49 protein-coding genes and 1 pseudogene (1 of these 50 only partly in view) are annotated in these 56,880 nt (G+C 69.7%); 28 read left to right on the top strand and 22 right to left on the bottom strand.

Annotation, left to right across the window (positions count from 1 at the left end; genetic code table 11):
- The 5 genes from Q0R13_RS00380 to Q0R13_RS00360 all read left to right on the top strand — a co-directional run.
- Positions 1 to 399, top strand: partial view of an HAD-IC family P-type ATPase gene (locus tag Q0R13_RS00380; protein WP_293897761.1) — the 3' portion only. The gene continues 294 nt to the left of window position 1, outside the view; the window shows 399 of its 693 coding nt (coding positions 295–693); its start codon lies off the left edge, out of view; its stop codon occupies positions 397 to 399.
- Positions 396 to 776 (top strand): hypothetical protein, encoded by a 381-nt coding sequence (locus tag Q0R13_RS00375; RefSeq protein ID WP_293897758.1) that lies wholly within the window; start codon positions 396 to 398, stop codon positions 774 to 776. The genes Q0R13_RS00380 and Q0R13_RS00375 overlap by 4 nt, the downstream gene beginning before the upstream one ends.
- Positions 725 to 1,033 (top strand): glycosyl hydrolase family 65 protein, encoded by a 309-nt coding sequence (locus Q0R13_RS00370; protein ID WP_293897755.1) that lies wholly within the window; start codon positions 725 to 727, stop codon positions 1,031 to 1,033. The genes Q0R13_RS00375 and Q0R13_RS00370 overlap by 52 nt, the downstream gene beginning before the upstream one ends.
- Positions 1,034 to 1,241: 208 nt before the next feature.
- On the top strand, positions 1,242 to 2,756 hold the full coding sequence (locus tag Q0R13_RS00365; RefSeq protein WP_293897752.1) for an aldehyde dehydrogenase family protein: 1,515 nt from the start codon (positions 1,242 to 1,244) through the stop codon (positions 2,754 to 2,756).
- 1 nt (position 2,757) lies between these two features.
- Positions 2,758 to 3,942 (top strand): FAD-dependent monooxygenase, encoded by a 1,185-nt coding sequence (locus Q0R13_RS00360; protein WP_293897749.1) that lies wholly within the window; start codon positions 2,758 to 2,760, stop codon positions 3,940 to 3,942.
- Here the strand turns inward: Q0R13_RS00360 and Q0R13_RS00355 are convergent.
- The 3 genes from Q0R13_RS00355 to Q0R13_RS00345 all read right to left on the bottom strand — a co-directional run bounded on the left by Q0R13_RS00355 (position 3,906) and on the right by Q0R13_RS00345 (position 8,249).
- A complete protein-coding gene (locus Q0R13_RS00355; protein ID WP_293897746.1) occupies positions 3,906 to 4,667 on the bottom strand; it encodes a helix-turn-helix domain-containing protein in 762 nt (253 codons plus the stop codon). The two genes, Q0R13_RS00360 and Q0R13_RS00355, sit on opposite strands and share 37 nt — an antisense overlap.
- Positions 4,668 to 4,737: 70 nt before the next feature.
- The gene (locus Q0R13_RS00350; RefSeq protein ID WP_293897743.1) at positions 4,738 to 6,552 is read right to left on the bottom strand and encodes an alpha/beta hydrolase; all 1,815 of its coding nucleotides are present in this window, start codon (positions 6,550 to 6,552) and stop codon (positions 4,738 to 4,740) included.
- Between the two features lie 8 nt (positions 6,553 to 6,560).
- Positions 6,561 to 8,249, bottom strand: coding sequence for a tannase/feruloyl esterase family alpha/beta hydrolase (locus Q0R13_RS00345; protein WP_293897740.1), 1,689 nt, complete (start codon positions 8,247 to 8,249; stop codon positions 6,561 to 6,563).
- Between the two features lie 282 nt (positions 8,250 to 8,531).
- Here Q0R13_RS00345 and Q0R13_RS00340 point away from each other — a divergent pair, with 282 nt between their 5' ends.
- Both Q0R13_RS00340 and Q0R13_RS00335 read left to right on the top strand, forming a co-directional pair.
- Positions 8,532 to 9,350 (top strand): alpha/beta fold hydrolase, encoded by an 819-nt coding sequence (locus Q0R13_RS00340; protein WP_293897737.1) that lies wholly within the window; start codon positions 8,532 to 8,534, stop codon positions 9,348 to 9,350.
- Positions 9,351 to 9,501: 151 nt separating this feature from the next.
- A complete protein-coding gene (locus Q0R13_RS00335; RefSeq protein WP_293897845.1) occupies positions 9,502 to 10,392 on the top strand; it encodes a LysR family transcriptional regulator in 891 nt (296 codons plus the stop codon).
- A gap of 10 nt (positions 10,393 to 10,402) precedes the next feature.
- Here Q0R13_RS00335 and Q0R13_RS00330 read toward each other — a convergent pair whose 3' ends face one another.
- The gene (locus Q0R13_RS00330; RefSeq protein ID WP_293897734.1) at positions 10,403 to 11,179 is read right to left on the bottom strand and encodes a helix-turn-helix domain-containing protein; all 777 of its coding nucleotides are present in this window, start codon (positions 11,177 to 11,179) and stop codon (positions 10,403 to 10,405) included.
- Between the two features lie 171 nt (positions 11,180 to 11,350).
- Here Q0R13_RS00330 and Q0R13_RS00325 point away from each other — a divergent pair, with 171 nt between their 5' ends.
- Positions 11,351 to 12,730 carry an MFS transporter gene (locus Q0R13_RS00325; RefSeq protein ID WP_293897731.1) on the top strand — a complete coding sequence of 460 codons (1,380 nt, stop codon included), beginning with the start codon at positions 11,351 to 11,353 and terminating at the stop codon, positions 12,728 to 12,730.
- A 33-nt stretch (positions 12,731 to 12,763) separates the two neighbouring features.
- Here the strand turns inward: Q0R13_RS00325 and Q0R13_RS00320 are convergent, their stop codons facing one another.
- The 3 genes from Q0R13_RS00320 to Q0R13_RS00310 are packed head-to-tail and all read right to left on the bottom strand — an operon-like array spanning position 12,764 to position 16,592.
- Positions 12,764 to 13,258 (bottom strand): hypothetical protein, encoded by a 495-nt coding sequence (locus Q0R13_RS00320; protein WP_293897728.1) that lies wholly within the window; start codon positions 13,256 to 13,258, stop codon positions 12,764 to 12,766.
- The gene (locus Q0R13_RS00315) at positions 13,222 to 14,973 is read right to left on the bottom strand and encodes an alpha/beta fold hydrolase (protein ID WP_293897725.1); all 1,752 of its coding nucleotides are present in this window, start codon (positions 14,971 to 14,973) and stop codon (positions 13,222 to 13,224) included. The genes Q0R13_RS00320 and Q0R13_RS00315 overlap by 37 nt, the downstream gene beginning before the upstream one ends.
- Positions 14,970 to 16,592, bottom strand: a complete 1,623-nt coding sequence (locus tag Q0R13_RS00310; protein WP_293897722.1) for an FAD-binding oxidoreductase — start codon at positions 16,590 to 16,592, stop codon at positions 14,970 to 14,972. Before Q0R13_RS00310 ends, Q0R13_RS00315 begins: the two co-directional genes overlap by 4 nt.
- A gap of 191 nt (positions 16,593 to 16,783) precedes the next feature.
- Here Q0R13_RS00310 and Q0R13_RS00305 point away from each other — a divergent pair, with 191 nt between their 5' ends.
- From Q0R13_RS00305 to Q0R13_RS00295, 3 genes are read left to right on the top strand one after another with little or no spacing between them, the layout of a single operon-like run.
- The gene (locus Q0R13_RS00305; RefSeq protein ID WP_293897719.1) at positions 16,784 to 17,173 is read left to right on the top strand and encodes a hypothetical protein; all 390 of its coding nucleotides are present in this window, start codon (positions 16,784 to 16,786) and stop codon (positions 17,171 to 17,173) included.
- Positions 17,154 to 17,573, top strand: a complete 420-nt coding sequence (locus tag Q0R13_RS00300; RefSeq protein ID WP_293897716.1) for a heme-binding protein — start codon at positions 17,154 to 17,156, stop codon at positions 17,571 to 17,573. The genes Q0R13_RS00305 and Q0R13_RS00300 overlap by 20 nt, the downstream gene beginning before the upstream one ends.
- A 22-nt stretch (positions 17,574 to 17,595) precedes the next feature.
- A complete protein-coding gene (locus tag Q0R13_RS00295; protein ID WP_293897713.1) occupies positions 17,596 to 18,708 on the top strand; it encodes a class I SAM-dependent methyltransferase in 1,113 nt (370 codons plus the stop codon).
- Between the two features lie 17 nt (positions 18,709 to 18,725).
- Here the strand turns inward: Q0R13_RS00295 and Q0R13_RS00290 are convergent, their stop codons facing one another.
- The 3 genes from Q0R13_RS00290 to Q0R13_RS00280 form a co-directional block, all read right to left on the bottom strand.
- Entirely contained in the window at positions 18,726 to 19,586 is an 861-nt protein-coding gene (locus Q0R13_RS00290) for an alpha/beta fold hydrolase (RefSeq protein WP_293897710.1), read from the bottom strand.
- Positions 19,587 to 19,678: 92 nt separating this feature from the next.
- Positions 19,679 to 20,491 (bottom strand): DUF1838 family protein, encoded by an 813-nt coding sequence (locus Q0R13_RS00285; protein WP_293897707.1) that lies wholly within the window; start codon positions 20,489 to 20,491, stop codon positions 19,679 to 19,681.
- 5 nt (positions 20,492 to 20,496) lie between these two features.
- Positions 20,497 to 21,288: a hypothetical protein gene (locus Q0R13_RS00280; protein WP_293897704.1), complete on the bottom strand. Its 792-nt coding sequence runs from the start codon at positions 21,286 to 21,288 to the stop codon at positions 20,497 to 20,499.
- Between the two features lie 209 nt (positions 21,289 to 21,497).
- On the opposite strand from Q0R13_RS00280, the gene Q0R13_RS00275 reads away from it, so the two are divergent.
- Positions 21,498 to 22,796 (top strand): amidase, encoded by a 1,299-nt coding sequence (locus Q0R13_RS00275; protein WP_293897701.1) that lies wholly within the window; start codon positions 21,498 to 21,500, stop codon positions 22,794 to 22,796.
- Here the strand turns inward: Q0R13_RS00275 and Q0R13_RS00270 are convergent.
- From Q0R13_RS00270 to Q0R13_RS00260, 3 genes are read right to left on the bottom strand one after another with little or no spacing between them, the layout of a single operon-like run.
- Entirely contained in the window at positions 22,783 to 23,592 is an 810-nt protein-coding gene (locus Q0R13_RS00270; protein ID WP_293897698.1) for an alpha/beta fold hydrolase, read from the bottom strand. The genes Q0R13_RS00275 and Q0R13_RS00270 overlap by 14 nt on opposite strands.
- A gap of 26 nt (positions 23,593 to 23,618) precedes the next feature.
- Positions 23,619 to 24,983 carry an MmgE/PrpD family protein gene (locus Q0R13_RS00265; RefSeq protein ID WP_293897695.1) on the bottom strand — a complete coding sequence of 455 codons (1,365 nt, stop codon included), beginning with the start codon at positions 24,981 to 24,983 and terminating at the stop codon, positions 23,619 to 23,621.
- Positions 24,980 to 25,894, bottom strand: a complete 915-nt coding sequence (locus tag Q0R13_RS00260; RefSeq protein WP_293897692.1) for a hypothetical protein — start codon at positions 25,892 to 25,894, stop codon at positions 24,980 to 24,982. Before Q0R13_RS00260 ends, Q0R13_RS00265 begins: the two co-directional genes overlap by 4 nt.
- Positions 25,895 to 26,161: 267 nt before the next feature.
- On the opposite strand from Q0R13_RS00260, the gene Q0R13_RS00255 reads away from it, so the two are divergent.
- Positions 26,162 to 27,763, top strand: a complete 1,602-nt coding sequence (locus Q0R13_RS00255) for a tannase/feruloyl esterase family alpha/beta hydrolase (RefSeq protein WP_293897689.1) — start codon at positions 26,162 to 26,164, stop codon at positions 27,761 to 27,763.
- Here the strand turns inward: Q0R13_RS00255 and Q0R13_RS00250 are convergent.
- Positions 27,753 to 28,373: a glutathione S-transferase family protein gene (locus Q0R13_RS00250; protein WP_293897686.1), complete on the bottom strand. Its 621-nt coding sequence runs from the start codon at positions 28,371 to 28,373 to the stop codon at positions 27,753 to 27,755. The genes Q0R13_RS00255 and Q0R13_RS00250 overlap by 11 nt on opposite strands.
- 419 nt (positions 28,374 to 28,792) lie before the next feature.
- Positions 28,793 to 29,893, bottom strand: coding sequence for an aromatic ring-hydroxylating dioxygenase subunit alpha (locus tag Q0R13_RS00245; RefSeq protein ID WP_293897683.1), 1,101 nt, complete (start codon positions 29,891 to 29,893; stop codon positions 28,793 to 28,795).
- A gap of 208 nt (positions 29,894 to 30,101) precedes the next feature.
- On the opposite strand from Q0R13_RS00245, the gene Q0R13_RS00240 reads away from it, so the two are divergent.
- Positions 30,102 to 30,731 (top strand): TetR family transcriptional regulator C-terminal domain-containing protein, encoded by a 630-nt coding sequence (locus Q0R13_RS00240; protein WP_293897680.1) that lies wholly within the window; start codon positions 30,102 to 30,104, stop codon positions 30,729 to 30,731.
- 46 nt (positions 30,732 to 30,777) lie between these two features.
- Here the strand turns inward: Q0R13_RS00240 and Q0R13_RS00235 are convergent, their stop codons facing one another.
- The 3 genes from Q0R13_RS00235 to Q0R13_RS00225 are packed head-to-tail and all read right to left on the bottom strand — an operon-like array spanning position 30,778 to position 35,349.
- Entirely contained in the window at positions 30,778 to 31,398 is a 621-nt protein-coding gene (locus Q0R13_RS00235; protein WP_293897677.1) for an isochorismatase family protein, read from the bottom strand.
- 7 nt (positions 31,399 to 31,405) lie between these two features.
- Entirely contained in the window at positions 31,406 to 33,289 is a 1,884-nt protein-coding gene (locus Q0R13_RS00230; RefSeq protein ID WP_293897674.1) for a hydantoinase B/oxoprolinase family protein, read from the bottom strand.
- Between the two features lie 11 nt (positions 33,290 to 33,300).
- Positions 33,301 to 35,349, bottom strand: a complete 2,049-nt coding sequence (locus Q0R13_RS00225; protein WP_293897671.1) for a hydantoinase/oxoprolinase family protein — start codon at positions 35,347 to 35,349, stop codon at positions 33,301 to 33,303.
- A 290-nt stretch (positions 35,350 to 35,639) separates the two neighbouring features.
- Between Q0R13_RS00225 and Q0R13_RS00220 the strand changes: the two genes are divergently transcribed.
- The 6 genes from Q0R13_RS00220 to Q0R13_RS00195 are packed head-to-tail and all read left to right on the top strand — an operon-like array spanning position 35,640 to position 43,036.
- On the top strand, positions 35,640 to 37,292 hold the full coding sequence (locus Q0R13_RS00220; RefSeq protein ID WP_293897668.1) for a tannase/feruloyl esterase family alpha/beta hydrolase: 1,653 nt from the start codon (positions 35,640 to 35,642) through the stop codon (positions 37,290 to 37,292).
- Positions 37,289 to 38,164: an amidohydrolase family protein gene (locus Q0R13_RS00215; protein ID WP_293897665.1), complete on the top strand. Its 876-nt coding sequence runs from the start codon at positions 37,289 to 37,291 to the stop codon at positions 38,162 to 38,164. Before Q0R13_RS00220 ends, Q0R13_RS00215 begins: the two co-directional genes overlap by 4 nt.
- A complete protein-coding gene (locus Q0R13_RS00210; RefSeq protein ID WP_293897662.1) occupies positions 38,161 to 39,708 on the top strand; it encodes an AMP-binding protein in 1,548 nt (515 codons plus the stop codon). The genes Q0R13_RS00215 and Q0R13_RS00210 overlap by 4 nt, the downstream gene beginning before the upstream one ends.
- The gene (locus Q0R13_RS00205; RefSeq protein WP_293897659.1) at positions 39,705 to 40,496 is read left to right on the top strand and encodes an enoyl-CoA hydratase/isomerase family protein; all 792 of its coding nucleotides are present in this window, start codon (positions 39,705 to 39,707) and stop codon (positions 40,494 to 40,496) included. Before Q0R13_RS00210 ends, Q0R13_RS00205 begins: the two co-directional genes overlap by 4 nt.
- On the top strand, positions 40,493 to 41,902 hold the full coding sequence (locus tag Q0R13_RS00200) for an MFS transporter (protein ID WP_293897656.1): 1,410 nt from the start codon (positions 40,493 to 40,495) through the stop codon (positions 41,900 to 41,902). The genes Q0R13_RS00205 and Q0R13_RS00200 overlap by 4 nt, the downstream gene beginning before the upstream one ends.
- A gap of 15 nt (positions 41,903 to 41,917) precedes the next feature.
- Complete coding sequence (locus Q0R13_RS00195) at positions 41,918 to 43,036, top strand: zinc-binding dehydrogenase (RefSeq protein ID WP_293897653.1); 1,119 nt, start codon at positions 41,918 to 41,920, stop codon at positions 43,034 to 43,036.
- Positions 43,037 to 43,057: 21 nt separating this feature from the next.
- On the opposite strand, the gene Q0R13_RS00190 is transcribed toward Q0R13_RS00195, so the two are convergent.
- Entirely contained in the window at positions 43,058 to 43,843 is a 786-nt protein-coding gene (locus Q0R13_RS00190) for a helix-turn-helix domain-containing protein (protein ID WP_293897650.1), read from the bottom strand.
- A 345-nt stretch (positions 43,844 to 44,188) separates the two neighbouring features.
- Here Q0R13_RS00190 and Q0R13_RS00185 point away from each other — a divergent pair, with 345 nt between their 5' ends.
- The 6 genes from Q0R13_RS00185 to Q0R13_RS00160 all read left to right on the top strand — a co-directional run bounded on the left by Q0R13_RS00185 (position 44,189) and on the right by Q0R13_RS00160 (position 51,890).
- The gene (locus tag Q0R13_RS00185; RefSeq protein ID WP_293897647.1) at positions 44,189 to 46,666 is read left to right on the top strand and encodes a TonB-dependent receptor; all 2,478 of its coding nucleotides are present in this window, start codon (positions 44,189 to 44,191) and stop codon (positions 46,664 to 46,666) included.
- A gap of 78 nt (positions 46,667 to 46,744) precedes the next feature.
- The gene (locus Q0R13_RS00180) at positions 46,745 to 48,292 is read left to right on the top strand and encodes an alpha/beta fold hydrolase (RefSeq protein ID WP_293897644.1); all 1,548 of its coding nucleotides are present in this window, start codon (positions 46,745 to 46,747) and stop codon (positions 48,290 to 48,292) included.
- A gap of 4 nt (positions 48,293 to 48,296) precedes the next feature.
- Positions 48,297 to 49,703 (top strand): 3-isopropylmalate dehydratase large subunit, encoded by a 1,407-nt coding sequence (leuC, locus tag Q0R13_RS00175; protein WP_293897641.1) that lies wholly within the window; start codon positions 48,297 to 48,299, stop codon positions 49,701 to 49,703.
- A 2-nt stretch (positions 49,704 to 49,705) separates the two neighbouring features.
- Positions 49,706 to 50,311 carry a 3-isopropylmalate dehydratase small subunit gene (leuD, locus tag Q0R13_RS00170; RefSeq protein WP_293897638.1) on the top strand — a complete coding sequence of 202 codons (606 nt, stop codon included), beginning with the start codon at positions 49,706 to 49,708 and terminating at the stop codon, positions 50,309 to 50,311.
- Between the two features lie 10 nt (positions 50,312 to 50,321).
- Entirely contained in the window at positions 50,322 to 51,179 is an 858-nt protein-coding gene (locus Q0R13_RS00165; RefSeq protein ID WP_293897635.1) for an isocitrate lyase/PEP mutase family protein, read from the top strand.
- 345 nt (positions 51,180 to 51,524) lie between these two features.
- On the top strand, positions 51,525 to 51,890 hold the full coding sequence (locus tag Q0R13_RS00160; protein ID WP_293897632.1) for a sulfotransferase: 366 nt from the start codon (positions 51,525 to 51,527) through the stop codon (positions 51,888 to 51,890).
- Positions 51,891 to 51,953: 63 nt separating this feature from the next.
- On the opposite strand, the gene Q0R13_RS00155 is transcribed toward Q0R13_RS00160, so the two are convergent.
- Both Q0R13_RS00155 and Q0R13_RS00150 read right to left on the bottom strand, forming a co-directional pair.
- Positions 51,954 to 52,949 carry an LLM class flavin-dependent oxidoreductase gene (locus Q0R13_RS00155; RefSeq protein WP_293897630.1) on the bottom strand — a complete coding sequence of 332 codons (996 nt, stop codon included), beginning with the start codon at positions 52,947 to 52,949 and terminating at the stop codon, positions 51,954 to 51,956.
- 43 nt (positions 52,950 to 52,992) lie between these two features.
- Positions 52,993 to 54,420, bottom strand: coding sequence for a serine hydrolase (locus Q0R13_RS00150; RefSeq protein WP_293897628.1), 1,428 nt, complete (start codon positions 54,418 to 54,420; stop codon positions 52,993 to 52,995).
- 175 nt (positions 54,421 to 54,595) lie between these two features.
- Between Q0R13_RS00150 and Q0R13_RS00145 the strand changes: the two genes are divergently transcribed.
- Entirely contained in the window at positions 54,596 to 54,973 is a 378-nt protein-coding gene (locus Q0R13_RS00145; RefSeq protein WP_293897625.1) for a VOC family protein, read from the top strand.
- 46 nt (positions 54,974 to 55,019) lie between these two features.
- Here Q0R13_RS00145 and Q0R13_RS00140 read toward each other — a convergent pair whose 3' ends face one another.
- Complete coding sequence (locus tag Q0R13_RS00140) at positions 55,020 to 56,639, bottom strand: FMN-binding glutamate synthase family protein (protein WP_293897622.1); 1,620 nt, start codon at positions 56,637 to 56,639, stop codon at positions 55,020 to 55,022.
- Positions 56,640 to 56,738: 99 nt separating this feature from the next.
- Here Q0R13_RS00140 and Q0R13_RS00135 point away from each other — a divergent pair.
- A pseudogene (locus Q0R13_RS00135) lies at positions 56,739 to 56,880 on the top strand (hypothetical protein); the annotation flags it as partial.

Here is a 56,880-nt window from a genome sequence, read left to right as displayed (position 1 = left end):
TATGGCCTGCTCACCGCACGGCTGACGATCGCCCTGGTGCTGGTGGTCTTCGCGGCGCACCTGGCATTCGGGCGTCCGATCCTCCAGTCGCTGCTGTTCGCGGTCGCGCTCGCCGTCGGACTGACGCCCGAACTCCTGCCGATGATCACCACGGTCACGCTGTTGCGCGGCGCTCTGCGAATGGCCAGGCGCAAGGTCATCGTCAAACGCCTCGCCTCGATCCACGACCTGGGCGCCATGACCGTGCTCTGCACGGACAAGACCGGGACGCTCACGTCCGCGGAAATCAGCCTTGCGCAGAGCCTGGACGCCTCGGGCCTGGCCAACCCCCGCCCCTCCCGGCTGGCGCCATCGCGGCCATCCTGGGCGGCGACCGCGGCGCGCTCGACACCGCCATGATCGCCGGCGTGCCGGACGCGGCGTCGGGCTGGACCCTGGCCTACCGGCACGCCTTCGATTTCAGCCGCCGGCTGGGATCGGTCCTTGCCAACGGCCCCGAGGGTGACGTGCTCGTCGTCAAGGGCGCACCCGAGGCCGTTGTCGCCCAATGCGTCTCCTCTCGCCTCCGCGACACGATCGCCGCCATGGAAGCGCCCGATCGCGCGGCGGTGCTGGCACGGGTTCAAGGCCTGGCCGAGCAGGGCCTGCGCGCGATCGCCATCGCGTCCCGACCCTGCTCGAACACTTCCGAGGCACCGCCGCCATCGACCTTGGCGACACCCATGTGGCAATCGCCGGCGGCGTCCACATCGCGGCCCTGGGCGGCCTCTGGTTGATGTCTGTGTTCGGGTTTGCGGGCCTGACCTTGCGGCGCGATGGCCTTGGCCTGGATCCGCGGTTGCCGCGCGCGTGGTCCAGCCTGGCCTTTCCGGTTCAGTGGCAGGGCCGCCACCTGCGGATCGCGATCGACGCCATCGAACAGTTCGTGCAGGTCACCCTGGATCGCGGCGAGCCGATGACGGTGCATATCGCCGGCGCGCCTCACGCTCTTTCCGCTGCGCAGCCGCTTCGCGTGCGGTGGCAGGGGCGGTGAGGATACGTTCGGGGGCGCGTCCCCCGTGAGCGGTGTGTCCGCCGTCGCGCCAGATCTCTCCGCGCCAGATCTCCCGGCGCCAGATTTCTACCGGTTTCTCCAGACGTCCGGTAATCGGACGAAGTGAAAATCCACGCTCAGCGGCCGCCGCCGCTTGCCCTACTGGATGAGCGACAAGCTGGACGCCATCGGGGAGCCGGAGCGAGCGATGCATCCTGTACGACCAGACTACAGCGACGCGGCGAAAGCCTGGCTCGCGCGCCCGCAGAAGCTGCTGATCGGCGACCGGTGGCTGGAAGGATCGTCCGCCCGCCGCATCGATGTCGAGAACCCGGGGCGAGAGGAGCGGATCGCTGAGATCGCCGCCGCCTCCATCGAGGACCTGGACCGCGCCGTGGCCGCGGCGCGCTGCGCCTTCGAGACGACCTGGGGCCGTATGCACGGGCGCGAGCGCGCTCGGGTGCTCCTGCGGATGGCCGAACTGCTCGACCGCGACGCCGACCTGATCGGCGAGATCATGACCATCGACAACGGCACTCCGCTGGCCTCGTCGACGCCGGTGGTGCGGCTGCTGGGCGCCGAGCTGTTCCGTTACTACGCCGGCTGGGCCACCAAGATCTCGGGCGAGGCGTTCACGCCGGCGGTGGGCAGTCGCGTCGACCACGACTTCGTGGTGGCCACGTTGCGCGAGCCGATCGGCGTCGTCGGCGCCATCGTGCCCTGGAACGCGCCCGCCGGGATGATGGCCATGAAGGTCGCGCCCGCGCTGGCCGCGGGCTGCGCCATCGTCCTGAAGACCGCGGAGCTGGCGCCCCTGGTCGGGAGGTTTTTCGGCGAACTCATGCTGGAGGCCGGCGCGCCACCGGGGACCTTCAACCTGCTGCACGGTCATGGCGACGACGTGGGGGCCGCCATGGCCTCCCATCCGGGGATCGACAAGATCGCCTTCACCGGCTCCACCCGGGTCGGGCGCAGCATTGCGCAGGCGGCGGCGGCCAGCAATCTGAAGCGCGTGACCCTGGAGCTGGGCGGCAAGTCGCCGGTGATCGTCTTCCCGGACGCCGACCTGGCGGAGGCGATCCCGGCCGTGGCGATGGCCTGCTTCTTCGTGTCGGGCCAGGCGTGCATGGCCGGCACGCGCCTGTTCGTGCACGACGACGTGTATGACGAGGTGGCCGCGGGCGTCGCCGAGGTCGCCCGCAACCTGTCGCTGGGCGACGGCCTGGCGCCGGGGTCGGTGATCGGTCCGGTGATCTCCGCGCGGCAGAAAGCGCGGATCGAGGACTATGTCCGGATCGGGCTGGAAGAGGACGGCGCCACCATGCTGGTCGGCGGCGAGGCGGCGCCATCCCCGGGCCATTTCATCCGACCCGTGCTGTTCACCGAGGTGCGCGCGGACATGCGCATCGCCCAGGAGGAGATCTTCGGGCCGGTGCTGTCGATGATCCGGTTCCGCGACGAGGCGGACCTGCTGCGCGAGGTCAATTCGACGGTCTACGGGCTCTCCGGGTCGGTCTGGACCCGCGACATTCGCCGCGCCCTGCGGGTCGCGCATGGCGTCGACTCCGGCCAGGTGGCGGTCAACTATCACGCCGCGATGAGCCCGGAGACGCCGTTCGGCGGCAACCGCCAGTCAGGCTGGGGCCGCGAGCTGGGGCGCGAAGGGCTGGAGCCCTATCTGAAGACCAAGGCGATCAGCATCAACGTTGGACCGCGGGCCTGAGATGGCCGGGTCCTCGAAACCCAGGGTGGCCATCGTCGGCGCCGGCATCGGCGGCCTGACCGCCGGCTTGCTCCTCGCCAATCAAGGCTATCCGGTCCATGTCCACGAACAGGCGCGACGCCTGGGCGAGGTCGGCGCGGGGCTGACCCTGAGCAAGGGGGCGCAGGCGACCTTGCGCGAAGCGGGGGTGCTGGACGCCGTGCGCGGCGCGGCCTCGCTTAGCGCCACCATCCCGTTCCTCCACTACCGGACCGGCGAACGGCTGGCCGGCGAGTACGACCGCTCGGACGGGACGCAGGATACGCCGGAGATTGTCGGCCGCCAGATCCTCCGCGCCGATCTCCACGCCATCCTGGCGGAGGCCTACGGTCGGACCACGGGCGACCTCTCGCTGTCGCGCCAGCTGGTCGGCATCGAACCGCGCGGGGACGGCGTGCGGCTGGCGTTCTCGGACGGAACCCGGGCCGAGGCCGACCTGCTGATCGGCGCGGACGGCCTGCGCTCCACCGTGCGCGAAGTCATGTTCGATCCGACGCCGCCGCTGTTCACCGGCCAGGTGGCGTGGCGGTTCCTGGCCCCCTGGGAGGCCGCCGCCCCGTTCATGGGCGCCGGCCGCGCCGCGGTCTATTTCGGGCCCGGCCGTGTGATCAACCGCTACACCCTGCGCCGCGGGCGGATCGTCAACTGCGTCGCCCTGGCCCGGAGTGAAAGCTGGTTCGAGGAGGGCTGGTCGGTTCGCGGCGATCCCGCCGAGTTGCGGGGCCTGTTCGAGGGCTGGCACCGCGACGTGACCGGCCTGCTGGCGCAGGCGCCGGCCGAGACGCTGCGGCGTTGGGGCCTGTTCCATCGCGAGCCGCTGGCGGTCTGGCGCGACGGCGGCGTGACCCTGCTGGGCGACGCAGCGCACCCGATGCTGCCGTTCCTGGGGCTGGGCGCGGCGATGGCGATCGAGGACGCCATGGTGCTGGCGCGCGCGCTGGCGCTGGAGGCCGAGCCCACCGCGGCCCTGGACCTTTACGAGGCGGTGCGAAAGCCGAGGACGGCGGAGGTGTTCCGCCAGTCCGTGCGGCAAGGCGAACTGCTGCAGAGCCGAGATCCGGACAACTACGACCCCGCCGCCTCGCCAGCCAGCGACCGCACGTTCTTCGACTACGACCCGGTCACGGCGCCGTTGCGCGCGGCCTGATCGGCGACGTAGGCGATCACGCTCGCGGCGGCGTCGCGCAGGCGCGGCAGCAGCCGCGACCGCGCCTCGGCCAGCGGCACGGCGGAGCGCACATAGCGCAGGACCAGGCCGCCTTCGACCCGGCCGCCGATCCGGAGCGGGACCCCGAGACTGGCCTCGGGAAAGCGTCGCTGCAGCACCAGGGCGTGGTCGCGGCGCGCGCGCGCCATCAGGCGCTCGACCTCGTCGCGCGCGAACCGCAGGGGTGAACGCCAGGCCGCGGCATAGATCTCGTCCAGCCGCCGGGCGGCCTCCGCGGCGTCCAGGGAGGCCAGGTAGAGCAGGCCGGTGGTGGTCTCGACCTGGGGCGCGGTGTAGCCGGGGCGCATGCGGGCCAGGGCGAACGGACTGGCGAAATCCGTCGAGACCCGCACCCGCATAACCAGGCCGTCCGGGATCGCCAGGCTGGCGGGCCAGCCGGTCTCCTGGCTGAGCACCGGCAGCACCTGCACGCAGGCCGCCGTGATCCGGTCGATGACGCTGTAGCCGCCGGTCAGGCGTTGCACCCCCGGGGCGAGGGCGTAGAGCCGGCTGCTCGGCAGCCGCAGGCAGCAGTTCTCGGCAACCAGGGTGGTCAGGATCCGCCGGGTGGTCGTGCGCGGCAGGGCCAGCATTGCGCTGAGGTCGCCGAGCGAGAGCGGGCCGCGCTCGTTGAGGGCGGTGAGCGCGGCGAGCCCCCGGCTCAAGGACTGCAAGTCTCCCGTCGCGTCGCGCGTCATCCGACGATCCCGTCCCAGCGACCGCGGTCCGACCGGCTCAGCGCGCCCCGAACATCTTGCGCGTCCAGGCCACGATGTCGTCGCGCACGCGGTCCTTGGATTCCTTCATCCCGTGGCTGCCGCCCTCGTACCAATGGACCTCTGACGGTCCGGGATGGTTCCTTACGAAGCTCTCGATGAACGTCGGGTCGCGGGTCATCAGCGGGTCCGCAGCGCCGGCGATCACCAGCATCGGCGTATCGAACTCCTTGATCCGCTCGGTATGGGTGGCGCGCGAGTCCGGCCCGGAGGTGTCCAGGAACCGCCGGGCGAAGCGCAGCTTGTCCTGGGTCATCAGGTGGGTGTCGCCTTCGCCGCGGGCGATCGCCGCCTTGGCCTCGTCCACCTGCTGGGCATAGACGGCCGCGCCCAGGGTCTCGCGGGCGAACCGCGGCGTGTCGAGGGTGGGGGCCATGTAGACCATGCCGACCACGCGCCGGTCGTGGGTCAGGCTCATGTAGTTCGAGATCAGGACCCCGCCGTTGGAATGGCCCTGCAGGATCAGCCTGGGATAGCCCTGCGCGGCGAGCCAGTCGGCCCATCGGCCGGTGTCGTCGGCCACCTCCGCCAGGGTGCCGGTCATGGTCGCGCCGGTCACGCCGCTGGAATGGTTGGCCACCGACAGCGAGGCGTAGCCCGCCTGGGCCAGCCGCCAGCCGAGCCAGTGGGTCGAGGAGTGGATCGTATCCTCGCTGAGCCCGTGGTGCAGGATGAACGCCGGCCGGTCCTTGCCGCCGTCCATGGGCGCGTAGAGGACGCCGGTGAAGATCTGGCCGTCCGCCGCCCGGATGCTGGCGAAGCTGGTCCGGACCGCCGGGCGCACGCCCAGGCCCTGTTTCGCCAGCCAGGCCGCCAGGTCGTCGGTCAGCCGGTCCTGCACGGCGGGCGTGTCGAAGTCGCCCGCCGGCTCTGACTGGATCGCCAACGTCCCCGGCCTGGCCGGCTTCAGGTCCTTCAGCACCGTGGTCGACGACGAGGGATCGCCGGCGCTGACCAGGCCCAGTGTGGGGATCGGAATCCGCGACAGGGCGGAGAGGTTGCGGGCCTGCGCCTCCGGCCCGAAATAGTTCAGGAACGCCTCGGCCGGCATCGCATAGCGGCCGGCGACCACCCAGGGCGCGTCGTGCTCGGGCGGATGGTAGCCGGGCTCGACCACGCCGGGGATCAGCCCCCGCCCGGCCGCCACGTCCACCCGCGCCTGGGCGACCTTGGCGTCGTAGTCGGGGCCTGAGAGTCCGGAGCTCACGAAGGCGCGCACGTCGGTCAGCGGGTCGATGAGCACCGCGGCGCGCACCCGCCGGCGATCGGGCGTGGCCAGGGCGGCGTCGTCCGATTCAGCCAGGTAGTTGGCGGCCGCGATGGCGCCGTAGCCGCGGCCGGCCAGCACCAGGTCCTCGAACCCCATGCGTTCCAGCAGGTCCAGCGCCGCGGAGATGTCGTAGCGCGTTTGTTCGAAGCGGTTCAGCGGATAGCCGCGTTCCAGGTGGGAATAGAGGCTGAGCACAGTGTAGCCGCGCCGTGCCAGGCGCTCGGCGGCGAACCGCGACGGCTCGTCGCTGCGGCCGGGGTTCGACCCGGGGCCGGTGGACAGCATGACGATCGCCGGGCCGTAGACATTCGGGCCGGCGGCGGGCGTGAACAGGATGGCCGGCGACAGGTCGCGCCCGCCGCCGGGCGCCAGCAGCGTTCGCCCCGGAGGATCGGACGGCAGCCCGATGATCTGGATGTTGATGTCGCGCGGCGCGGGCGCGGCGGACGCCGCGCTGGCCAGCAGGCCGCCGAGGATCGCCGCCAGCAGCCTCAGGGCCGTCACGAGCCGGTTCAACGCGCCGCGCCCTTGGCGGGCTTCGCGGTCGCCGTCCCGGCCGGCGGCGGGCTCACGGCATAGGCGAGCACCACCCGCGAACTGGTCACCGTCGACGGGTCGAGGGGATGGCGCGGAAACTGGATGACCGTCTCGCCCGGCGCCACCTCGACCGTGGGGAAGGGCTCGGTCTTCATCCGATTGGCGACCACCTGGTCCGGCGCGACGCCCTTCTCGACCCAGCCTTCGAGCGCGGAGATCCAGTCCACCTCGCTGCCGCCGGGACCGCCGCGGCAGTGGCCTACGCCCGGCAGCAGGAACAGCCGGAAGAACGCGCGGGTCGCCGCCGGTCCGCCGGCGGTGCGGGTCGCGGTTTCGTAGTAGTCGACGCTGGCGCCGGCCGGAATCTGGTTGTCGTTCCAGCCATGGTACAGGATCAGCTTGCCGCCCGCGTCGCGGAAGGCGCGAAGATCGGGATTCTGGGCGTTGTACAGCGCCTCGATGACCGCCAGGCGAGGCACGTCGCGGTCGTAGTCGAAGTCGCGTTCGGAATATTTCGGGCCCGGCGAATAGAAGAACGCGCCGTAGGTCATCAGCGAATTGCCGGCGCCGCCGAACCCGGAGAGATAGTCCCCAGGTCGGCCCTCGCTGTTGACGAAGCCCGGGGCCCAGTTCAGTTCCGATCCGCGCGGCATGCCGAAGTAGAGGGCGCGGCCCTTCGCGTTCGTCGCTCCGGCATAGATCTTCCGCACCACCCCGACCTCGGCCGCCGAGAGGCAGGCGTCGGCCGCCTGGCCGGGCTTGCAGGCCAGCGACGCCGGGTCCCAGGCGCAGGCAGCCGGATTGAGCAGCATGCCGCCCTTCGCGCCCTTGCCGGGATCGCACGCCGCCAGGACCGCCTCATGGATCAGCGGCAGCTTGGCAGCGTCCAGGATCGGCTTGCCGTCCGCGTCCAGGTTCGCCCGTGCGCCCCAGGACAGGAACAACGGCGTGTCGCCGGTCTCGAAATAGGGCGGAGCGCCGGCGATGATGCCGTTGAAGTCTTCGGGGAACCGCTGGGCCTCCACCATGCCCTGGCGGCCGCCGGTCGAGCAGCCGTTGAAGTAGGCCAGGCTGGCGGGCCGGGCGTAGTAGAGGTCGATGATCTCCTTGGCCGCGACGGCGGTGAGGTGGGTGGCGCGCGACCCGAAGTCGATCTGCCCCTGCAGGTTCTGGTAGGCGAACGCCCAGCCGATTCCCTTGTGCCCCATATCGGTCGAGACCACCGCGTAGCGCCGCGCGAAGGCGGGATCGAGCCGGTCGCTGAGGTACTGGCCGCAGGGCCCGCCGCAGCCGCCCATCATCAGCTTGCCGTTCCAGCCGCTGGTCGGCAGCTTCAGCAGGAACCCGATGGTGGGGGCGATCTGGCCTTCGACGCGGCAGTATTCCGGCAGGCCCCGCTCGGCCGGAACGATCCGCGCCGACACGATGCTGGTCGGCGCATCGGGGATCTGCGCCAGCCGGTTGGCCACGTCCGAGAACGTCTGGGTCGGCCGCAACGCCGCACAAGCCGCGTCCGCCGCCGGCGCCGGCTTGGGGGCTGGCGGGGTGGTCTGGGCCCAACCGACCGCCGGACCGAGCACGGCCGCCGAGGCGAGCAGGGCGCCCAGCGTTCGCGCCGCCATGACCGGCGCCGAACGGGACGACGAGACCTGGTTCCGATGCATGCGCGCGCCCCTGTTCTGACCGTCGGCGGTTCCGCCTCGACCCATTGTCGCCATGCCCAGCCGCCGCCGGCGGCTGGGAAACCCGACGCGTGGGCAGGCCTGCCCACGGCTAGATTGCTCGTGGAGCACGGCGATCCGGCATGATTTTTCGGCGCCGGCCTATGACTTAAACCGGATGCCTGGGCGTCGGGCGCGCTGTTAGGCGGTAGGCATGCCGCGTTCCGCGAACCTCGAGATCAATGACCGTGCAGGTCCCCACGCGGCCTTGAGCGTGGCCCGCCCGTGAACGCCGGGCTTGCCGGTCGCTATGTCGGCCCGCCGGGACAGCAGATTCACCTTCTCGAAGGCGGCATCCTTCTTGAAGGCAGCGGGGGGCGACCCCTGTGGTGTCTGCACGCCACGGCCTATTCGGGACGCAGCTTCACGCCCTTTCTAGAGGCTATGGCGCCGCGACGGCGGGTGGTGGCGGTCGATGCGCCGGGCTACGGGGCCTCGGATCCCCCGCCGCAGCCGATGCCGATCGAGGGCTACGCACGCGCCATCGCGGTGGCCTTCGACGAGGCGGAGGCGGGCAGCGTCGACCTGTTCGGCTATCACACCGGGGCCCTGGTGGCGGCGGAGCTGGCCCGGCAGCGTCCCGACAAGGTGTCGCGGCTGATCCTGATCGGCGTGCCCTACTTCCTGGGCGCCGAGCGCGAGGCCTGGCGCGTCCGGCTCGCCGAACCGACGTGGCTCAGCGAGGATTTCGCGCAGTTCCAGCACCGGTGGGACTATTTCATCACCCGCCGCGCGCCCGGCGTCAGCCTGGCGCGCGGGTTCGACAACTTCGTCGACGAGCTTCGCGCCTACCCGCGGGGATGGTGGGCCCACGAGGCGGCCTTTACCTTCGATGTGGCCGACTGCTTCGGCGGCGTGCGGCAGCCGACCCTGGTGATCAACCCACGCAACCACCTGGCCGAAGCCTCGCGCCGCGCCGCCGGCGCGCTCGCCAACGGCCGGCTGCTGGAGATGCCGCATCTGGAGAACGGCATCTTCGACGTGGCGGCGGACGAACTGGCCACGATCATGGACGAATTCCTGAGGGCGCCGGCCGCCCCCTAGCGGCGGCCTGAGGGCATCGGCCCCGGCCGCGTCACGCCGACCCCGCGGCGCGAGTTGCCATGCCCCCCCAAGACGGTATCGTGACAGCGGGGCGGGCCGCGTGAATCTCGCACGCACATCGGGTCACTCCCCCGGGGGACCCACCTTGGAAGTGCAGCAGCTCAAGCACCTGATCGCTGCCGTCGAATGCGGCAACCTGCTGAGGGCGGCCGACGAGTGCAATATTTCGCAATCCGGGCTCAGCCGCAGCATCGGCGCCCTGGAGGACCGGCTGGGCGTGCAGCTCCTCCTGCGCAAGCCGAAGGGCGTGGAGCCGACGGTCTTCGGCCTCGCGGTCCTGCCGCACGCGCGAATCGTCATGAACGAACTGGCCCGCTGCGCCGACGAGATCCGCTCCATTCAGGCGGGCGAGGTCGGAGAGGTCAACTTCGGCGTCACCCAGAACTACAGCTACTATTTCATTCCCCAGATCCTGGCCGATCTGAACACCAGCTATCCCGGCATCCGGATCAGCGTGAAGTCCGGCGGCTATCTCGACCTGATCGCCGATCTGAAGGTCGGATCGATCGATTTCGTATTCGGTCTCCTCGGCCAGATCGACGATGACCCGGACATCGTTATCGAGCGGCTGCGTGAACATCACTCCCGGGTGGTCGCCCGGACGTCTCATCCCCTGGCCCAGCGCCAGGGCGAGATCATGCCGGAGCAGCTCGCCGCCGCGCGATGGGCGACGCTGACCAGCGAGGGGTTCCAGCGCAGCTTCATCGGCTATTTCTTCTCCCGCGGGCTGAACGCGCCGGTGCAGGTGGTGAAGACCGACTCCATGCCGCTGATCCAGCAGTCCATCGCCTCGACCGACCTGCTGGCGGTCCTTCCGCCCGACGTGGCGCTGCGCGAGATCGACAGCGGCGAACTGGTGTTCCTGGATTGCGAGGCCCCCGCCGAGCAGACCGACATCGGCATCGTCACCCGCCAACTGGGCTTCGCCACCCGCCATCGCAACGACCTGCTGGCCCGAATCCGCAAGCACTTCGGCCACTGAACCATCGGCTTCAGTCGGACATGTCGAACGCGGCGGTCTCGATCACGGTCGCCAGCGCTTTCAGTTCGCCGACGAAGCGCGTCTGGAGGGCGTCCGCGGGGATGCCGCGGGCGATGTACATCATCAGAAGGACGCCGCGGATGCGGCCGTGGTCGAACAGCGGCACGCTGAGCGCGCGCTCTTTGCCCAGGTCGGGACCGATGCTGTAGCCGTCGCGCCGCGCGGCGGCGAGATAGCCGTCCAGGGCGCGCCGGTCGCGGGCCAACGCCTGGGCGGGGTCGCGGCTCTGCGCCAGCATCGCGATCTTCTCCTCCCGCTCGGCGTCAGCGAGGAAGGCCAGCAGCACGATCCCGCTGCTGGACGCGGCGATCGCGATCTCGCTGCCCACGTGGCGCTTGTGCAGACCGAGCGAGGTGGCCGGATCGGTGGTGATGCGCACGCTCATCTGGTCGCCCAGCGATGTCGCGATCGCCAGCGGCCAGCCGATTTCCCGGGTCTTGTCGAATAGGATCGGCCGCGCGACGTGGATCATCCGGTCTTCCGACGAGAACGCCCCGGCCAGGGCCGACACCCGGGGCGCCAGGGAATAGAGCTTGGTGTCCGGGTCGCGGACCAGGAACTGTTCCCGCTCCAGCGTCACCATGATGCGCTCGGCCGTGGTCCGCGGCAGGCCCAGCTGCCGCGCGGCTTCCGAGATGGTCATCATCCGCCGGCGGGTCAGCATGATCAGCGCGCGCAGGCCGCGCTTGAGGGAGGTCAGCTCCAGGTCGCCGCGTGACGCCGCCAATCCGGTCTCCCCCCAACGCCACGGCCCGCCGCGCCAGGGCCCAGGATTTGCGCGCCCGGCCCGGAAGGTCCAGCGACCTTGCACGCATAGGATTGGACCCAGAGCACATTGGCGTTGGACGAATCCCGACCTTAGCCTCCAGGTGACCCGCAGTTCAGGCCGAGTCCAGGAATGACCACCACGACTGTCGACGCCGGCGCCGCGGAGGCACGGAAGGCCCAGCCGCTCACCCGGCCGATGATGATCGCCTGGGGCATCGGGACCCTGGGCCCGGTCACGGTGCTGTCGGCCACCAACGCCCTGCTGCTGCGCTATCTGACCGACGTCTACGGACTGGCGGCCGGCGTGGCAGCCTCATTGATCGCCATCTCCAAGCTCTACGACGTGTTCGGCGATGTCGGCATGGGCGTTATCAGCGACCGGACCAACAGTCGCTGGGGGCGGCGCCGGCCCTACCTGATCGGCGGCGCAATCCTGCTGGCGATCTCCATCGTTGCGATCTTCGCCGCGCCCAGTTTCGCCAGCGGCTCTTCGCGGCTCGTCTACATGACCCTGGCCCTGCTGTTCTACGCGACGGCCTACAGCGTCTTCAACATCCCCTACATGGCCATGCCGGGCGAGATGACCCGCACCTATCACGAGCGCACCGAGCTGATGAGCTGGCGGGTCTACGCCGTAGGCCTGTCGATCATGATCGCCACGGTCCTGGGGCCGGTGCTCCTGGACCTGTTCGGCGGCGGCCCGGCCGCCTACGCCGCCATGGCGGGCCTCTTCGCGCCCATCGTCATCGGGGCTGGGATCGTCACCTTCATCGGCACGGCGCGGGCGCCCACGACCGTGCGGATGGTCTCGCATCACAGCTTCGCCGAGCAGCTCTCCTCGGGCCTGTCGAACCGGCCATTCGTGATCCTGGTGCTGGTCAAGTTCATCACCCTGATGTCGCTGGGGACCCAGGCGATCTTCCCCTTCTTCTTTCAGCGGATCATGGGGGCGCCCAACAGTGTGCTGGGCGCCTATTTCCTCTGCCAGTCCGGGATGATGCTGGCCACGCCGGCGCTGTGGCTGATGCTCAGCCGGCGGATCGGGAAGAAGTGGACCTTCATGATCGCGCTGGCGATCGCCGTCCCGGCCTGGATGAGCTGGCAGTTCGCCGGTCATGGCGAGCCGCTGGGGCTGGTCTATCTGCGAGGCGTGTTCATCGGCGTCAGTGGCGCGGGTGTCATCCGGATGGGCCAGTCGATGCTGCCCGACACCATGGAGTACGACTTCCGCCGCACCGGACTGCGTCGGGAAGGGATCTTCGCGGCCCTCTACACGACGGTCGAGAAGCTGTCGGGCGCCATCGGGGTGGCGGCGGTCGGGGCGATGCTGGGCGCGTCGGGTTATGTCCAGTCGCGCGGCCCGACGGTGGTCCAGCCCGAGAGCGCGCTGGCGGCGATCCGCTTCATCATGGCCTGGGTGCCGGCGGTGATCACGCTTGCCGGCATGTGCGCGCTGATGGCCTACAACCTCGACGAGGACCGCCTCGACAAGGTCGAGTGCGCCGCCTGAGCGTCACGGCAGGCGGAGCCCGGCGTGGCGCGGTCAGGGGGCGATCGACAGGGATATGTAGCCGCAGGGCCCGGTGCGGCCACCGTGGCCGGTCTTGGCGTCCACATCCTCGAACAGCAACACCGAGCCGGGCTTCATCTCCGCCTTGAACTTGGCGGTCTGGAAGGTGACCGAACCGCCCAGCAGGATGAACATCTCGCGGTAGGGGGCGGCGTGCATGGGCAGGTCCACGTCGGGCGGGCCGATCACGATCTCCGCGCCGCGCTTGGGCGAGTTCGGCAGTTCGATCATCCCCAGCAGCTTGCCGGTCTTCAGCAGCGGGACCTGCCTGGCTTCGATATGCAGCGGCTCGACCTGGGAGTCGCCGTCCGGGCCGGTGAACACCCGATAGCCATCCAGCTGCTTGAGCCCGGTGTTGAAGACCGTGGTGGGCGGGCAGACCGCCGCCGCCGCGGTCGACGCGTTCGCCGCGAGGAGGGCGGCCGACGAGACTAGGCCGACGGTGAGTGCGCGCGCGGTGGTTCGCATGATAGCCCCTCTGTTGTCTTTGCGAGCAGGTGCAGGTGATCGAAGGCTTTCGCCAGGGCGTCCGCCTCGCCGGCGCCGACCCCGGCCGGCCGGGCGGGCAGCTGCGGCGCGTGGGTGGCGAGCCATCCATCGAAGGCGTCGAGCGGCGTCGGCGCGCCGGACAGCCGGCAGACGGGAACCCTGAGGCTCGCCAGGGCGGCCATCGCATCGAAGCCAAGCGCCGCCTGCGCCAGGTGGCCGTAGGTTTCGCGGCGGCGCATCACGTCCATCGTGCGGCGGTGTAGGCGCGCCGCTCCGAAGTCCCCGGCGGCGGCGCGTTGGGCGGCTTGCCGTCGGTCGTACCAGGGCCACCAGACGAGGCCGTCGCGCAGCATCAGCCAGGTGCGATACCAGTGGGCGCCATCCGGCTCGACGGCGATGTCCGGCGTGTAGTCGGCCGCCAGCCGGGCGCGTTCCAGGGCATCGGCCGCCAGCAGGCCGCCCAGGACGACACCCGCCACCAGGTCCGGCCGGCTGCGCCCCAGCTCGACCGCGACCGAGGCGCCGAAGCCCAGGCCGTAGACCTGCGCCGGCGGAGCGCCCAGGGCCTGCAGCAACCACGCCGCCTCGCCGGCGAACTGGCCCAGCGCCGGCGGTCCGCCCTGGAACGGATCGGACTCCCCGGCCCCCGGCAGATCCGGCGCGATCACGAAATAGCGGTCGCTCAGCGCCGCCATCAGCGGCTCGAACGCCTCGGCCGATCCGGGACCGTCATGCAGCAGCAGCACGGCCGGATGTGCGCGGCGGCCGGCATAGCGGATGTGAACCTGGCGACCGTCTTCGCCGTCGAGGAACTGGCGGGCCACGGCGGCGGCGTCGCCCACGCCGTCGCAGTCGTCAGGCGGCGGGTGCGGGCTGCCGAACCGGGCGAAGCCCTCGGCGATCAGGTCATGCTTGGCCGGCAGCGAGGTCCCGATCCGCCGGATCTCCTGCCCCGGCTTCAAGGGCGGCAGCCGCGCCAGATGCGGGAACAGCATGTCGGTGTCGGTGGCGGTGTAGATCGCCGGGCGATCCAGCTCGGCGGCCGCGGCCAGGGCGCGCGCGCCATAGTGGCTGGCCGCGCGATAGGCGGGGATGTAGGTGTCCGCCGCCTCGAAATACATCGACACCCACAGGTGGGTCGCGTCCGGCCGGCTGAGGTCGTAGCCATTGAGGCTCTGGGGCGCCCGTGCGCTCCAGGGAAACCAGGCCGCCTGGTCGCGGAACCGGGTCCAGACGTCGGAATAGTGTCCGCCAAGGTCGCTCACCGGAAACTTGTGGAAATAGTCCTCGAACAGCGCCGCACATTCCGCGTCGCTGAAGGCCGGCACGCCGTCGAGCACCAGGCCGGTCACCCGCTCGGGATGCCTGACGCCGAACTCGAGGGCGATGGCCGCGCCGCTGTGCGAGCCGAACACCGGGCAGGGCGGCATGCCGATCGCCGTCAGCGTCTCATCCAGGGCGTCTGCGAGGTCGGCCACCAGCATGTCTTCCAGCGGCAGCGCCTGCGACAGCCCGAAGCCCGGCGTGTCGAAGGCGAAGACGGTGTAGTCCCGCGACAGCCGCTCGATCTCCGGGCGCAGGAACCAGGCGTTGGCGGGTGACGAATGGACCATGACCGCGGGCGGGCCGCCGCCGGCGCGCAGATAGTGGACGCGTCGCGACCCGACCTGCAGGAAACGCCGGCGAAGTCTCAATGCGCCGGCCCGCCGAAACCCAGCGATCCGCGATTGACCACGCGCCGCGGGTCGACCGCGTCCTTGAACCCCTCGATCAGCCGCAGCACGGCAGGGTCCCGGGTCTCCGCCCAGGGATAGGCGCGGCCGATCTGCACATGGGCGCAGCCGTGGCGGCGAAAGATAGCCTTGAACGCCTGGCGCAGTTCGAAGGCCAGGCGGGTCGCCTCGGGCCGGTCGTCGTAGGTCGCCAGCGCGGCGAGGTCGCTGGTCTCCTCCACCCGGTTGTGCAGGAAGTGCTCCGCGTCGTCCCACGACAGCAGCGGCTCGACCGTGACCGCCTGGCCGCCAACCGCCAGGAAGATCGTGCCGCAATTGACGCCCAGCCGCTCCATCTCGGTCCGGTTGGCCGCCAGACAGGCGTAGACCTCATCCGCCACCTGCGCGGCGGCCGAATGGCTGCAGACGCCGTGAACGGGCAGGCTGCGCCGCGGGAGGCGCCGCTCGGCCGTGTTGAAGTCGGTGAACGGCGTCCCCCGCAGGGTCCTGGGCGCCGTGGGCGCAACCTCGCGCCCGCCGGCCTTGCCGGCAATGGCGCGCAGCAGCTTGAGCTTCTCCGCCGCCCCCGCGGCCGACACGTCGTCGATCGCCAGATGCATCAACCAGGTGTCGCCCCGAAAAACCGCCCTGCCGGCCATCGCGATTCGCACGGCCCCGATCAGGCCGTCCAGCAGATTGGACCCACCTTTCACCACGTTCAGCAGCAGGCTCAAATCTTCCCTGAGCCCGGTGCTGGCGTTGGCCGCCATCAGGCGGACGAAGAAGGGGTCCCAGCAGTAGCACTCGGCGGCCAGTCCGGTCCGCCCGATCGCCGACACGGCGGCCAGCGCCGCCTGATGGGTGGTGAACGCGAAGCTCGCATAGGCTTGGTGGGTCGGGAAGGGAATGAGGCGCAGGACAGCCCGGCTCTTGAACCCCATGGCGCCGGTGTCGTTCAGGAACAGGCCGGTCAGGTCGGGGCCGTATTGCCGGAAGAACGGCGCGGCGCCCTCGCTGGAGCCCCACGACCCTGTCCGCATCACCGTGCCGTCCGCCAGCACGATCTCCAGCGCCAGGACCGAGTCAGCCAGTGACCCATACTGGTTGGAGCCCAGGAAGAAGCTGCCTTGCGAAAGGGCGCCTCCGACGGTGGCGTTGGCCCCCGACATCGGCCCGAAATACGGGGTTCGGAAACCAGCGGCCCTCAAGCGCTCATAGAGGTTCTGCCAGGTGCAGCCGGCCTCGACGACGACGTACATGTCGCGAGCGTTGATCTCGACGACCCGGTCCAGGCCGCGCAGGTCGACGATGACCGAGCGCCGGGTCTCCGGCGTATAGCCGCCGGTGTAGGAGAACCCCCCGCCGCGCGGCACGACGATCCAGCCCATGCGCGTCGCGGTGGCCACGACCTGCGCCAGGGTGTCGGTATCGCTCACGCGCACCACCGCGTCGGCGGTCTCGCCGCGGCCGGCGATGTCGGTGGAGAAGAAGGTGCGCTCGGCCTCGCTGGTCCGCAGCGCCTCGGCGCCGGCGACCGCGGTCAGGGCGGCGACGATGTCCGGTTCGGCGGCGTTGAGCGCCGATTTCCGCTTCAGGGCCATCTGCTCACCTCGTCTAGCCCCCGCAACGTCCCCCAAGCGGCCGCGAACGGCAAATCGCTTGCGGCGACTTAACCGGCATCCGGTGATCTCGAATAACCGAATAGCGGGTAACGGACGTCGCCGTCGTTGCGCGCTCCCCGGGCCGGCGTACCGTTCGGGTCGATTGAGCAGCAGGCTCGACGGAGGTCCCGATGGCCGACGATATCCCCTTTGCGGCCCCGCCGCCGGCGCAGACCGACGGCGCGCGGCGCCCGCGGCGTCGCTGGGCCCGGGGCGTCGACCGTCCGGCCTATCTGCAGCCCGGCGACCTCGACCGGATGATGGTCATGTTCGTGGCGTTGATGTCCGAGGTCTCGGCGCTGCGCGCCCGGGTCGACACCCACGAGGCGCTGCTGGACGGTGGAACGTCGCCGTCGACCGCCGCCGTCGAAGCCTATGTCCCCGACGACGCCCGCGGCGTGGCGCGTGACGCCCAGCGCCAGGCGATGCTGAGCCGGGTGCTGCGCGCGATCACCGAGGAGCGCGAAGCGGCGCTCGATGGACGCAAACCGGAGATCGCCCATGTCGATCACGCTGGCTGAGGCCCTCAAGCTGGCGCAGGGCGCTCTGGCGGAGGCCGAGGCGCGGGGCGTCACGAAGATTTCCGTCGTGGTCACCGACCCGGGCGGCCATGTCCGCGTCGCGATGCGCACCGACGGCCAGGGCATCTTCGGGGTGGACACAGCCATCGCCAAGGCGGTCACCGCCCTGGGCTTCAACCGCGCGACCCTGGCTCTGACGCCGCTGTTCACCGACCAGGCGACGGCGGCCATATCCGGCGCTACCGGCGGACGCTTCGCCCCGCTCGGCGGCGGCGTCGTGGTCACCGACAGGGCCGGCGTGATCGTCGCCGGCGCCGCGGTCTCGGGCGGCCTGCCGGATGTGGACCACGCGATCATCGTGGCCGCGATCGAGGCCCAGGGGCTCCTCGCCCTCCCATAGGTTCAGCTGAAGGATAAGCCGCATGTTCCAGGAACCGCACGCCGCTCTCCCCAGCGCCACCCATGACGAACTGGCGCGGCAGGACTTCTGTTCGTCGCTGCGCAAGATGTTCACGACTGACCTCTTCCCGGGCGCGAACGACGTCTACTACCGCCAGCTGCTCCCGGCCTTCGAGGCACGCTACGGCCGGCCGCCGGCCTCGCCGCAGGAGGTCAAGCGGCTGACCGACAGCAGTTTCTATTTCCGGGGCTCGGACGTGGTGGGACGCGCGGCTCAGGAGCTGGTCTGGGACACCGTGGGCGAGAGCATCGAGCGCCAGCTCGACACCCTGAACGGCAACGCCCGGCCCAGGCCCGCGGATCGCGGGACGCTGCGGCTCAATCCGGATCTTGAGATCCCGCGCTACATCGACGCCGTCGACATCCACGTCATGCCCGGCAATTTCCATACTGAGCTGTCCGACGACGATGTCTATGCCGGCGCCCTCTACGACCGCGGTGTCTATGTATTCGCGTTCGGAGGCCTGGGGCCCCGCAACGATGGACTGGGCGTGGCGCAGGCCGAGGTGATCCGGGAGCGGTTTCCGGAGCTCAAGCCGCGCCGCATCCTGGACGTGGGCTGCGGCCCGGGGTTCACGACCCTGCCGTGGAAGGAATACTTCCCGGACGCCGAGGTGCACGGGATCGATGTCGGCGCGCCGCAGGTGCGCCACGCCCACGCCCGCGCGGAATCGCTCGGGATCGCGGCGCACTTCAGCCAGCAGGACGGCGCGCACACGGACTTCCCGGACGGCCACTTCGACCTGGTGGCCTCGATGCTGGTCACCCACGAATGCCCCGTTCCGGTGATCCGCGCGCTGTTCAAGGAAGCCCATCGCCTGCTCGCGCCGGGCGGCGTGATGCTGATGGATGGCGGCATGCCGCCGATCGACGACCCATTCGTACAGATGCGCACCAGCTGGTTCGGTATGAATGCCAACGAGCCGTTCTCGGGGGGCTTCAAGGCGCTGGACTATCCCAAGGCCGTGGCCGAGGCCGGGTTTGCGCCCGAGCGCTATTTCACCGCCGAGCGCGAGCCGGTCTACCTCAAGGGCCAGCTGCCGCCGATCAGCTTCTTCGGCGCCATCCGGGATTAGCGCCGCGCCGGGGGCGCCTACAGGAAGTCGCCGATCGCCTTGTAGAGGCGGTAGCGGGACTGCTGGAAATGGGCGAAATCGCCGCCCCCCGGGATGATCACCAAGGCCTTGTCGTCGGTCGCCAGGTCCTCGAAGAACTGGCCGCGCGGGACCCCGCCCTGCATGTAGTTGGCCTTGGCGGCCTCCACACCATAGATCAGCAGGGTCGGTCGCTGGATCCGGCTGGGATCGATGGCGGGGAAGGGCCGCGCGTTCTCCAGGCGGATGCCGTTCGGGGAGCGGGCTTCGGTCGTGCTGACCAGCTGGCCGATGGCGTGGCGCACCGCCGGATCGGTGAAGTCCGGCTCCAGCTTTTCATTGTAATGCTGGTAGGTGTTGGTCCACCACGGCTCGGTGGGGGCCGGCAGGACCAGGTTTCCGCCGCCGCGCGCCGGGTCGTAGAGCACCAGCCGGTCCACCCGCTCGCCGTGGGTCTCCACATAGCGCCCGGCGATCCGGCCGCCCCAGGAGAACCCCAGCAGGTGCGGGCGGCGATAGCCCTGGGCGGCGACCCAGTCCATCACCGCGTCCAGGTCCTCCATGGCCGCCTCGGTGGTGACGCTGAAGCCGTCCTCCGGAGCCTCTGAATTGCCGTAGCCGCGTACGGAGAAGGTGACCGCGCCGTAGCCAAGGCCGACGATGGCGTCCATCAGCGAGTAGTCCTTCCCGCCCGGAAAGGAGAGGTCGAAGATCGCCTGGCCGGTGAGGTTGGAACCCTGGACCATCACCACCACCTGGGCCGGCCGGGCCGCGAGGCCCTTGGTGCGCACCGCCAGACGGCCGATGGGGCCGGGGACCATCAGGTCCTGGGTGTCGGGTCTTGCGATCGTCTCGCTCATGGAAGCCTCCAGCCGCGGCCATCAGCTTGGGGTCTGCGCCCCCGCCCCGGTAGTCTCAAATCCGCAACCGCCTATGTGCGGGCCGCATAGCGTCAGCCCCAGGCGAGAGTCTCGGCCAGGGCGCCCGGAAAGCCGCGGTCGATGGCGCGCCGCAGGTCGGTGCCGATCTGCTCGGGGCCGCGCAGCGCCACGCCCGCGCCGTTGAATAGGATGTGGCCCGGCTCGCCATGCATCCGCATCCAGGTCTGCCATTCGGCCGTCAGGCTGTGCGACCAGGTGCTGGGGATGTGGCTGTTTGCGGGGTTGTCCAGGTCCGCCGTCCTGCAGGCGTAGGTCGTGAGGTCGGCCTCGAGCTTGAACCAGGTGGTGTCGGACGGCTTGAAGCGGGAGATCCGGTCGACGCCGATCCAGGCGTGGTCGCCGATCCGCCGCATCGTCAGGTCCGGACCGGCGCCGGTGGCCACCGGTCCGCCATAGGTGACGCTCGACGCTGGGCCCGACAGGGGCGGACAGGTCACCTTCAGGCCGGTGTAGGGATTGAGCAACTCGGACACTGGCTCGCCGCTGTCGGCGTCGAGGTAGAAGCTCCAGCCCTTGGTCCGCAGGCGCAGGCCGTCCGGCGTGGTCTCCACCTTGCGGGCAAGCAGGCTTCGGTAGCCATAGAGCCGCCGGGCGAACTGCGCCGCGGTCAGGTCGTCGGCCTGGGGCTTGAAACCCCAGACCATGCCCTCGGTCACGGAAAACACGGTCCGGCCGTCCAGGTCGGCGACGAGCTTGAGCCAGGTCCGCAGGCCTGGGGTCTGGGCCGCCGCGGCCGGCGCCGACACCAGCGCCGACGCGCACAGGGCCAGGCTGACGGGGATCAGGCCCAGCAGGTCGCGTCTGGCTGGCCTGGCCCGCGACATGCGCTCTACGCCGGCCACCGGGGCCGCACCTCGTCGCCGTCGAAGCAGTCCGGGAAGAGCTGCTGCAGGCGGCGCCAGGCGCTCGGGTTCAACGGCGCGTTCATCGGGGCCTTGACCATGGCGCCGCGGGTGATCGCCGACCCGGGACGATCGCCGAAACCCATCCAGCCGGGCGGCTTGCGCAGTTCGAAGTCATAGGCCCCCGAACAGGGCGCGCTCGACTGCTGCAGGTCGCCGCGGGCCGACTGGATCGAGAGCGTGGTCCGCGCCGAGCTCACGTCGGCGGAGTCCAGGCTGGGCATGGTGCCGTCGGGCAACGGGAAGCCGCGGACCTTGCGTTCGGTCTGTTCCAGTAGGACCCGGCCGTCCGATTCCGAGAACTCGACGTCGACCCGCTCGATGCGGGCGTGCGCCTGGGTGAGCTCCAGCTTCAGCCCGGCGCCGTTGCGGGCGATCAGGAAGTGGGCGGGACCTTCCTCGAACTTCTGCGGCGCGGCGACGGTGGCGCCGGTGATCGGGTTGGTCCAGGACCGGGCGATCTCGCCGGTCGCCAGATCGCGCATGTAGCCGATCTCCCACCAGTCCATGCGGAAGGCGTCGGCCGAAAGGGTGGTGGTCTTGTAGATCATCAGGGTCTCGGCCTGGATCACCGGCAGGCTCAGATGGCCCGGAAGCTCGGCGAAGGCGGTTCCGAAATACCACCAGGCCGCCACGCCATCCTGCGCGGTCGCGAACATCCGGCGGTAGGCCGCGAGGGCGTCGAAGTCGCCCGCCGGATACGATCTGCTCTCACTCATGACCTGGCCCGTCGCCGGGACGACCCCGGCTGAAGTCCTATCCGTAAGGGCGCCGCCACCGGACATGAACCCGGAAATGGTCATAGGCCCATGCGCGCGGCGCAAGGCGAGCGCGGCGGCTATACCCCGCGCGTCAAAGCCTATGACGAGCCAGCCGTACCGGCCGGCCCGCCGCCTTGATAGTCTGGGTCCAGGTTGAAGGAGCCGGGATGACGCAACCCCTCACCGCCACCGAGGCGCTGGCCCGGATGGGCCGTGGCGAGCTCACGGCCGAGGCGCTGAACCGGGCCTGCCTGGAGCGCGTCCGGATCCGGGACGGCGAGGTCAAGGCCTGGGCCCATCTCGAGCCCGCGGTTGTGCTGGCCCAGGCGCTGGCCTGCGATCTGGACGGACGCGTGCGGCCGCTGGGCGGCATCCCCGTCGGGATCAAGGACGTGATCCTGACGCACGACATGCCGACCCGGCACAACTCGCCACTCTATCGCGACTCCTTCCCGCGCCTGGACGCGGCCTGTGTCAGCGTCCTGCGGTCGGCCGGGGCGGTAGTCTTCGGCAAGACCGACACCGTCGAGTTCGCCGCGACGGGGGCCAAGGCGCTGACCCGCAATCCGCACGACCTCGCGCGCACGCCGGGCGGCTCGTCCAGCGGCTCGGCCGCGGCGGTGGCCGACGGTCATGTGCCCCTGGCGCTGGGCACCCAGACCGGCGGGTCGATCCTGCGCCCCGCGGCCTACTGCGGCGTCTATGGCTTCAAGCCCACCTGGGGCCTGGTCAGTCGCGAGGGCGTCCGCCCGTTCGCCCCCAGCCTCGACACCGTCGGATGGTTCGCCCGCTCGGCGGATGACCTGGCGCTGCTGTTCGAGGTCTTCGACCCGCACCCGGCCCCAACCCAGCCCCAGCCGCCGCTCTGTCTGAGAGGCGCGCGGATCGGGCTCTGCAGATCGCCGAGCTGGGCGTCGGCCGAGCCGTCGGTCCAGGCCCTGTTCGCCCGGTCCGGCGAACGGCTGAAGGCCGCCGGCGCGCACGTCGAGGACCTCGATCTGCCCCCCGCCTTCGACGACCTGCCGCGCGCTCACCAGGCGATCATGCGGATGGAAGGGCGCACGGCCTTCCTGGCCGAGTACCGGGCGCACGGCCAGGCGCTGCACGAGGACCTGAGAGGCTATGTGGAGGCGCGCGACGGGCTGACCGTCGCGGACCTGTGCGCCGCCTATGACGCCGCCGCCGCCGCACGTCCGGTCTTCGATGCGATCGCCGCCGGATTCGACGCGATCCTGACCCCCAGCGTGGTGGGCGAGGCGCCCCTTGGCCTGCACCAGACCGGCTCGTTCGTGTTCAACGGCCTCTGGACCCTGCTGCACACGCCGGCCGTGAACGTGCCGGCCGGGCGCGGGCCGGCGGGCCTGGCCCTGGGCCTGACCCTGACGGGGCCCAGGTTCGCCGACCGGGCCGTCCTGGCCGCGGCGGCGGCCATCGGCCCCCTGCTGGCCGGGGCTAGCGTCCGATGAAGGCCACGATCGCCTCGGCCGCCAGCTCGGGCTGTTCGATCACCAGATAGTGCCCGCATTCCGGCAGCACGGTGAGGCGGGCGGTCGGCATCAGGGTCTCGATCTGCGAGAAGCCGACGCCACTGTCGGCCGGCTTGAACGGGGTCATGTTGTCCTCCTGGCCGGCCAGCAGCAGGGTCGGCGCGGTGACCTGCGGCGCGTACGCGCTGAGATCGGTGCGCTCGATGGTCTCGGTGCCGGCGATGAAGGCCTGGGGCGTATTCTTCGAGAAGGCTACGCGCATGGCGGCCAGTTGCGCCTCGGCGCCCGGCCGGTCGTAGAACCCGCGCGCGAACCCCGCCACCGAGGTCAGGTCGGCGACGGCTTCCATTCCGCTCTCCAGGGCCGCGCGTTTCCAGGTGGCCCGCATCTGCCGCGCGGCGTTGTCGTAGCGCGCCAGGAAGCAGCTGAGCACCAGATGCTCGATGACCTCCGGATGCCGCGCCGCCAGGGTCAGGCCGATCATCGCGCCGAAGGAGGTGCCGTGCAGGTTGACCTTGCCCAGCCCCGCCGCGTGCATGAATTCGAACACCTGGTCGGCGATGCCCTCCATGCTGTCGCGCGGCCTGCCCTGGCTCTCGCCGTATCCGGGCAGGTCGAAGTCGATCACCGCGAAGTGCTCGGCCATCAGCGGCGTCATCTTCTCGAAGTTGCGGTGGCCGAACGCCGAGCCGTGGATCTGCAGCAGCGGCGGGCCCGAGCCGGTGGTCTTGAACCAGATGGTCTCACCGGCGGCCTGGAGGTTGACGAGCGGCATGGCGGTCTGGCTCCGGTGGGCGGCGGCTAGCGGACTGAGGCGAGCGACATGAGGGTGTGGATATCGGCGGCCCGCGGCAGGTCCCAGGCGGCATCCAGCACGGCCTGGCTGCGATCGCCGCTCAGTACACCCTCGGCCGACACCCGGAAGACCTCCGAGAGCTCCAGGTCGGACATCGGATTGCCGGGCGTGCCGCGGAAATTCGGGATGAAGATGCTGTCGCTCGACCCGTCGGCGTAGCGCACCTCCAGACCCGCGCCGTCGAACGTCGCCTGGGTCTCGTCAGCCTCCAGCACCGTGCGCGCCCGCAGGTCCAGGATATCGGCGTCGCGGAAGGCCGCCTCGTTCATCTCGGCCAGGGTGAAGCGGCCCCGCCGCCACGCCGCGGCGGCGCAGTGCTTGAGATCGAACCGCGCCTCCAGGTCCGTGGTCGGCGCGCCAAATCGCGCGGCGCGTTCCTCGGCGATCTTCACCACGATGGGCGCCACCTTGAAGGTGAGCGTCTCAGGGGTGCGACCGCCGGCCCGTTTCAGCAGCGCCAGGACGCACTCGATGGGGCCGTGGGTGATGGTCTCGGTGGGAACGGTCTTGTAGCTCTGGCCCAGGATCCGCCAGTCGCCGCCCAGCCCGTCCATGACCGTGTCGATCTTGGCCGCCGGCTCGTCGGAATAGGCGCTGAGCATGCCCTTGTCGCCTTCGAAGGCGGCGGCTGGCGCGTCCATGCCGCGGGCGGCGAGCTGGGCGATCGTGAAGCCGTTGCGGGCGGTCATGCCCATGACGTAGGGCAGGGCCATGCTGCCGGCCGACTGGTAGAAGCCCATGCCGCTGTTCATCGCCAGGCCGATGGCGTTGCGCGTCCGGGTCTCGTCCAGGCCCAGCAGCAGGCTGCAGGCCGCCGCGCCGCCGATGGCGCCTGTCAGGCCGCCGGGAATGAACCCTCGGAAATAGCCGGTCGGCATCAGCATAGCCGCGCAGGCCAGCTCGGCCTCGATGCCGAGCGCCAGGGCCTTGACCACGTCGGCGCCGCTCTGCCCGCCGATCTCCGCGGCGGCCAGCACTGAGGGCAGCACGCCCGAGACCGCGTGCATGAAACATGGGATGTAGGTCTCGTTGAAGTCCAGCACCTCGAAGAGGGCGCCGTTGACGACGGCGGCCTGTTCCGGCCCCGCGGCGTCCCCGAACCACAGGATGCGCGCCGAGGCGTCCGGGACCGGGAAGCTTCTGGCCCAGTCATGCAGGATGGCCACCGCGGGGTGACCCATCGCGCCCACCGAGGCCTTCAGCTGGTTAATCAGCAGGCGGGCGGCCTCGTGCAGCACCTCAGGCGGCGGTCCGGCGTCGCACTGCGCGCGCAGGAAGCCGGCGAGCCGCGCGGAGACCGTCGCCGTCACCGGACGCCTTCCAGCGGGGCGACGTCGCCGTACATCCACCGGAGCAGGCCCGGGTCGCGCTGGTGCCCGGCGTCCAGTCCGCGGATCGCCGCCATGGCAGGATAGCCCCGCAACCCGGCCAGGGTCGGGCGACCCGCGCAGTTGAAGGTGTAGACGGCCGGGGCCGGATAGGCGTGCACGGCCCGCAGGTGGCCGGCGTGATCCAGCCCGTCCGCCGGCGACATCAGGCCGCGCGCCGCCTCGGGACCGGCCAGGGCCAGGTCGATCCAGGCCTGGTACTGCATCTCCGGGGGATGGGTCTTGACGGGATAACCGGCCTTGCGCTCGGCGTCCATGTCGGGAACCTCGAACAGGTTCAGGCGCAGCCGGCGGACACCCGGACCCGCCGCCCATCGCGCCGCCATCGCCCTGACATGGGCGCGGAAGCCCGCCTCGTCGCCCCGCTGCTTCAGGAACACGCCGTAGCTGTGCGCCGCCGGCCCGGCCGGGGCGGGATCGCCTGAACTGTCGACCAGCGTGCGGCCGTTGTCGCCGAGCACCAGATAGGTCGTGCTCTTGTCGACGATCATCTCGATGTCGGCCAGGATCTGCGCCTTGACCTGCGGCCCGGGCGAGGCGCCGAAGGCGTCGAGGCCGGCCTGGTCGCGGTAGCGGACGTCCGATAGCCACATCAGCTGCTGGTCGGCGGGCGGCGCGCGCTCGACGCCCTCGATCGCGGCGAACAGGTCCGGCTCCACCGGGTCGAGCGCGTAGTGCCGATATTCGTAGACCCCGTGGCGCCGGGCGATGGCCGGACTGTGCGCGTCGCGCCAGTACGGGCGAACCGCGTCGAGCGACAGTTCCGGTCGCTTCCACCCACAGGTGACGCGACCGATGCCCGCCAGGTTCTCCAGGGCGACCCAGTTCTCCAAAAGCCCGACTCCCTTGACGCATGGCGCCGACCGGCCGTGGGGCGAGGGGGCGCAGGCCAAGGCTTAGTCACGGCCGGGAACGGGCAGAATCGCGGAATACTCATAGAGGGTGACCCTGCGGGCAGGCGGCGCGCGTCGAGGCCATGCGCGCGCCGCATGCGAGCCGCACCTTCTGTCACTGCGGACGGCCGGGTCGCCGCGGTAGCGTCTCCTGCGGCGCTCCGGCCAGGGCGTTCCCGCGCGACCCTGGGGTTGGGAGATCCGGCGATGATCGGTCGGCTGACGGTGCTGATGATCCTGTTCGCGACGCTGGGGCTGGCCAGCCCGGCCGCCGCCATGGACGGTAGGCCGCCCGCCGATCCCGCTGCGCGCTGCGCCGCCCTGGCGGGGGGTGCGTTCTCCAACCTGCTCGATGCGCCCACCCACATCCTCAAGGCCGACTATGTGGCCGCCACGGCCGGGCGGCCGGCCTATTGCGCGATCGAGGGCTATGTTGCGCCCAGCGTCGGCTTCGGGCTGTGGCTGCCGGTCCAGAACTGGAACGGCAAGTACATCGTCCGAGGTTGCGGCGGGTTCTGCGGGTCGGTGGCGATGGACCTGGCCTGTCCCCAGCACATCCGCGACGGCTATGCCTGCCTGCACAGCGACATGGGCCACCGCTCGACGATGTATGACGGCAAATGGGCCTACAACAACCTGCAGGCCGAGGTCGATTTCGGCTACCGCGCCACCCATGTCTCGACCCTCGCGGGCAAGGCGATCACCGCGGCCTTCTACGGCCAGGCGCCGCGCTACAGCTACTTCATGGCCTGCTCCACCGGCGGGCGGCAGGGCATGGTCGAGGCCCAGAGGTTCCCGGACGACTTCGACGGCATCGTGGCCATCGCCCCCGTGCTCGACGAGACGGGCGCCAGCATCCAGCTGGTCTGGTCGACGGTGGTCAATCGGGCCCCCGACGGCGGCGAGATCCTCACGGCGGCGAAGGTTCCCCTGTTGCACGCCGCAGCGATCAAGGCCTGCGACCTGACGGACGGGGCGGCCGATGGCGTGATCGGCGACCCGCGGGCCTGCCACTTCGACCCGGGCGTCCTGCAGTGCGCCGGCCCCGATCGCGCCGACTGCCTGACCGGGCCGCAGGTGGCGGTGGGGCGCAAGATCTACGCCGGCCCCCACGATTCCAAGGGCCGCGCCCTCTACACCGGCGGCGCCATGCCCGGTTCGGAGCTGAACTGGATCGGCCCCTATATCTCCAAGGACGGCGCGCCGGCGATCTACGCCGACATGCAGGCCGAGCTCTGGCGCTACATGGGCTTTTCCCCCGACCCGGGACCGAGCTGGCAGATCACCGACTTCGATTTCGACCGCGACCCGAAGCGCGTGGGGCTGATGGAAGCGATCTACTCCGCCTCCAACCCGGACCTGCGCAAGTTCAAGGCCGCTGGCGGCAAGCTGATCATGGCGCAGGGCTGGGCCGACCAGTCGATCGTGCCGTTGAACGCGGTCGACTATTACGAACTGGCGACGCGCACGATGGGCGGCCCGGAGGCGACCACGGGGTTCTTCCGCTTCTTCATGGTCCCGGGGATGAACCATTGCAGCGGCGGGGAGGGCGCTTACGGCATCGACTACCTGGCCGCGCTCGAAGCCTGGGTGGAGCGGCGCGAGGCGCCCGACCCGCTGATCGGCATCCATCCCAGGCCGGGGTCGCCGCTGGACTTTTTCCGCATCGACTTCAAGCTCGTGCGTCCCGACCAGGTCGCGTTCAGCCGGCCGCACTTCGCCTATCCCAGGCGGGCCGTCTACGCCGGTCGCGGCGATCCGAACCTGGCGTCAAGCTGGGTGGCGACGTCGCCGCCCGTCAGCCCTTGACCGCCATGCCGCGCTGCACCGCCGGCCGTGCGTGGACGACCTGGCCCCAGCGTTCGACGTTGGGGAACCGTGAGAGATCAACGCCAAAGGCCCGGGCGGTCGGCAGAAGTGGCGCCGCCAGGGCGTCGGCGAAGCTGAACGAGTCGCCCGCCAGGAAGGGCCTGGCCGCGAGGTTCGAATCCATGGCTGCGAAGCCGCGATCCAGCTCCTCGAAATGCCGGGCGATCACCTTGCCATGGCTGGCCTCGTCCAGCTGGCGGGCGAAGAATATCCCTGGAAACGCCGCGCCGAATCCGGAGGCCACGATGGCCGCCCATTCCCAGGCCCGCGCCCGCTTGGCGGGGGTGGCGGGCGATAGCCGGCCGGTCTTCTCCACGAGATAAAGGGCGATCGCCAGGCTCTCGGCCAGGGCGATCGGCGCGCCATCGGCGGTGTCGTCGTCGACGATCGCCGGGATCTTGCCCAGGGGGCTGGCGGCCAGGAACGCGGCCGGCCTGGCGGCGCCCGCCTGCAGGTCGATGGCCCGCGCCACATAGGCCAACCCGAGTTCTTCCAGCAGGATCGACGCCCGGTAGCCATTGCCGGTCGGGCCGGTGAAGAGAGTGATCATGGCGCGCTCCGCTTCGCGAGCCTGACTGTGGTGGTGGCGCGGCCGGGCGGCCAGTTCCGATCTCTCCGCCTCCTATGCGCCGCCGTAATACCCGCCGCTCGCCGCTATGAGTTGGCGGCGCCTGCGCGTGCGGAAAGGTCGATTCCGTCGATGTCGCGCCGCCCCTAGCGTAGGACGTGGATCGCGAAGGGACGTACGGCGGCGGGCATCTCGCCAGGCCCCGTCCAGGGAGGTTTGTGTCGATCCGGGCTGGTTCGCGGCCGATCCTCCCCTCCGGCCGAGGACGCGCCCTGGCGCCGGGAGGGCTGGGTCGGAGGGTTCCGGCTGGTCTTCCCGGCGCCGGTGACGTGGCCAGGCGGGACGATGTACGCGTACGGTCGCGAAGCCTCAGGATGGCGATCTTCGGCTTGGACCGCAGTTCAAACTTCGCGCCGACCAGTTTCCATCAACCGCAGAATGTTCTTGTGAAACGTCTGTATTGAACGCTCGAAATCATTCGAAAGCGGGCCGACCCGGAAGGCCGCGGATGACATTGCCCGCTGGATCGATTCCACGGCGCGGACGTCCTCGTCCACGATCTGATCCAGCCCGCCGCCTGAACCCGGCTGATCCGGCAGGCCACCGATCCGCGTTCTGATTTCAAGCGCCGTCTCGCCTGGCGAGATCGGGATGATGCGGATGGCGGACCAGAATGTGGCTCCGGCCGCGCCGGCGAGGTTGGGCATGACCCACCAGACGGTCGAACCGAAGCGCGTCTCGTCGAAACCCTCGATTATCGGCGTCCCGAATTGCTGTCGGTCCGGGGAAACTCCCGGTTCGAGGGGAGGTTCGTAGAACGCCCAATGCGGGCCCACCGGCCGCCAGGTCTGCTTCGGATGGTCAAGTCCCCTCACTGAGTCCGCGTGCAGGTACCAGAGGTGGTAGCCGTCGATATGGTTCTCGATGAACAGCTTCCAGTTGGCGCGGATTGTCATGCGCCGATGCTCGATCGGGATCAGCTCGCCCGGCCGCCACGGGTCCATGTGGTCGGCCATCGCACCGAGCCAGTTCAGCAGAGGCGGAGCGTCCGGCAGGGGATTGACGAAGACCATGCCGTTCCAGACTTGCAGGGAAGCGGCCTGCAGCCCGAGCTCGTCACGACATAACCCGGGAAACTGTTCGGGCTGCGGCAACGCCTTGAGGCTGCCTTCAAGACTGTACTGCCACCGATGGTAGAAGCAGCTGATCCCGCTCTCGAGGCGGCCAGTCCCCTCGAGCAGGCGCACCCCACGATGCCGGCACAGGTTGTAGAAGCATCGCAGGACGCCGTCGTGCCCGCGAACGATCACCAGCGGCTCTCGGCCCGCGTCCAGGGTGACGTAGGCCCCAAGCCCGGCCGCCTCGTCGTCCATGCAGGCAAACTGCCAGTTCCGCGCGAACAGAGTCGCCTGTTCCCGGTCAAACCAAGCCTGTGACGTGTAGGCCTCGGGCGGGAGCAGATATCTCGCCGCCTCTGGAGCCGGCGATCGATTGGCTTTCAAATCCGCTCTCCGGTCTTCGCGTCACCGCAAATCCGTGACCACGAACCAGATTTGCATTACAACTGTTGTGTTAATGTCAAGCGAGGCGCGGGTGTCTCTCTGCCAGCGCGGCGCTGCCTTCGGTTTGTCAAAACGACTGTTGCGGCGTTGGCGCTCGACCGGTATCGCCGCGCCAGGCTCGAGATAAGCGTCAACCCGAGGTTACCGTTTGGCTACCAAGGCTTCGGACATCAAACGCGCCGGCGATCCGGTTCGCCTGAAGCAGGACGCGAGGCGGTCTGACGTCGCACGCGCCGCCCTGGCGGTCATCGCCCAAGCGGGCCTCGACGGCATGTCCATGAGGGCCATCGCCGCGGAGATGGGATGTTCGACGGGTGTCCTGACGCACTATTTCAGAGACAAGGTGCAACTCGTGCGGTTCGTCCTGGACTGGTTGAACGACGACCTCATGGCCAAGTTCGGCGACGCGCCGGTTCCGCGGTCGGTCGATGAACTGGTCGACGATATTCTGGCAATTCTCCCTCACGATGCCGATCGGCGGGTGCTGTGGCGTGGTTTCCTGAACTTCACCGTCGCCGCGTTGAATGAATCGCAGCTCGCCGAAGACGAGGCCCGTCGAAGCCAGGTGATCGTGGGGTGGCTGCAGGGGACGCTTCAGGACATGCGCCGCGCGGGGGTGTTTCAGCGCCCGCTCGATGCCGAGCAGGAGGCAAGGTTTCTGCTCGCGCTGGTGGATGGTCTCGGCCTGCACGCGCTGCTGACGCCGGCCCAGTTCACGAAGGCCAAGGTGCGCGATCACCTCCGTCGCCATCTCAAGGCGCTCGCGGCCCCGGCTTGACCTTCCAACGGCCGCGGTTCGCGTCGCCGGCGTGGCGGATCGGGCCTTACCCACCGAGCAGGCGCATCGCCTCCGCCTCGGAGACCACCTCGGCGTACTTGGCCTGCAGATCGAAGAGGCTGGCCTCGTGGGGGCGGCTGTCGCGGTCGCCGCAGGCCTCGCGCACCACAAAGGGGATGAAGCCGTTCTGCAGGGCGTCCAGGGCGCTGGCGCGAACGCAGCCCGAGGTCGAGAACCCGCCGATCACGACGGTGTCCAAACCCAGCGCCCGCAGCGTGGCCGCCAGGCTCGTCCCGAAGAACGCCGAGGCGTACTGCTTGGTGACCACGATCTCGTCGGCGGTCGGCTCGATCCCTTCGCAGAAACTGCCCAGCGGCGAGCCGTCCAGATAGGCGCGCAACGCCGGGACCTTGCGGTAGAACATGCCGCCGTCCACGCCGCCGGCCTGGTAGAGGACGCGGGTGTAGATCACCGGGACGCCGCGGTCGCGACAGACGGTGATCAGGCGGATGTTGCTGGCGAGCGCCGCCTCCACCCCCGCGTAAAGGGGCGAGGTCGGGTCGGTGTAGGCCCGCACCACGTCGACCACCAGCAGCGCCGGCCGCTCGCCAAACGCCAGGCGGCCGCCGAAGCCGGCGTTCTCGTAGTCCTGCGTCAGGTCGCCCATGCGCCGGCTATTCCGCGGCGAGCGGCATGGCGGCCTGACGCCAGACCGGCGCGCGCGGCGCGGGAAGGCCGGTCTCGGCCTCGCACCGGGCGCGCAACTCCTCGATGTCGGGACCGCGGTTGAAGATCGGCAGGGGCCCGCGGTCGGCGCGGATCTGCGCCCGCAGTGCCTCGGTGGCGGCCATGTCGACGAGGCCCTTTTCGTCGGTGACCACGCCGTAGGCGCGGGCGCCCTCGACGCTGACCAGGCCGCGCCGGATCTCCAGGCCCACGAGGTCGGGTTCGCGGGCCAGCGGGTCGCCCCAGCCGCCACCGCCCCAGGTCACGAAGTGCAGCAGGTCGTCCTTGTCGACGCGGATGCTGTCGCACTTGGAGGGCAGGTAGGTCTGTTCGCCATTGGCCCGCACCAGCAGTTTCCATGAGCGCTTGCCCGGTTCGCCGCCGTTCACGCCCCACGGCGGTATGAACCAGCGGTCGTCATGGATGGCGATCGTGCCGGACTCGGTGAACCGGTAGGTCATGTGGATCCCGTTGCCGCCCCGATAGCGCCCGGCGCCGCCGCTGTCGGCCACGCTCTCATAGCGCTCGATGATCATCGGGAAGTAGCGTTCCAGGAACTCGTTGGGGACGTTGGTGAAGCCCGGCCACAGCGAGTGGCCGTCGGCGCCGTCGCCGAACGGCCGGCCGGGAATGCCGCCGAACCCGATCTGGAACAGCTGGAACCACTCGCCGGTCTTGTCGAAGCCCGAGAACATCAGGTGCGGGCTGGAGGAGAACCCCGCCGCACACAGGAACTCCGGCGTCTTCTGGCCCAGCAGCGCGCCCAGCACGTCGAAGATACGACCCAGGGCGTGGGTGCGGCATGAGAGCGCCGCCGGGAACTTCGGCTTCAGCAGGCTGCCCTCCGGGATGCGCACATCGACGAGATCGTAGAAGCCGTCGTTGAACATAACCTGCGGGTCAAAGACCATGACCATGTAGATGCCGAAGAACATCTTGAACATATTCTCGTTCAAGTAGAAATTTATCGAGGAGTCCGACTGCGGATCGGTGCCCTCGAAGTCCAGAATCACCTTCTCCCCTTCACGCCACATCGCGCACTTTATCTTGAACGGGCCCGCACCGCGCCCGTCGTCGCAGACATAGTCCTCGAAATAGACCGGCGCCTCGCCGATCGCGCTCTGGATCAGATGGCCCATCGCGCGGTGGTTGCGGTCCAGCAGGTCGTCCATGGCGGCGACCATGTTGTCGTCTCCGAACCGTTCGCACAGCTCCACGACCCGGCGGCTGGCCACCCGGCACGAGGCGACGATAGCGTGCAGGTCGGCCTTGAACCACTCCGGCATCCGCGACTGGTGGGCGGCGATCTTGATGATGTCCGACTGCAGTTCGCCCCTGCGGTAGAGCTTCACCGGCGGAATCCGGAACCCCTCCTCGAAGATCGAGCTGGCGTCGGTCGGCAGGCTGCCCGGGACCTTGCCGCCCACGTCGGTCATGTGCCCGAACATCGCCGACCAGGCGATCAGCCGGCCGCCCCGGTAGATCGGCATGATCGAGAGGACATCGTTGTTGTGGCTGATCGCGCCTTCCACGGAATAGGGGTCGTTGAGCAGGATGACGTCGCCGTCCTCGATCTGGCCGTCGAAGTTGCGCAGGAACCCGTCGATGAACGAGCCGAACTGGCCCACCACCATCTTGCCGGTGCGCTCGGCGATCAGCGGGAAGGCGTCGCCCTGTTCGCGGATGCCGGGCGACAGCGCGGTGCGGAACAGCGTGGCGTCCATCTCGACGCGGGCGTTGCGCAGCGCGTTCTCGATGATGTCCAGGGTGACGGGATCGACCGTGCGCGGTTCGAACGGGGCGGGGTTGGTCTCGAGGATGCGGGCGGGCATGGCGAAGGTCCTCAGACGGGATTGATCAGGATGGTCCCGAAGGCGTCGACGAGCGCGAGGCAGTCGGGCAGCACCAGGGTCGTGGAGTCCATTTCGGTGACGATCGCTGGCCCGGGGATCCGGTCGCCGGCGCGCAGCCGGGCCCGGTCGTAGATCACCGCCTTGCGGAACCCGCCGTCGACCCAGACCTCGTGGTCCCGCAGCTTGGCGGCGATGGGGTCGCCGTCGCCCGCCTCGATCTTGAGCGCGGGGATCTCCTGAACCTGGCCCATGGCGACGGCGCGCAGGTTCACGAACTCGTGCTCGGCGTCCATGTTGAAGGTGAACAGCCGCCGGTGCTCCTCGTCGAACGCCGCGGCCAGGCGGGTCAGGCCGTCGTCGGCGAACCCGTCCAGCGACACCGCCATCGGCACCTCGAAGGCCTGGCCGTGATAGCGGACGTCGATCTCGTAGGTCATGCTGATGTCCGCCTCGGCGACGCCGTCGGCGAGCAGCTCGCCCTGGATCTGCCGGGCCATGTCGCCGAAGGTCGCCAGCACCTCGGCGTCGGAGGCGGCGGACTTGCGCCGCGAGTAGGAGCGCGCGGTTTCGGTCCGCATCCGGGTGGTGGCGTCGCCCAGCGCGCAGAGCACTCCGGGAGAAACTGGCGAGACGGCCGGCCAGGAGCCCATCAGCTTGGCCACCGCGTTGACGTGCAGCGGCCCGGCCCCGCCGAAACCCATCAGGGCGAAATCCCGGGGGTCGTAGCCCTGCTGGACCGAGATCATCCGCAGGGCGCCGAACATGTTCTCGTTGACGATGTCGATGATGCCGCGCGCCGCCTCGTAGAGATCGACGCCCAGGGCGTCGGCCACCGTTTGAACGGCCGTCTTGGCCGCCGCCCGATCCAGCTTGAACGTTCCGCCCAGCAGGTTCTCCGGCAGATAGCCCAGCACCACGTTGGCGTCGGTCACCGTCGGCTGCACGCCGCCGTGGCCGTAGGCGGCGGGGCCGGGCATGGCGCCGGCCGATTCCGGCCCGACCCGCAGCGCCCGGGTCAGCTCCGGCACCTTGGCGATCGAGCCGCCGCCGGCCCCGACCGTCTTCACATCCAGCGATGAGGCGCGGACGGTCAGGTGGCCCACGTCGGTGGTGCGCACGCGACGCGGCTCGCCATTCTCGATCAGGGCGACATCGGTGGACGTGCCGCCCACGTCGAGGGTCAGGATGTTCTTCAAGCCCGCGTTCTTCGCCACCCACAGGGCGCCGGTGACGCCGCCGGCGGGACCCGACATCAGCAGCGACACCGGATGCTCTTCCGATTTCTCGGACGACATCAGCCCCCCGTCGGAGCGGAGCAGGGCGATCCGGCCCTGCATGCCCAGGTCTCGCAGACGGTTTCGCAGGTTGCGGACATAGCGGCCGACCACCGGCCGCACGGCGGCGTTGGCGACCGTTGTCAGGGTGCGCTCATACTCCTGCATCTCCGGCAGGACGACGTGCGACAGCGAGACCGGAACCTCGGGCAGGATCTCGGCGGCCAGTTCGGCCACCCGCCGCTCGTGGGCGCCGTTCAGGTAGGCGTTCATCAGCGAGACGGTGATGGCCTCCACCCCCAGCGCCTTCAGCGCCTGCAGCTGGCGCCGGATGTCGGCCTCATCGAGGGGACGGATCTCGCGACCCTGCGCGTCAAGACGACCCTTGATCTCGACGGTGTTCTCCAGCTTCGCCAGCGGCTCGGGCTTCGGCCACACGATCCAGGCCGCCAGGCCGCCCGGAACCAGCGAGCGGGCGATCTGCATCACCTGCCGGTAGCCCTCGGTGGTGACGAGCCCGACCGTGGCGCCCTTGCCCTCGAGAACCGCGTTGGTGGCCACCGTGGTCCCGTGCAGGAACACCTCGATCTCCGCGGCGTCGACGCCCGCCATCCCGCAAATGGCGTTCACGCCGTTCAGGACGCCCTCCGAGGAATCGTGGGGTGTCGAGGGCGTCTTGTTGCGCCAGAACTCGCCCGTCTCCGGGTTCAGCAGCAGCAGGTCGGTGAAGGTGCCGCCGACGTCGACGCCAAGCCGAAAAGCCATCTTGATCTCCTAGTGGCGCGGGCGGGCGCGAGAGGCCCGCTGGCGCGTCATCGAACAGCGAGCCCCAAGTCGGGACGCGATGGGAGTGCGGATGTGTCGGGGAGGTATGCGCCGCCCACAGACCTTGCTCTCCGGAAGCGAGCCCTCCGTCTCGCCCCCAGGCGAACATCGAACGCACCGAACACCAACTGACAAAGACACATAGATGCATGTGAAATACACATTTATGCATAATATTGACAACGCAGATGGCCGGAAGTCTAGTGCCGTCCGGCCGCGCTGGAGGTGTCATGAGGACGGTTGGACGCATCGCAGGCGCCTTGGCGTGCTTCACCGGGGTCGCGCCAGGCGCCTATGCGCAACCGTTCCCCGCGGCCACGAAGGCGATGGCGACGACGGCGGTAGAGCGCTGCCTGGCCCTGCAGGGCGAAGCCGCAGCGGCGAAATACGCCGTGCTGCGCGACGCCCCCACCGGCATCAATTCGGCCCGTGTCATCCCGGCGGGCGGGACGCACGGCGTCGCCGACGACGATCTTCCGGAGATCTGCCGCGTGGAGGGCACGATCGCCCCCACCATCGGCTTTCTCCTGCGCATGCCGACCCGGGCCTGGAACGGCAAGTTCATGATGGGCGGCTGCGGCGGTCCCTGCGGGAACTACCTGGAGGACCGGATCGACCAGGCCCTGGTGCGCAACTACGCCGTGGTCACCACGGACATGGGCCACAAGGGTTCGGGCTGGCTGTTCGCCTACAACAATCCGCAGGGTCAGACGGATTTCGCTTACCGCGCGACCCATCTGACGGCGGTGGTCGCCAAGGAGATCGTCGCCGACTATTACGGCCGCGCCGCCAGCTACAACTACTTCGTCGGCTGCTCGACCGGGGGGCGTCAGGCCCTGATCGAGGCTCAGCGGTTCCCCACCGACTTCAATGGCATCCTGTCCGGGGCGCCGGTCTACGACGAGATCGGGGACACGCCCTATTTCCTCGAATGGAACAACCTGGTGAACACCGGGCGCGACGGCCGCAGCATTCTCACCCGGGAGATGCTGCCGGACCTGCACAAGGCGGTCCTGAGCGCCTGCGACCAGATCGACGGCCTTAAGGACGGGCTGATTCAGAACCCGCTGACGTGCGCCTTCGATCCGAAGACGATCGTCTGCAAGCCGGGGGCCGCGACCGGCTTCTGCCTGACGCGCGAACAGGCCGACGTCGTCCAGAAATTCCACGACGGCGCGCGCAATTCCAAGGGCGAGAAGCTGTATTTCGGAATGCCCTGGGGCTCGGAAGAGCAATGGGCCCTGTTCATCGGCGCCGACGGCCGTCAGCACTGGCCGAACGGAACCTCGATCACCGGCTTCATGGGGTTCGAACGATCGCCCGGCGGGTCCTACCGTCTTACCGATTTCGACTATGACCGCGATCCGGCGCGCCTTGACATGCCGGGGGTGATCCAGAACCCGGTCAATCCGGACCTCTCCCGGTTCCGCTGGGCAGGCGGCAAGCTGATCCTGTTCCACGGCTGGAACGACAACAACATCCCGGCCCAGGCGTCGATCGAGTACTATCAGGCCGCCCAGCGGGCCAACGGCGGCGAGGCCGCGACCCGCCAGTTCTTCCGCTTCTTCATGCCCCCGGCGATCAACCATTGCCGCGGCGGCGAAGGCGGCGGCGAGATCGACTGGATCACCGCGCTCGAGGGCTGGGTCGAGAAGGGCCAGGCGCCCGACCAGGTCATCGCCTACCGGCCCGTGAAGCCCTATCCGACCACGCCGCGGGGTCTTGAGGACTACGGGCTGACCTATTCGAAGTTCGGCCGCCACCCCCTGGCGCGCGACTATTACGACACCGCGCGGCCGGTCTACGCCTACCCGGTGGTGGCGAAGTACCTGGGCAAGGGCGATCCTGCGGACGCGCGGTCCTGGGGTCCGGCCGGCCAATGACCTCCCAAGCTCCCGCATCGGGAACCGGCGCGATCGACATCGTCGTCAACCTGTTCACGCCGCACGAGGTCGCCAACCATCAGACCGGCTTCGACGCCAGCTTCACCACCCAGGTGCGGATGGCGGAGCATATGAAGACCGGCGTCTCGATCGACGACTATCTGAAGAAGATGGACCGCGCCGGCATCGAGCGGTCGCTACTGATCGCGGTGCGCGCCGGCGACCGCGACATGCGCGGTTCGTTCGAGATCCCCTACGAACAGGTCGCCCAATGGTGCCGCAAGCATCCGGACCGCTTCTCCGGCCTGGCCGGCGTCGATCCCTTCCGCGGCGTTGCGGGCCTGAAGGAACTGGACCACGCGGTGAGGGACCTGGGCTTCGTCGGGGCCCACCTCTATCCGCACTGGTTCAAGCTGGCCCCGGATGCGGCGCTCTACTACCCCTACTACGCCCGCTGCGTGGAACTGGGCGTGCCCATCATGATGCAGGTGGGCCAGAACCTGATCTACCAGAAGACCGTGCGCCTCCCCAGCGTGGCGCGGCCGATCCTGCTGGACCAGATCGCCATCGACTTCCCCGATCTGAAGCTGATCGGCATCCACGTCGGCGTGCCGTGGACCGACGAGATGATCGCCATGGCCTGGAAGCACGAGAACGTCTTCATCGGCATCGACGCCTACGCGCCCAAGCACTTGCCGGCGACCCTGGTGCGCTACATGGACTCCTACGGCGCCCACAAGGTGCTGTTCGGCACCGACTGGCCGGTCATCGACCCCGAGCGGGCGGTCCGCGAAATGCGCGACCACGGGCTGCGGCCCGCGTCCTACGACCTGGTCATGCGCGGCAACGCCGTGAAGGTGTTCGGCCTGTGAGCCCAGCGCCGCTCCCGGCCACGTTCCGCCATCTGACTCTCTCCAGTGGTCTGCGGGCGGCGGCCGCGCGAGCGCCCGGGAAGACGGCGCTGATCATGGGCGCCGAACGGCGGGCCTATTCGACGGTCGTGGCCAATGTGAACCGCATCGCCAACCTGGCGCGCGCGATCGGGCTGGGGCCCGGCGACAACGCCGCGATCGTCGCGCCCAACTGCATGGAATATCTGGAGATCGCCGCCGGGGTTTCGGACGTCGGCGCCGCGCTCGCGACCCCCAATCCCCGGCTGACCGCCCCGGAACTCGCCGACATCCTGAACGACGCCAAGGCCCGGGTGCTGTTCGTCCACCCGGACTGCGAGGACAGCATCGCCCGGGATCGTCTTGAGACCGTCGAGCGCATCGTCTGGCTGGGCGCGGAGTACGAGGCGCTGAAGGCCCAGGCGTCGGACCGGTTCGAGCCGCCGCCCGTCGAGGAGTGGGCCACGTTCTCGATCCCCTACACCTCGGGCACCACCGGCCGGCCCAAGGGCGTGATGCTCTCCCACCGGTCCCGGACCCTGGGCTTCCTGGCCTATGCCGCGGAATACGGCATCTACTCGCCGGAGGATCACTTCCTGGCCATCTCGCCGATGTGCCACGGCGCCGGGTTCGCCTATGCCTTCGCCGCGATCTTCCTGGGCGGTACGGCGCAGATCATGAGCCGCTTCGACCCCGAGGCCGTCCTGCGCGCGATCCACGGCGGCGAGGTCACCGGCCTGTTCACCGTGCCCACCCACTATCACGGCATCTTCGGCCTGGAACCGAAGCTGATCGAGCGCCTGCGCGGCAACCGCCTGCGCGGCATCGTGGCCAACGCGGCGCCGCTGTCGCAGTCCGCCAAGGCGCGGATCGTCGAGTACTTCGGCGACGGCCTGCTGCACGAGACCTACGGCTCGACCGAGGCCGGCGTGGTGACCAACCTGCGGCCGCCGGATCAGCTGCGGAAGGTCAAGTGCGTCGGACTGCCGTTCGTGGGCAACAGCGTGCGGCTGCTGGACGACGATGGCCGCGAGGTCGATCCCGGCGAGGTCGGCGAACTGTTCTCGAGCTCGCCCTACCTGTTCAACGGCTACTGGGGAAAAGCGGAGCAGACCCAGGAGACCCTGCGCGACGGCTTCGTCAGCGTGGGCGACATGGCGGTGCGCGACGAGGAGGGCTTCATCTACATCGTCGACCGCAAGAAGGACATGGTGATCACCGGCGGCATGAACGTCTATCCCCGCGAGATCGAGACGGTCCTGGACGGTCATCCGGCGGTCCGCGAATCGGCGGTGATCGGGGCCGAGGACCCCCGCTGGGGCGAGCAGCTCGTGGCCTATCTGATCTTCGCGGACGGGCAGACCGCCTCGGCCGAGGATCTACTGGCTTTCTGCCGCGACCGGCTGGCGCCCTACAAGCTGCCGAAGACCTTCACCTCCATCGCCGCCCTGCCGCGCAACGCCAACGGCAAGGTGCTGAAGACCGCCCTGCGCGACCTGCACGCGGAAAAGGCCCCCACGACATGACCTACAGCTCCCTGCGCTACGAGACGGCCGGCGGCATCGGCGTGGTCACCTTCGACACCCCCGAACGGCTGAACGCGATCACCGAGCAACGCCTGGACGAGTTGGAGTCGGTGCTGACGGACGCAGAGGGCGACGCGGCCCTTCGCGCCCTGATCCTGACCGGGGCGGGCGACCGCGCCTTCTGCGTGGGCCTGGACCTCGACCTGCTGGACCGCGCCTTCGCCGACCTCGACTTCTTCAACGCCACGGTCGCCCGGGTCGCCGGCATCATCGCCCGCCTCGAGGCGCTGCCGGTCCCGACCCTGGCGGCGATCAACGGCGTCACCCGCGCCGGCGGGTTCGAGTTCGCCCTGGGCTGCGACTTCGTCATCGTCGCCGACGAGGCCGACTTCGGCGACGCGCACACCGACTCCGGCGTGCTGCCCGCCGCGGTGACCACGCGCCTGAAACGCAAGGTCGGCGACCAGAAGGCCAAGGCGCTGATCTGGAGCGCCCGCTTCCTGCGCGGACAGGAAGCCGTGGACTATGGCCTGGCCATCCGGTCCGTGCCCCGCGCCCAGCTGCTCGAGGAGTCGCACGCCTTCCTGCGCACCCTCATCGACAAGCCGCGCGCCGTTCTGGCGGCCAGCAAGTCCGTGCTGCAGCAGGCGGCCGACCTCACCCTGGCCGACGCGGTCGCGCTCGAACTGAGCACCTTTGCCCGGTACATGCGATCCGAGCCCTATGGTCGGGAGGGCTACACCGCCTTCCGTGAAAAGCGGCCGCCCAGCTGGAAGGTCGTGACATGAGCCACGCCGCGCAGGAAGCCGCCTGCCCGGGCGTCCTGACCGCCTCCGTCGCCGACGGATGGCCGCGTCCGAGCACCGCCTGGTACACCGTGGGCGTCCTGCTGCTGGCTTACACCTTCGGCTATGTCGACCGTTCGATCCTGACCATCCTGGTCGAGCCGATCCAGGCCGACCTACACATCAACGACACCCAGCTGGGCCTGCTGCACGGCTTCGCCTTCGTGATCTTCTACGTCACCCTGGGCGTCCCGCTGGGCTATCTGGCGGACCGGTCGAACCGCAAGTGGCTGATCGCCGGCAGTATCGCGCTGTGGAGCCTGATGACCGCGGTCTGCGGCGTGACCCGCACCTTCGGCCAGCTGTTCGTCGCGCGCATCGGCGTGGGGATCGGGGAAGCTGGCCTCTCCCCCGCCGGCTATTCCCTGATCGCCGACTGTTTCCCGCCCCAGCGGCGCAGCCTGGCCATGGGCGTCTACACCATCGGCATCTACCTTGGATCCGGTCTCGCGATCCTGGGCGGGGGCGCGGTGGTGGGCCTGATCGGCGCGCGGCCGTCGGTGGTCGTGCCGGTGCTGGGCGAGGTGCGATCCTGGCAGCTGGTGTTCTTCCTGGTCGGGTTGCCCGGACTGCTGGTCGCCGCGCTGGCGACGACGATGCGCGAGCCGCTGCGCCGGCTGAAGGCCGCCGAGGCGACCTCCGCCGTCTTGGCCGAGAAGACCTCCGCGGGCTTCGCCGAGAATTGGGCCAGCGCCTGGACGCACATCGGGCGTCACCGCGTGGCCTATGGTCTGATCACGGCGGGTTTCTCGTTCCTGGGCGTGCCGTTCAACGTGGCCCTGCTGTGGGCGCGGCCCTACCTGTCGCGGCATTTCGGCGTGAGCCCCTCCGAAGGCGCCTATATCGTCGGGGTGACGATGCTGGTCTTCGCCACGGCCGGGATCGTTTCGGGCAGTCTGTTCTGTGACCGGATACAGGCCGGGGGGCGCATCGACGCGACCATCCGGACCGGACGGCTCGCCGCCCTGCTGGTGCTGGTCCCGGTGATCGCCTTCCCGCTGATGCCGACCCTGCCGCTGGCGGTGGCCGCCCTGGCGGTCGTGCTGTTCTTCGGCGCCTTCGCCTATGGCGCGGCGCCGGCGTCGCTGCAGCTGATCACCCCCAACCGGATGCGGGCGACGGTCTCGGCGCTCTACCTGGTGCTGGTGAACCTGGTCGGCCTCACCGCCGGACCGCTGATCACCGGGGCCCTGACCGACTATGTGTTCCACGACAAGGCCGCGGTCGGCGTCTCGGCCGCCATTGTCGGCGCGGGCAGCGCGGTCATCGCGGCCCTGGCCTTCGCCCTGCTGCTCCGGCCCTTCCGCACCGCCGCGGAGGCCGAAGCCCAGGCCGCGGCGAACGCCTGATCCCCAGGACCTCCCATGCAGATCACCGCCGCCATACTCGACCGGATCGGCGATCCGGGCCCCTACGCCGAAACCCGACCGCTCCGCCTGGCCCAGGTCGACCTGGGCGAGCCGCAGCACGGCGAACTGCTGGTCCGGATCGACGCGGCCGGCATCTGCCATTCGGATCTGTCCGTGGTGAACGGCGACCGGCCGCGGCCGATGCCGATGGCGCTGGGCCACGAGGCCGCGGCGACGGTGATGCGGGCCGGCGATCCGAAGAGCCGCTTCGAGGCCGGCGACCGCGTGGTCCTGGCCTTCCTGCCGGCTTGCGGCCACTGCGCGTCGTGCGGTTCGGGGCACGGCTTCCTTTGCGCTCCGGCCGCCCAGGCCAACGGCGCGGGCCGCATGCTGCGCGGCGGCCACCGGCTGCGCGAGGGCAGCGGCGAGGTCTTCCACCATCTGGGCGTGTCGGCCTTCGCCACCCATGCCGTCATCGACGAGCGCTCGGCCGTGAAGGTCCCTGGGGACATCGCCCCCGAGATCGCGGCGCTGTTCGGCTGCGCGGTCCTGACCGGCGTCGGCGCCGTGCTCAACACCGCCATGGTCCGGCCCGGCGAGAGCGTCGCGATCTATGGCTTGGGCGGGGTTGGCCTGTCTTCGCTGCTGGGGGCGATGGTGGCTGGCGCGGAGCCCATCGTCGCCATCGACCCGTTTCCCTGGAAGCGTCAGCTCGCCCTTGAGCTCGGCGCCACGGTGGCGGTCGACCCGTCCGAAGCGGCGGCCGCCATCGCCGCGGTCCCCGGCGGCGGCGTCGATGTAGCCATCGAGACGGCCGGCAAGGCCGAGGTGCTGGTCCAGGCCTACCGGGCCACCAAGCGCGGCGGCCGCACCGTGACCGTCGGCCTCCCCAATCCGGCCGAGATGCTGAGCATTCCCGCCGTGTCCCTGGTCGGCGACGGCAAAACGCTGGCGGGCAGCTACATGGGCTCCTCGATCCCGTCGCGCGACGTGCCGCGCTATATCGCGCTGTGGCGGGCCGGCCGCTTGCCGGTCGACCGGCTGCTGACCTCGGTGAGCCCGCTGTCGGAGATCAACCGGCTGATGGACGAGCTGGCCAGTGGCGGGGCCATCCGCCAGATCGTGACGCCCTGACCCGCGCCGGCCGCCGACAGCTCAGGCCGAGCGCTTCGGACGCTCCTGACTTGCAAAACCATGGGCCTGCAGGATCGGCGTGACCGCGACGACGATCTGGGCCTCGTTGCGCCGGATCCGCTCGGTCGGGCCGGAGATGGCCAGCACCATGTTGCGCCGCCCGTCGCGCGTCGGCAGCACCCAGGAAATCGCGCCCACGCCCTCGATGTACATGTCGTAGCCTGCGAACCAGCCGCGGCGGCGGATGCCCTCCACCAGCTCCAGGGTCGCCCCCGGGTCCAGGGCGGCCTCCTTGCCCTTCGAGGCCTTGTTCTGGCGGGCCGCCAGCCGCAGGATTTCGTCGTTTGGCCGCATGGTCAGCGCGGCCAGGCCGATGCTGGAGCGGAAGAGGGGCGCCAGGGTGCCAGCGGACAGGTTCACCGTGATGTGCTGCGGCCCCTGTTCGATGTGGACGAACTGCATGTGCAGGTCGTTTTGGCAGCTGATCGAGACCGACTCGCCGGTCGCGCGGATCAACTCCCCGACCATGGCGATCAGGCTGCCGTCGCCGCTGTGGACCGCACTCTCCACCCACTGGCTCATCAGCGGCAGGCGCATGGTCGGGAAATAGGTGCGGTCGATCCGGTCGAACGACAGATAACCCAGCGCCACCATGCTCTTCAGCAGGGCCAGCGCGCTGGAGGCGGGATAGTCCAGGCTGCGGCCGACCCGGATCGAGGTGAGCGGCTCGCGCAGCTTTTCGAACAGCTCCAGCACCTGAAAGACCCGAGCGACGGACTTGATCGTGGCGTTGGCTTCCTCGGACATGAACCCTCTTGCGGTCTTCGACGAACGGCCGCGGGTAGAATTTGGCGAAGCGGACATCGTCGCAACGGTGCGGACCTTCGTGTGCTATCCCCGTTCGAGACGTTCAAAGCCCGCATCAAAGCAAGTTTCAACAGGCCGGCGCGCGAAAACTGTTAGCGGCGCCAGAGACACACTTTCCATCATTCTGGCGCATCGTCATGAAATCCCGGCGCGACGGATTTGCGCCCCAATGTCGCCGATTTCGACCGATGAATCATAAACTATTGATATATTAAAACAAATGTAGATTTACGGCACGCCAGTGCGGTCAGATTTCGGCTGGCCGACTACCCATGATGCACATACATGCATCATAAAGTCATATTCTCGCATATTGACTGCCGAACCCCGGTCCCTGAACCTGCGGCTACGCAAGACGGGATAAGGGGAATTCCAGTGCTGAAGAAGATTTCGCGTCGACACACCAGGGCTCTACTCTGCACGGCGACCATGCTCTCGGGTATTGGCTGGGCCAGTGGCGCCGCGGCGGCGGCGGCGGACGCCGCCAACTCCGGCACGTTGGAAGAAGTCGTGGTCACGGCCCGCAAGCAGGAAGAGAAGCTGCAGGACGTTCCGCTTACGGTTTCAGCGCTCACCGCCAAGTCTATCGAAAAGCTCGAGATCAAGTCGATCTTCGATCTCGCGACCGTGACGCCGGGCGTCTACTTCGGCACCTCGGGCGGCCGCAACGGCGGCAACAAGCTGCAGATCCGCAACTTCTCCACCGGCACCGCCGGCCCCTCCAAGGCGTCGGTGTTCATCGACGGCCAGTACAGCCCCGGTGACTACGCCAGTATTCCACTGGCCAACCTGGAGCGGATCGAAGTCCTCAAGGGACCTCAGAGCGCCTACTTCGGACGCGCCACCTTCGTCGGCGCGGTGAACTTCATCACCCGCGATCCGGGCAACGAGCTCACCGGCAAGATCGATCTGGTCCAGGCCACCGAGGGCGAGCACGACTATACCGGCTTCATCTCTGCGCCGATCATCAAGGACGTGCTGTTTGAGCAGATCACGTTCCGGGAATATTCCTTTACCGGTCCGAACAAGTGGCACACGACCGATGGCTATCACCTGGGAGATCAGTCGACGAAGTCGATTTCCTCAAAGACGGTGTGGACGCCGACCAGCGACATCAAGATCAAGGTCTACTACGCGCACGTCGAAGACAGCGATCACATTCCGCCGGTCCTCTATGCCGATCCCAATTCGCGGGTCTCAATGCCCCGCGCCCTGGTCTCCGGCCAGCCGCAGACCTTCGGTTACTATTTCAACGGCCCGGTCCACTATAACTTCTCGGCGCCGAGCTGGGGCCTTCCGACGACGGCGCTCACCAATCCGGGGATCCGCCACGAGCAGGACCGGTTCTCGGTGGCCTATGAGTGGCATGTCCTGAACCACACGGTCAGCGGCTATGTCGGCAAGACCCATGAGGCCTTCCACGAGCAACTGGACGGCAATTTCTACCTATCGGGGACCAGCCCGGTGGTCGTTCCGAATGGGTTGGGCGTTCCGACCAGCAACAACTTCGCATCGAGCTTCTTCAACTACGCCCTGGGGGAGAAGGACACCCAGGCGGAGTTCCGTGTGACCTCGCCCCAGGATCAGCGGATCCGCTACACGCTGGGGTACAACTATTCCAAGGTCGACGGACACGCCTTCCTGTCCACGCTGGGCGGGGTCCCGATCTTCTTCTCGAGCGGCTATGGCGGATCGTTCCTGAATCCGGCCACGGACAATTCGGTCTTCGGCGGGATCTATTTCGATGTGAACGACCACATCACGATCAGTGGTGAAGCGCGCTATCAACACGAGAAGATCGAGACCAGAAGCTATTCGACGGCGCTCGCGACGTTGGGCACCCGCCTCACCAGGTTCAATGCCACCTACAATTCGTTCCTGCCGCGCTTCAACATCCAGTATAAAGTCAATCCAAACCTTCAGTTCTACGCGCTCTATTCTGTCGGCAACAATCCTGGGGGCTTCCAGCCGATCACGCCGGCGCAGGCCGCCGCGAACAACATTCCGTATTCATACGACGAGGAGAAGCTGAAGGATTATGAGGCGGGCGTGAAGTCGACCTGGCTCGACGGGCGGCTGACGGTCAACGCCGCCGTCTTCCACATGGACTTCAAGAACGAGCAGCTTGCCCAGACGACGCCGGTGGCGGGCACGCCGACCGGGTTCGCGTCGATCTTCCTGCCGGGCGTCCATTCCAAGGTCGATGGCTTCGAGGCGGAGGCCAATGCCGCGGTGACCGACGACCTCCAGCTGCGCGCCACGGTGGGTTACGGCAAGGCGAAGTATATTGCCTTCTGCTCGGCGCCCTACGCGGCCCTGACCGGGGTCCAGACCGGGCTGAACTGCCGCTCGGTGCATGGCAAGCAGCAGGAAGGCACGCCGGCGCTGCAGACCTCGTTCTCCGGCGACTACACCCACCACGTGACCTCGGACCTGACGCTCTACGTTCGCGGCGACTGGGAGTATCAAAGCAAGGTCTACAACGAGGAATGGGACCAGTCCTGGGTGCCCGCCCACAGCACGATCAATGCCCGGGTCGGTGTGCAGTACGAGAACTGGACGCTTGAGGGTTTCGTCCGCAACGCCACCAACAACGACGACACGACGCGCTCGACGCGGGTCACCGACGGGCGGCTGGCGGCCTCGGCGGCTTCCTATCCGACCCTGGGCGGCTTTTCGCAGAACATCGCCGGTCAGCAGACGGTGGCGGGAACGGCCAAGAAGCCTCGCCAATACGGGGTTCGGTTGGCGCTGCAGTTCTGACAGTCGATGCGCTATCGAAGGTCCGTCGGGCGCTCCCTTGCGGGGGCGCCCGTCAGCCTTGAGGAGAGCCTGCGCCCCGTGCTGCAGCCCAGATATCCCGCCGCACGGCCCGTTGAACGGGGCTATCTGCGCCTGCCCCATGGGGACCTCCACTATCGCGCCGCCGGCCAGGGCCCGCTGGTGCTGGCGCTGCATGAATCGCCTCGATCATCCCTGTCCTTGCTGCCGGTGATCGACGCGCTGGCCGGCCGCTACCGGGTCGTTGCGCCGGACACGCCGGGCTACGGACTGTCGGACCCGCTGCTCGGCGACGCTCCCGCGATGGACGCGTTCCTGGACGCCATCGCCGCGACCCTGGACGCCCTGGGCGCCCGGACGGCCGCGTTCTACGGCGCCCACACCGGCGCGGCCCTGGCCACGGCGTTCGCGCGGCGCGAGCCTGGCCGGGTCAGCGCCCTGGTCCTCGACGGGCTTTCGGCCTTTACCGACGATGAGGTGGAGGACTTCCGCACCCGCTACCTCGCGCCCTACCTCCCCGACTGGGACGGTCGGCACGTCATGGGGCTCTGGTCCCGGGTCAAGGACCACTCCACTTGGTTTCCCTGGTACGAGCGCACGCCGGCCCGGCGGCTGCGCCGCGCGCCATCGGACCTGGAGCCGCTGCAGCGCAGCGCCCTGGGCTTCGTTCAGTCCGGCCCGCACTACGCCAAGGCCTATATCCGCGCCGCCGCCTTCCAGCCCAACGCCGTGCTGCGCGACCTGAAGCCGCCCGTGACGGTGATGGCCCGCCCGACGGATCTCATCGCCGACCATCTCGACCGGCTGGAACCAGGCCCGGGCTGGGACATCGTCTGGCTGGACGAGTCGGCGGCGGCCTGGTCCGGAGCGATCCGCCACGGCGTTGCCAAGGGGCGCGCGCCCGACGCCGCGGCGCCCGGACCTCCGCCGGGGGCCCAGACGCGACCCGGGGCGCGGTTCGTTCCGGTCGGCGAGGGGTGGCTGCACATGCGGATGACGGGACGCGCCACGGGTCCTGTCCGGGTCGTCCTGCCGGGCCTGCCCGGTGACGTGGAGGCCCTGGCCGCCGCCCAGGCCGCGGCGCACCCCGAAGACCTGGTGGTGGTCATCAGCCCGCCCGGATGCGGCGCGTCGGACCCGCTCGCTGACGCTGGGACAGGGCTGGACGGCGTCGTGGCTGTCCTTGAGGCGGCGCTGGCGCATCTGGCGCTCGAACCGTCGAGCCTGGCGGGCGAGGGCGCCAGCGCCGTCGTTGCCAGGGTGTGGGCGCACGCGCGCGGTGGGCCGCCGGTCGAATACCTGGAGCCCCTGGCCTGGATGGCGCCGGGGGCAATCTTGCCGACGGCGCCCCTGCTGCGCGCCGAAGCGCCGCGCTGGGACGGCGCGCACCTGACCTCGGCCTGGTTTCAGCTGCGCGACCTGCAACTCTATGACGTGCCGCCCGGCGCCGGCGCCCCCGTGCGTGTACGCGGGTCGGACAGCCCGGACGTGGCCCGCCTGGACCGCCTGTTCCGAGCCTATGTCCAGGGCCCCGACTGCGCGGACCTGCTGGGGCGGGTGATCGACCACCTGCGGGTCCGTCCCGGCGACGGCGTGCCGGAGGGCTAGGACCATGACCGGACGGACCCTCTACGAGAAGCTGTGGGCCGCCCACGAGGTGGAAGCCTACGACGAGGGCGTCAGCCTGCTCTACATCGACCGCTCCCTGATCCATGAGGTGTCCAGTCCGCAGGCCTTCGAGGGCCTGCGCGCCGCCGGCCGCCGCGTCCGCCGTCCGGAGACGCACCTCGCGGTCGCCGACCATGCGGTGCCGACCCGCGACCGGGACCGCCCGATCGCCGATCCGCTGGCGCGCGAGCAGGTGGCGCTGCTGGCCGTCAACGCCGAGGCCTTCGGCATAGCCCACCTGCCGCTGACCGATCCCCGCCAGGGCATCGTCCACGTCATCGGCCCAGAGCTGGGCTTCACCCTGCCGGGCATGACCCTGGTCTGCGGCGACAGCCATACCTCCACGCACGGGGCGTTCGGCGCGCTGGCCTTTGGGATCGGCGCCAGCGAGTGCGAGTGCGTCCTGGCTGCGCAGAGCCTGCGTCAGGCCCGCGCCCGGACCTTGCGGGTCAACGTCTGCGGCCGTCTGGGCCTGGGCGTGACGGCCAAGGACCTGACCCTCAGCGTGGTCGCCGCGCTCGGCGTCACGGGCGGCGTCGGCTACGCCATCGAATATGCCGGCGAGGCCGTGCGGTCCCTCTCCATGGAAGGCCGCATGACGCTTTGCAACATGAGCATCGAAGCGGGCGCGAGGGTCGGCCTGATCGCGCCGGACGAGACCACCTTCGCCTACATCGCCGGCCGGCCCATGGCGCCGGCGGGCGAGGCCTGGGGCGCGGCCCTGGCTCACTGGCGGACCCTGACCAGCGATCAGGACGCGGTGTTCGACCGCATGGTCGAGATCGACGCCGCCGCCATCGCCCCGCGCGTCACCTGGGGGACCAGTCCCGACCAGTCGGCGCCTGTGACCGGCACGGCTCCGGACCCTGCGACCGCCGCCAGCGAGGCCGAAGCGCGCAAGATCGCCCGCGCGCTGGACTATATGGGGCTGCGGCCGGGTCAGCCGCTGATCGGGCTGGCGATCGACAACGCCTTCATCGGGTCGTGCACCAACGGGCGGATCGAGGACCTCAGGGCCGCGGCCGAGGTGGCGCGCCGCGGGCGCGTCGCCGCCGGTGTCACCGCCATCGTGGTGCCTGGCTCCGGCGCGGTGAAGCGGCAGGCGGAGGCCGAGGGGCTGGACCGGATCTTCTTCGACGCCGGCTTCGAATGGCGCGAGCCGGGCTGCTCGCTATGCGTCGCCATGAACAACGACCGGCTCGAGCCCGGCAAGCGCTGCGCCTCCACATCCAACCGCAACTTCGAGGGGCGCCAGGGCATCGGGGCGCGGACGCATCTGATGAGTCCGGCCATGGCGGCGGCGGCGGCCCTGGCCGGCCGGATCGTGGATGTCCGTGGAACGGCGGCCTGACCATGGAGCGGTTCGAAACCCTCACGGGCCTCGCCGCGCCGATGCCGGCCGCCAACGTGGACACGGACAGCATCTTCCCGGCCCGCTTCCTGCTGATCACCGGGAAGCGGGGCCTGGGCCGCTACGTTTTCTACGAGTGGCGCGCGGGGCCAGGCGGCGCCCCCGACCCGGACTTCGTGCTGAACCAGCCGCGTTACCGGACGGCCGAGATCCTCGTGGCGGGGGACAATTTCGGCTGCGGCTCCAGTCGCGAACAGGCCTGCTGGGCGCTCCGCGACGCGGGCTTCCGGGTGGTGGTGTCGACCAGCTTCGGCGAGATCTTCCACGCCAACTGTTTCAAGAACGGAATCCTGCCGGTGATCGTCAGCCCGGCGGATCTGGCGCGGCTGCTGGCCGACGCCGAGGCCGGTGCGCCGCTCACCGTGGACCTGGCCGCGGGCCAGGTGCTGCGGCAGGCCGGACCGGTCATCGCCTTCGAGACCGCGCCGTGGCGTCGCGAGGCCCTGCTCAACGGCTGGGGCGAGATCGACATCATCCTGAACCGCAGCGGCCCGGCGCTCGACGCCTACGAGGCCAGCCGCCGCGCCGCCACGCCCTGGCTGTATTGAGGAGACCGACATGGCCAACCCCATCGTCCGGGAGAAGCTGGATCGCGGAGAGTTCTTCGTCGCACCCGGCCTGCAGGACATGATCTCCACGGTGGTCGCCAACCAGGTGGGCTTCGACGTGGTCTATGGCACCGGCTACTGGCTGACGGCCTCCAGCCTGGGGCTGCCGGACGCCGGTATCGCCACCTACACCCAGATGCTCGACCGCATGTCGACGCTTGTGAAGACCAGCAACGCCGCGGTGATCGCCGACGCCGACACCGGCTACGGTGGCCTGCTCAACGTCCACCATACCGTGCGGGGTTATGAAGCCGCCGGCGTCACCGTCATCCAGCTGGAGGACCAGGAATTTCCCAAGAAGTGCGGCCACACGCCCTTCAAGCGGCTGATCCCGCTGGAGGACATGGTCGAGAAGATCAAGGTCGCCGTCGCCGCCCGGCAGGACAGCCGCCACTTCCTGATCGCCGCGCGCACGGACGCGCGGCAGAGCGAGGGGCTGGACGGCGCGCTGCGGCGCTCGGAGGCCTACGCCAGGGCCGGCGCCGACATCCTGTTCCCCGAGGCGCTCACCTCGGAAACGGAAATGCGCCAGGCCTGTGCGGCGTTCGACACGCCGCTGATGGCCAACATGGCCGATGGCGGGCTGACCCCTGTCCTGCCGGCCAAGGTGCTGGAGGAGATCGGCTATGCCTTCGCCATCTACCCGTCGATGACCAGCCTGGTGGCCGCCGCGGCCATGCGCGACGGCCTGCGGGCGCTGAAGACCACCGGCAGCTACGCCGACCTGCCGATCTTCGACTTCAAGGAATTCTGCGGCCTGATCGGCTTCGAAGAGGTCTGGGACTTCGAACGGCGGTGGGCGAAATAGAGCCCGCCCCGAGGCCGATGCCGCCGCCCAAAGCGGCCGAGGCGGGACATGTCGTCAGCGCCTGCGCCCACAATCTGCGCCGCCCCGGGCCGGCCCGCCAAAATACGCGGCGTCGCGCCGCAAAAGCGTGATCGCCTCGCGCGGAGGGCGGGACTTGCGGCCCGACTTGGGTTCACTGGGTCGCTGGCGAAGTCGATCTGGCGCGGAAGGTCATGGCGATGGCTGGGGTCCTGAGGTTTCTCCGTGAGCTGTTGCAGGTTGTCGGGCCCCGGCGTTTTCCCGGCCAGGCGATCGCCGCGCTGGCGGCGCATCGGCATCGCAGGGCCGGCAAGTCGAATTGAGGTCGTGGACGTCGGCCCCGCGGCCACGCCGGCGGATGCGGCCCGCTACTACGTGGGCTTCGACCGGCTGATGGCGCACTGGCGCGGGGTGCTTCCCGCGGACCGCTTCCTGGAGGTCGCCTACGAGGATGTGGTCGCCGACCAGGCGGCGCAGACCGCCCGCCTGCTGAGCTTCTGCGGCCTGGCCTGGGAAGACCGCTGCCTGGCCTTCCACGAGAACACGGCCCCGGTGGCGACCGCCAGCTCGGTCCAGGTGCGCCAGCTGCTCTACAGCACTTCCTTGGGTCGCTGGCGGCGCTATGGCGCGGGCCTCGCGCCGATGCGCCAGGTGCTGGAAGCGGCGGGCCTGGTCGCCGCGGAGGACGTATAGCGTCGACCTGGCGCCGAGCGGCAGCTCCAAGGCGGAGCCGGCGCACCGCGGGGCCGGGCGCGGTCAGGCGGCGAGCGCCAGCGCGTCGCGGGCCTGGGCGACGATCTCGAGGGAACGGATGCGTTGGCCCTGGTCGAAGATCTGGGCGGTGACGATGATCTCGTCGGGCCGGTGGCGGGCGACGAAGTCCGCGAGGCCCGCGCGCACCGTCTCCGGCCCGCCGACCACCGCCTTTGACAGCGGTGAGCCCGGCCCGGTGATGGCCGCCAGTTGGCCATCGGAATCTTCGCGGGGCGGCGGCAGCGGACCGGGCCGTCCGGCGTGGAGGTTGATGAAGGCCTGCTGCAGCGAGCTGAACAGCAGCCGGGCCTCGGCGTCGGTCTCGCCCGCCACGACATTCAGGCCCAGCATCAGGTGTGGCCGGGCGCGATAGTCCGACGGGGTGAACTGCTCGCGATAGATCGCGGCCGCCTGGTCCAGCATCTGCGGCGCGAAGTGCGAGGCGAAGGCGAACGGCAGTCCCAGGGCCGCGGCGAGCTGCGCGCCATACAGGCTGGACCCTAGGATCCACACCGGCACGTTCGAACCCGCCCCTGGGACGGCGCGGACGGACTGGCCGGGCTGGGCGTCCCTGAGGAAGGCCATCAGCTCCAGGACGTCGTGCGGAAACTGGTCGACGCCGCCCGCCAGGTTGCGGCGGAGCGCGCGCGCCGTGACCTGGTCCGTGCCGGGCGCGCGGCCGACGCCCAGGTCGATGCGGCCGGGGTAGAGCGCCTCCAGCGTCCCGAACTGTTCGGCGATGATCAGCGGGGCGTGGTTGGGCAGCATGACGCCGCCTGAGCCCAGACGGATGGTCGAGGTGCCGTCGCCGACGAAGGCCAAGGCGACCGCGGTGGCGGCGCTGGCGATGCCGGTCATGTTGTGGTGCTCGGCCAGCCAGTAGCGCCCGTAGCCCAGCCGTTCGGCGGCGCGGGCAAGGTCACGGCTGGCGCGCAGCGACTGGCCCGGGCTGCCGCCCTGGACGATGGGGGAGAGGTCGAGCACGGAGAGCGGGATCATCGGGCCTATGTAGGGGCTCGCGGCCCCGCGCCTAGGCTGCGTCTCACGCGGGGGGCGGATCGAACGTCAGCTTCTGGATTTTCGGGGCCGGTCCGGGCGCGAGGATCAGCTCGCCGGTCAGCTGGCCGCGCTCGCAGGCCAGGACGAACCGGCCCGCCAGGGCATGGCGCGGCGTCACGCTCAGCAGCGCGCCATCCCCCAGCCGCAGCTTCAGCGCCGCGAGTTGCGCGTCGTAGTCGGCGGGCAAGACGTCCAGCAGGAGATTGGGCGCCAGATGGGGTTCGGCTGCGGCGATCCGGCCCAGCCTGTAGGCCGTGGCCACCGCCTGCGAGACCGTCGCCAGGCGCGGGTCCAGCGCGACCGGGCGCGGCGTCCAGAGGCCGGCGTCCAGCAGCGCGTCGGCTGCCGCGATGTTGGCCTGGCTGACCTTCGGATAGGTGCGGTTTGCGAAGGCGAACAGGCCCAGCCCTGCGTCCGGCGCCAGGAGCACGTGCGAGCCGTAGCCGGGCAGGCCGCCGGCGTGATGCAGATAGCGGCCGAGCCGGGCGTCGCTGGAACTGACTAGGCCATAGCCATAGGCGCTGGCCACCGGCACGGCCGCCCCCCCGACCTGCCGGGCCTCGCCGAGACCCGGCATCGCGTGGGCCAACGCCAGTTCGCGGATGCTGGCGCGCCGGGCCGGGCCGGTCTCGGGACCGTCGCGCGGCGGCCAGGCGTCGAGCAGGAAGGCTACGTAGCGCGCGTAGTCGAGGGCGTTGGTAGTCAGGCCGCCCATGGCCCCGAACTCGCCGTCCGGCTCGGCCGGCTCCGGCCACAGCGGCGGCGCCCGCCGATAGCCGGTGGCGCGCGCGGCCTGCGGTATCCGGTCGACGTCGAAGGTGGTCGAGGCCATGCCCAGAGGGCCGAGCAGCATCTCCCCGATCCAGTCCTGATAGGGCCTGCCCGTGACATTTCCGATCACCCGGCCCAGCAGTGCATAGCCGAGGTTGCTGTATTCGAAGGCGGTTTCCGGGGCCTGGGCGAACAGCCCACCTGTGGCGAGCAGCGCGGTGAAATCGGCCGGGGCGAGGCCCAGCAGCCGGTCGCCCCACGGGTCGTCGGTGACCAGGCCGGCCACATGGCTGAGCAGGTCGCGAACGCTCACCGCGCGGCTGTCGCGGGTTGGCAGCGGCAGCGCCGCCAGCTCCGGCACATAGTCGCCCGCCGGCGCCTCGAGACGGACCGCGCCGGCGTCGCGCAGCATCAGCACCGCCAGCGCGGTCACGTTCTTGGTCATGGAGGCGATGCGGAAGCCCGTCTCCGCGGTGACCGGCGTTTCGCGCTCGACATCCGCAAAGCCCACCGTCGTGAGGTGGACCAGTCGGCCATCGTGGACGACGCCGGCGACCAGGCCGGGAATCCGCTGGTCCTGGGCGAACTGTTCGTAGACCGGCTGGACGATCGAGAAGGCGGACGGCTCCGGGGATGTCATCGTGGCTCCGTGAGGGCGCGGGCGTCGGCTCTAGCATGGCCGGGGCGCACGATCCCGAGACGCCATCCCGATTTCAAGACCCCAGCGGCTTGCCGCGCGGGCGCGGACCATGGAAGAAGCGGCGTCAACGGCAATGCCTCGCTTCGCGGGGCGCCAGCAGGGAAGGAACAGCAGGATGTTTTCGCACATCATGATCGGAACCAACGACCTGGACCGGGCCAAGTCGTTCTACGACGTCTTGCTCGGCACGCTTGGCGTCTCGCCGGCGATGGTCGACGGGCACCGGATTTTCTACCGCACCCCGACCGGCGTCTTCTCGGTGTCGAAGCCGATCAACGGCGAGCCGGCCAGCGCGCCGAACGGCGGCACCATCGGCTTCGCCGCCAGCTCCTCCGAGCAGGCCGACGCGTGGCACGCGGCCGGCGTCGCCAACGGCGGAACCAGCTGCGAGGATCCTCCGGGCGTGCGCGAAGGCGGGATGGGCAAGATGTACCTCGCCTATCTGCGCGATCCCGACGGCAACAAGCTCTGCGCCCTGCACCGCATGGGCTGACGCAAGCGGCTGGCGGTCAGGCTTCGGCCTGGCCGTCAGCGTGCGCCTATCGCGCCGGCGCCGCCGAGCCTTCGAAGCTGTCGGCCAGGGCGCGCGCCCAGTTGTCGCGGTAGAACCCTTCCTGGCAGCTGCCGTCCAGCAGCACGCCGGGCTTGAGGAAGGTGTGCAGCTCCGAGAATTGCCGCACCTCGGTGAGGCTCACCCGCCGGACCATGTGCTCGGGCGTCAGCTGGTCCGGATGTTCGAGGCCGGCCGCGGCCAGCATGTCGGCCAGGGCCTTCAGGGTCAGGCGGTGGAAGTTGGCCACCCGCTCGGCCTTATCGGGGACCACCAGGGCCCGCTGCCGGCCCCGGTCCTGGGTGGCCACGCCGGTCGGGCAGCGGTTGGTGTTGCAGCTCAGCGACTGCACGCAACCTAGGGCGAACATGAAGCCCCGCGCCGCATTGGCCCAGTCGGCGCCGATGGCCAGCACGCTGGTCAGGTCGAAAGCGCTGACGATCCGGCCGGCCGCCCCCAGCTTGAGGGTGTCGCGCAGCCCCGCGCCGACCAGGGTATTGTGCACGAACAGCAGGCCCTCGCGCATGGGCGCGCCGATGTGGTCGCTGAACTCGGTGGGCGCGGCGCCGGTGCCGCCTTCGCCGCCGTCGACGACGATGAAGTCCGGCCGCACGCCAGTCTCCAGCATCGCCTTGACGATGCCCATGAACTCCCACGGGTGGCCCAGGCACAGCTTGAACCCCACCGGCTTGCCGCCGGAGAGCTCCCGCAACTGGGTGATGAACGCCATCATCTCGAGCGGCGTGGAGAAGGCGGTGTGGCGCGCCGGCGAGACGCAGTCGCGGCCCATGGGCACGCCGCGGGTCTGGGAGATCTCCGCCGAGACCTTGGGGGCCGGCAGGACGCCGCCGTGGCCCGGCTTGGCGCCCTGGCTGAGCTTGATCTCGATCATCCTGACCTGATCAGTCTGGGCCTGGACGGCGAACTTGTCCGGGTCGAAGTGGCCCTCCTCGTTGCGGCAGCCGAAGTAGCCGCTGCCCAGTTCCCAGACGATGTCGCCGCCGCCTTCGCGATGGTAGGGGCTGATGCTGCCCTCGCCGGTGTCGTGATAGAAGCCGCCCTTGGCCGCGCCGCGGTTCAGCGCCCGGATGGCGTTGGCGCTGAGCGCCCCGAAGCTCATGGCCGAGATGTTGAACACCGAGGCGGAGTAGGGTCGGGCGCACTGCGGTCCGCCGATGGCGATCCGGAAGCTGGCCGGGTCGGCCGCCGGGACCGGCCGGGTCGAATGGCCGATGAACTCATAGCCGTTGCGATAGACGTCCAGCAGGGTGCCGAACGGCCGCTCGCCGGCCTCGCCCTTGGCGCGCATGTAGACCAGCGACCGCTGGCTGCGGGAGAAGGGCGCCGCGTCCTCGTCGGCCTCGAACAGATACTGGCGCAGCTCCGGGCGGATCGTCTCGGCCAGCCAGCGAACGTGGCCGATCACCGGATAGTTGCGCTGGATGGAATGGGTCGGCTGGACCAGGTCCAGCACCCCCAGCAGGCTCAGGGCCCCGCCCACGCCCGCCAGCCACCAGGCCCAGGGCCCGTGGGTCCAGAACGCCAGGCCGATCGTGGTGACGATCAGGCAAACGCCGAAGGCGGTCAGGCGGCTGGGACGCAGGCGCATGGGCGTGGTCTCCGCAGGCGCGGAGCGCCCCTGGGCGCCAATGATGGCGCGGGGCGTTCGACTCGTCCATGAACCTGAGACCAGGCGGAGCGCTGCGACATGACCGACCGATCCGAAGGCGCGATGGACTTCGCCTATCTTGAGGACTTCGCGGCCGGCGACATGGGCGTGATCGCCGAGGTCCTGGCCATGTTCCGCGAGCAGGCCGACGGCTGGCTTGCGACGCTGGACGACCCCGGCG

Source organism: Phenylobacterium sp. (assembly GCF_025351295.1).
Lineage (GTDB): Bacteria > Pseudomonadota > Alphaproteobacteria > Caulobacterales > Caulobacteraceae > Phenylobacterium.
This window is presented reverse-complemented; position numbering and strand designations above follow the sequence as displayed.

Bases quoted from the DNA above. Each gene is read 5' to 3' on its own strand.
- Q0R13_RS00375 (WP_293897758.1), top strand. From the start codon at position 396: ATGATCGCCGGCGTGCCGGACGCGGCGTCGGGCTGGACCCTGGCCTAC.
- Q0R13_RS00365 (WP_293897752.1), top strand. From the start codon at position 1,242: ATGCATCCTGTACGACCAGACTACAGCGACGCGGCGAAAGCCTGGCTC.
- Q0R13_RS00360 (WP_293897749.1), top strand. From the start codon at position 2,758: ATGGCCGGGTCCTCGAAACCCAGGGTGGCCATCGTCGGCGCCGGCATC.
- Q0R13_RS00345 (WP_293897740.1), bottom strand. From the start codon at position 8,249: ATGCATCGGAACCAGGTCTCGTCGTCCCGTTCGGCGCCGGTCATGGCG.
- Q0R13_RS00325 (WP_293897731.1), top strand. From the start codon at position 11,351: ATGACCACCACGACTGTCGACGCCGGCGCCGCGGAGGCACGGAAGGCC.
- Q0R13_RS00320 (WP_293897728.1), bottom strand. From the start codon at position 13,258: ATGCGAACCACCGCGCGCGCACTCACCGTCGGCCTAGTCTCGTCGGCC.
- Q0R13_RS00310 (WP_293897722.1), bottom strand. From the start codon at position 16,592: ATGGCCCTGAAGCGGAAATCGGCGCTCAACGCCGCCGAACCGGACATC.
- Q0R13_RS00305 (WP_293897719.1), top strand. From the start codon at position 16,784: ATGGCCGACGATATCCCCTTTGCGGCCCCGCCGCCGGCGCAGACCGAC.
- Q0R13_RS00300 (WP_293897716.1), top strand. From the start codon at position 17,154: ATGTCGATCACGCTGGCTGAGGCCCTCAAGCTGGCGCAGGGCGCTCTG.
- Q0R13_RS00295 (WP_293897713.1), top strand. From the start codon at position 17,596: ATGTTCCAGGAACCGCACGCCGCTCTCCCCAGCGCCACCCATGACGAA.
- Q0R13_RS00290 (WP_293897710.1), bottom strand. From the start codon at position 19,586: ATGAGCGAGACGATCGCAAGACCCGACACCCAGGACCTGATGGTCCCC.
- Q0R13_RS00285 (WP_293897707.1), bottom strand. From the start codon at position 20,491: ATGTCGCGGGCCAGGCCAGCCAGACGCGACCTGCTGGGCCTGATCCCC.
- Q0R13_RS00280 (WP_293897704.1), bottom strand. From the start codon at position 21,288: ATGAGTGAGAGCAGATCGTATCCGGCGGGCGACTTCGACGCCCTCGCG.
- Q0R13_RS00275 (WP_293897701.1), top strand. From the start codon at position 21,498: ATGACGCAACCCCTCACCGCCACCGAGGCGCTGGCCCGGATGGGCCGT.
- Q0R13_RS00270 (WP_293897698.1), bottom strand. From the start codon at position 23,592: ATGCCGCTCGTCAACCTCCAGGCCGCCGGTGAGACCATCTGGTTCAAG.
- Q0R13_RS00255 (WP_293897689.1), top strand. From the start codon at position 26,162: ATGATCGGTCGGCTGACGGTGCTGATGATCCTGTTCGCGACGCTGGGG.
- Q0R13_RS00250 (WP_293897686.1), bottom strand. From the start codon at position 28,373: ATGATCACTCTCTTCACCGGCCCGACCGGCAATGGCTACCGGGCGTCG.
- Q0R13_RS00235 (WP_293897677.1), bottom strand. From the start codon at position 31,398: ATGGGCGACCTGACGCAGGACTACGAGAACGCCGGCTTCGGCGGCCGC.
- Q0R13_RS00230 (WP_293897674.1), bottom strand. From the start codon at position 33,289: ATGCCCGCCCGCATCCTCGAGACCAACCCCGCCCCGTTCGAACCGCGC.
- Q0R13_RS00225 (WP_293897671.1), bottom strand. From the start codon at position 35,349: ATGGCTTTTCGGCTTGGCGTCGACGTCGGCGGCACCTTCACCGACCTG.
- Q0R13_RS00220 (WP_293897668.1), top strand. From the start codon at position 35,640: ATGAGGACGGTTGGACGCATCGCAGGCGCCTTGGCGTGCTTCACCGGG.
- Q0R13_RS00215 (WP_293897665.1), top strand. From the start codon at position 37,289: ATGACCTCCCAAGCTCCCGCATCGGGAACCGGCGCGATCGACATCGTC.
- Q0R13_RS00205 (WP_293897659.1), top strand. From the start codon at position 39,705: ATGACCTACAGCTCCCTGCGCTACGAGACGGCCGGCGGCATCGGCGTG.
- Q0R13_RS00200 (WP_293897656.1), top strand. From the start codon at position 40,493: ATGAGCCACGCCGCGCAGGAAGCCGCCTGCCCGGGCGTCCTGACCGCC.
- Q0R13_RS00195 (WP_293897653.1), top strand. From the start codon at position 41,918: ATGCAGATCACCGCCGCCATACTCGACCGGATCGGCGATCCGGGCCCC.
- Q0R13_RS00190 (WP_293897650.1), bottom strand. From the start codon at position 43,843: ATGTCCGAGGAAGCCAACGCCACGATCAAGTCCGTCGCTCGGGTCTTT.
- Q0R13_RS00185 (WP_293897647.1), top strand. From the start codon at position 44,189: ATGCATCATAAAGTCATATTCTCGCATATTGACTGCCGAACCCCGGTC.
- leuC (WP_293897641.1), top strand. From the start codon at position 48,297: ATGACCGGACGGACCCTCTACGAGAAGCTGTGGGCCGCCCACGAGGTG.
- leuD (WP_293897638.1), top strand. From the start codon at position 49,706: ATGGAGCGGTTCGAAACCCTCACGGGCCTCGCCGCGCCGATGCCGGCC.
- Q0R13_RS00165 (WP_293897635.1), top strand. From the start codon at position 50,322: ATGGCCAACCCCATCGTCCGGGAGAAGCTGGATCGCGGAGAGTTCTTC.
- Q0R13_RS00155 (WP_293897630.1), bottom strand. From the start codon at position 52,949: ATGATCCCGCTCTCCGTGCTCGACCTCTCCCCCATCGTCCAGGGCGGC.
- Q0R13_RS00150 (WP_293897628.1), bottom strand. From the start codon at position 54,420: ATGACATCCCCGGAGCCGTCCGCCTTCTCGATCGTCCAGCCGGTCTAC.
- Q0R13_RS00145 (WP_293897625.1), top strand. From the start codon at position 54,596: ATGTTTTCGCACATCATGATCGGAACCAACGACCTGGACCGGGCCAAG.
- Q0R13_RS00140 (WP_293897622.1), bottom strand. From the start codon at position 56,639: ATGCGCCTGCGTCCCAGCCGCCTGACCGCCTTCGGCGTTTGCCTGATC.